The organism is Actinobacillus suis ATCC 33415 (assembly GCF_000739435.1).
Classification (GTDB): domain Bacteria; phylum Pseudomonadota; class Gammaproteobacteria; order Enterobacterales; family Pasteurellaceae; genus Actinobacillus; species Actinobacillus suis.
Window position 1 is genome coordinate 576,143 of sequence record NZ_CP009159.1, and the last position, 57,671, is coordinate 633,813.

The following is a 57,671-nucleotide window of genomic DNA, read 5'->3' on the forward strand; positions in this document are numbered from 1 at the left end:
GAGGGTGGAAGGTATGAAAATCTTATACAGTGGTTTTATGACTGCCACTACAAAGCTTTTAGTATAAAAGGTACTCCTGAGGGGATACCCTTTCCACGGGGTTGGGGCCGCGCGGTTTTCGGCAGATTTTACGATTTTTAGGCATCATCATCATTTAAAAATATTTTCATTGAGCAATAAGCTACTACACTCTAGGAACAAGCCGGCATAAGGCTTTTACCTCATTTTATAAGAAACCTTCCATTCAGCACAAAGGCTTAAAAGATGGCGATTGATGTCGAATTAGGTATAAGCCGTCGGCTGACACCTCTCCTAAGTTAGAGGATGTTAGGAGACAAACAAAGAACTAACTTTCTTACGCTAAAGAATTGGTTATAAAGTAGGCTAATTGGTGGGTGACTTTTTGATTTAGTTATACGTTTAGTTATACGGAATAACTTTGGTTTTGCTTGGGGTGTTGTGTTGCAATGCTTTGTGTGGGTTGGTTCAAACTCGGTAGGGGGCCAACTTAACTTTTCTACTCTTTCGTCTTCTTACGTTTTCTTATTCTCAAGCCTTGATTTTACTGTCTTTTATTTCTTTTTCCCGCATTGTGTTTTTGTACGTGTAACTACAAAATTTAGTTATATTTCTTTATTGGTTTAATGTGACCGGCAGCATTAACGTATCAAGCACAAAACTTAGTGGTAAATCAACCACTGCCGGAATACTCAAAATTCCGCCGCTTTGGATAGCTTTGAAGTCTTTGCTGACTCCGGCATAAGCCGAATAATCGCCTTCTGATAGGCTGATGATAGTGCCGCAAGCGGTTAAATTTTGGCTAAAAATTGCAATTGCAGTGAGTTTTAGAAATAAAGTCTTCATTTTGTTCCCCTAATTGCCGATTATTCTAGCTCAATTTTGATAAAATCCCACCCGATAGACTGAATTTTGAGGTAGAATATTCCACTTCTATTCATAATAATAAGAGGATTTTATATGCAAACTTACAACATTGCGGTTTTAGCAGGTGATGGTATTGGCCCTGAAATTATGGCTCAAGCGATTAAAGTGCTTGAAGCAACACAACAAAAATTCGGTTTTAAATTAAATTTTAATCATTTTAATATCGGTGGTGCGGCAATTGATGCGCAAGGTAAAGCATTACCGGAAAATACTTTAAAAGGCTGTGAAGAAGCCGATGCGATTCTGTTTGGTTCAGTAGGCGGACCTAAATGGGTAAATTTACCGCCGGATGAGCAGCCTGAGCGTGGCTCATTACTTCCATTACGTAAACATTTCAAGTTATTTTGTAATTTACGTCCAGCTACTTTATATAAAGGTTTAGAGAAATTCTGTCCATTACGTGCAGATATTGCGGCGAAAGGCTTCGATATGGTTGTGGTACGTGAGTTAACTGGTGGGATTTATTTTGGTCAGCCGAAAGGGCGTGAAGGCGAAGGAGCACAAACCAAAGCATTTGATACGGAAGTGTATTATAAATATGAGATTGAGCGTATTGCGCGTGTCGCTTTTGAATCGGCAATGAAACGCAACAAAAAAGTGACATCTATTGATAAAGCAAACGTATTACAAAGCTCGATTTTATGGCGTGAAACAGTAAGTGAGATTGCTAAAGAATATCCGGAAGTAACACTTGAACATATGTATATTGATAATGCAACAATGCAATTAATCAAAGCGCCGGAAACCTTTGATATCTTATTATGCTCAAATATTTTCGGCGACATCATTTCGGATGAGGCGGCAATGATTACAGGTTCAATGGGAATGCTTCCGTCTGCAAGTTTAAATGAAGACGGTTTCGGTTTATATGAACCGGCAGGCGGTTCAGCACCGGATATTGCAGGTAAAAATATTGCTAACCCAGTTGCACAAATTTTATCGGCGGCAATGATGTTACGTTATAGTTTTAATTTAAATGATGCGGCAGATGCGATCGAAGCGGCGATTCAAAAAGCGTTAGCAGATGGCTATCGCACAGGTGATTTAGCGGATGAAAATGCACCGGTTTCTACCAGTGAAATGGGCGATATTATTGCGAAAAATATTTTAGCTTAAATAGCAGATTCTTCAGTATAAACAAGCGGTCGAAATGTGAAGTTTTTTTGCAAATTTCTTTCAAATTTCGACCGTTTTTCTTTATGTTTAATGTAGAAAATGATATTTAATTTATAAAATTAATTAACCGTCAATTTCTTCACCTGTTTCATCCCATTTAAAGTTGAGCGCGATAGAGTTTAAGCAGAAACGTAAACCTGTCGGCGGAGGCCCGTCATTAAATACGTGCCCCATATGCGAATCACAGTTACCGCAACGAATCTCGGTTCGATGACGACCTAAACTATAGTCATCTAGATAACGTAATGCATCGTCTGAAACTGCTTCGTAGAAACTTGGCCAACCGCAACCGGCGTCAAATTTAGTATCAGAACGGAATAATGCATTGTGGCAACGAGCGCAACGATAAGTCCCGATGCGTTCTTCATGTAGAAATTTACCGGTAAACGGTATTTCGGTGCCGTGATTAATTAGGATTTCAACTTGTTCTTCCGTTAGTTCATCAATATCTTTAATCATATTCACTCCTAAGATAGAAATTTTTCTCCAATTCTACCGTTTTTTTACCACTTTAGCGTTACAAATTTTAAAATTTTGACATAGATCACAAAAAATTTATCTGTTATATTTGTTTCGGTTCTTTTAGTTGTAAGTCATACTGGAGTATGTGCTATAATTCAGGTACTTCTTAAAGCATTAGAAGAACAATTTTGTTTAACTTTAATATAGGTAGAAAAATCTATGGCAATTAAAATTGGTATTAACGGCTTCGGTCGTATCGGTCGTATCGTGTTCCGTGCAGCTCAACTTCGTGATGATATCGAAGTTGTAGGTATCAACGACTTAATCGACGTTGATTATATGGCATATATGTTAAAATACGACTCAACTCACGGCCGTTTCAATGGTACTGTTGAAGTTAAAGATGGTCAATTAGTTGTTAACGGTAAAGCAATCCGCGTAACAGCTGAACGTGATCCAGCTAACTTAAAATGGGATGAAATCGGTGTTGATATCGCAGTTGAAGCAACAGGTTTATTCTTAGATGACGCTACAGCACGTAAACACATTACTGCAGGTGCGAAAAAAGTTGTATTAACTGGTCCATCTAAAGATGCAACTCCTATGTTCGTTAACGGTGTAAACTTCGATGCGTATGCAGGTCAAGATATCGTTTCTAACGCTTCTTGTACAACTAACTGCTTAGCACCATTAGCTAAAGTAATTCACAATAAATTCGGTATCAAAGAAGGCTTAATGACTACAGTTCACGCAACAACTGCGACACAAAAAACTGTAGATGGTCCATCAGCTAAAGACTGGCGTGGTGGTCGTGGCGCTTCACAAAACATCATTCCTTCATCAACAGGTGCAGCGAAAGCAGTAGGTAAAGTATTACCAGCATTAAACGGTAAATTAACAGGTATGGCTTTCCGTGTTCCAACTGCAAACGTTTCTGTTGTTGACTTAACTGTTAACTTAGAAAAACCTGCTACATACGAAGAAATCTGTGCAGAAATCAAACGTGCTTCAGAAAATGAAATGAAAGGCGTTTTAGGTTACACAGAAGATGCAGTAGTATCTACAGACTTCAATGGTGCAGTTGAAACTTCAGTATTTGATGCTAAAGCAGGTATCGCATTAACAGATACTTTCGTTAAATTAGTATCTTGGTATGATAATGAAACTGGTTATTCAAACAAAGTATTAGACTTAGTAGCTCACGTTTATAACTACAAAGGCTAATCTTAGTTAGTTTGATATATTAACGCCACTCTTAGTTTAAGAGTGGCGTTTTTGTTTTTAATCGATTGGATTTTGTTATCCAGCGGTAAATTAAGTTAAAAACTAAGCAGTTTTGCTATTCAAGAAAATTAGTCATTGAAGTCTGGTAGGCTTTTTTGTTATATTTATAAATATTTTTGCTCCTTTGTGAGCATTATTTTTTATACTTGCAAAATCACCAAATTCATTTAATGGATCACTTTATATGTTTAAAAAATTTCTAGGATTGTTTTCTAATGATCTTTCTATCGACCTCGGGACAGCAAATACATTAGTGTATGTTAAAGGTCAAGGTATTGTGCTTGATCAGCCTTCTGTCGTGGCGGTACGTCAAGATCGTATTGGCTCTTTAAAAAGTATTGCAGCAGTAGGTACAGATGCGAAATTAATGTTAGGCCGTACACCAAAAAGCATTACGGCGATCCGTCCAATGAAAGATGGGGTTATCGCAGATTTCTTTGTAACAGAAAAGATGTTGCAACACTTTATTAAACAAGTGCATAGCAATAATTTTATGCGCCCAAGTCCGCGTGTATTAGTTTGTGTTCCGGCAGGTGCAACGCAAGTTGAACGTCGAGCAATTAAAGAATCAGCAATTGGCGCTGGTGCTCGTGAAGTTTATTTAATTGAAGAGCCAATGGCAGCAGCGATCGGTGCGGGTTTGCCTGTACATGAAGCAACTGGTTCGATGATTATTGATATCGGTGGTGGTACAACAGAAGTTGCGGTACTTTCATTAAACGGTATCGTATTCTCAACGTCTGTTCGTATCGGTGGTGATAAATTAGATGAAGCGATTGTTGCATATGTACGTCGTCATTTCGGTTCTGCAATCGGTGAAGCAACTGCTGAGCGCATTAAGAAAGAAATTGCGATGGCAATTATTCGTGATGAAGATGAAGTACGTACGATGGAAGTTCACGGTCATAACCTTGCAGAAGGTGCGCCACGTACTTTCGAATTAAATTCTAAGCATGTTTTAGAAGCGATTGAGCAACCATTAAATGGTATCGTAGAAGCAGTTAAATCAGTATTAGAACAATGTCCACCTGAATTGGCGGCTGACATTTTCGAGCGTGGTATGGTGTTAACTGGTGGCGGTGCATTATTACAAAACTTAGATGTATTACTTTCTGATGCAACGGGCGTTACAGTAATTGTTGCAGAAGATCCATTAACTTGTGTTGCTCGTGGTGGCGGTAAAGCGCTAGATATGATCGATATGCACGGTGGTGATGTATTTAGCAGCGATGAGTAATTCCGCTTTTAATTGATATGAACGATCATAATGGATAATGACAGTAAATGCTCATTATCCATTGTTCATTATCACTCACCTTAATTTCATTTAAAAATTTAACAATGAAACCAATTTTTGCTAAAGCCCCTTCACTAGGTACTCGCCTATTTCTTGCAATCATAATCTCTATAGCGTTAATTGCCTTTGATGGACGCAGTAGTGCGCTGATCCAATTCCGAAATATGCTTGAAACTGCTATTGGCGGTTTATACTATTTTTCAAATACACCTCGTTCGGTACTTGATGGCGTAAGTAATAATTTTATTGATAACAGTAAATTACAGTTAGAGAATCGAGCTTTAAAAGAGCAATTACGTGAGAAAAATGCGGATCTTTTATTACTGGATCAGTTAAAAGTTGAAAACCAGCGTTTACGTTTATTACTCAGTTCTCCGCTTCGTCAAGATGAATATAAGAAGATTACTGAAGTGTTGACTGCAGAGATGGATGCCTATCGCCAACAAGTGATTATCAATCGTGGTAAGAGCGATGGTGCTTTTGTTGGGCAGCCGGTTATTGATGAGCGTGGTGTTGTTGGTCAAGTTATCTCGGTTGGAGAAAATAGTAGCCGTGTTTTATTGATTACGGATGTGACCCATGCCGTGCCGGTACAAGTATTGCGTAATGACGTGCGTGGTATTGCAAATGGAACGGGGCATAATGATGAGTTATTTATTGATAATTTACCTCGTTCGGTCGATGTAATTAAAGGTGATGTGCTGGTGACATCTGGTTTAGGTGGACGATTCCCTGAAGGCTATCCGGTCGCCATTGTGGAAGCAGTTAAAAATGATACGCAGAGCCAATTCGCTCGTATTGTTGCTCGACCGTTAGCTTCTTTTGATCGTTTACGCTATTTATTATTATTGTGGCCGACAAGCGAAGAGTTACGTAAAGCACAAAGTCTTTCGCCGCAGCAAGTGAGAGAGGTTGTTGAAGAACGCCGCAATAGCTTGAATCCATTAGATTTATTAAAGAAAAACAAAAAAGAGCAGATTCGAGATGAGCAGCCAAAAGAGGAGCTTCCGGAGAATAGTGATGAGCCGGTAAATCCAGCTTCTCAGCCAGAAGTTGATAATGATGAAAACCACCATACTGAACAAGGAGCGGAATAATGCGAGCGAACCCAATTTTTCAAATTTTGGTATTAATCTCGATTTTTATGATTGCGTTCGTGTTAGAGATTATGCCTTGGCCTATTGGGTTTCAAGGTTTAAGACCGAACTGGGTGGTTTTGGTTCTGATTTATTGGGCATTAGCATTGCCAAATAAGGTAAGTGTCGGAACAGCATTTGTCGCAGGAATTATTTGGGATCTTGTATTAGGATCTATTTTGGGTATTCATGCGTTAGTACTGTCAATTGCTATTTATTTTGTAGCAAAATATCATTTGATACTGCGTAATCTCTCATTATGGTTACAAGCTATTTTAGTGATGCTGTATGTGATTGCTATTCGTTTCTTAATTTATTTCGTAGAGCTTGTATTACATAGTGCGGAATTTAATTCACAAGAAATTTTAGGTGCAATTATTAGCGGTATTTTATGGCCATGGATTTTCTTATTAATGCGCCATATTCGTCGTCAGTTAGGACTCCGCTAAGGAGATGTCAAATGAGTAGCTTATCTTTTGATTTTTCTGAAGATTTTCGTCCTTTACCCGCCAGAATGCGTCCACGCACTCTGGCGGAATACATTGGGCAATCCCATCTTATCGGAGAGGGGAAACCTCTCCGCCGTGCCATTGAAGCAGGGCATTCTCACTCCATGATCTTCTGGGGACCACCTGGCACAGGTAAAACCACATTAGCTGAAATTATTGCTCATCATTTTGATGCAGAAGTTGAACGTCTTTCTGCGGTAACAAGCGGTGTTAAAGAAATTCGAGAAGCAATTGAACGCGCAAAATTGAACCGTCAAACCGGCAGACGCACTTTATTATTTGTAGATGAAGTACATCGTTTTAATAAAAGCCAGCAGGATGCGTTTTTACCGCATATTGAAGATGGGACGATTATTTTCATCGGTGCCACCACAGAAAACCCTTCCTTTGAATTAAATAATGCGTTGCTTTCCCGAGCTAGAATTTATATTTTAAAACCATTACAAGCGGTCGAAATTCACCAAATTTTGCAAAATGCGCTATTAGATAAAGAACGTGGGTTAGGTAATGAATCTTTTGTTCTGGAAGATGATGTTTTAACGTTATTGGCTGACTATGTAAATGGTGATGGTCGTTATGCATTAAATTGTTTAGAGCTTATGTCGGATATGGCGGAACAAGGCATTCATGGCAAAATTTTAAATAAAACGCTGCTCACAGAAGTCTTAGGTGAACGCCAAGCTCGTTTTGATAAAGGCGGTGATCGTTTTTATGATCTGATTTCCGCATTACATAAGTCGGTGAGAGGATCTTCGCCGGATGGTGCATTGTATTGGTATGCCAGAATTTTAACTGCGGGAGGCGATCCTTTATATGTTGCACGTAGATTACTGGCGATAGCTTCCGAAGATATCGGCAATGCAGATCCAAGAGCAATGCAAATTGCGATTAATGCTTGGGATTGTTATACCCGGGTCGGTGCTTATGAAGGTGAAAGAGCGATTGCTCAAGCTATTATTTATTTGGCAGTAGCACCTAAAAGTAATGCGGTATATAACGCTTTTAATGAAGCGAAGCAATTAGCCAAAGAGGCGAAAGATTATGATGTACCGGAGCATTTACGCAATGCGCCAACGAAACTAATGAAGTCTTTGGGCTATGGTGCAGAATATCGCTATGCACATCATGAACCTAACGCTTATGCTGCCGGTGAGAATTATTTTCCTCCTGAATTGAAGGATACGCAGTTTTACCACCCGACAGAAAGAGGCATGGAAAAACAGATAAAAGAAAAAATGTTATGGCTGAGAGCACAAGATGCGGCAAGTGCAAAGCAACGGTATAAGCGGTAAGATTTTTGAATTTTTTGCAAAATTTTAGTGAAATTTGACCGCTTGTTTTGGTTAAACAATATGAATTTATAGTTTAAGAAATAGAAAATATGTTTGATATTTTGTTTCCGGCTTGGTTAGCCGGTTTATTGTTAGCAGTTATCACCGCTCCATTAGGTGCATTTGTCGTGTGGCGTAAGATGGCATATTTTGGTGATACGCTTTCTCATTCGGCTCTCTTAGGTGTGGCACTAGGTATTTTTCTCGAAATAGATCCTTATATTGCAGTTATCATTATGACGTTGATTTTGGCGTTATTACTCGTTTGGTTAGAGCATCGCACCGCTTATTCTCTTGATACGGTGTTGGGTATTATAGCTCACTGCAGTTTATCGCTCGGTGTGATTACCATTAGTTTACTGGATAATGTACGGGTTGATTTGATGTCTTATCTATTTGGTGATTTACTGGCCATTGATTTTAATGATGTTATTTTTATCGGTATCGGCTCAGTATTAATTGCTTCAGTATTGGCATATTTTTGGAAAAAATTACTCTCGATTACGATAAGTCCGGAGCTTGCGCAGATTGAAGGTTTAAATGTTGCTCGCTTACGTTTACTTTTGATGGTGCTTACCGCATTGACCATTGCATTAAGTATGAAGTTTGTTGGGGCATTAATTATTACATCTCTTTTAATTATTCCATCTGCTATTGCTAGACGCTTTGCTAAAACGCCTGAGGCGATGGTGGGCTATGCAATCATATTTAGCATCTTTTCTATAACCGGTGGATTATTATTTTCCGGTTGGAAAGATACACCGGCAGGGCCTTCCGTGGTCGTTTGTGCAGGAGCGTTATTTTTGCTATCTCTAGCTAAAAAGGAATCAGAATAATTATCGAAGGGAATTGCCGGACATTGTCCGGCTTCTTATAGTGAAATGAATATAAAATAGCACGATAAGCTATAAGATTTTTGATCTACTTCTATTGAATTATTTTGAAGATTTGTGAAAATAGTTAGCGTTTGACCGGCTTGTCAGTCGGTCTTTCTTTTTTCCCCTACTTTTTGGTCTTAGCGAAGAATAAATTTATGTGTCAACTACTCGGAATGAATTGCAATACGCCAACAGATATTACTTTTTCCTTTGAAGGATTTCGTCGCCGTGCCGGTTTAACAGACCATCATACCGATGGTTTTGGTATCGCCTTTTTTGAAGGTAAGGGGGTGAGGATTTTCCGAGATAATCGCCCGGGGGCTTCATCTCCTATGGCGGATTTAGTCAGCGAGTATCGTATCAAATCTTATAATGTTATTTCGCATATTCGTAAGGCGACCCGAGGTGATATTAATTTAGAAAATACTCATCCATTTATTCGTGAATTATGGGGCGAGAATTGGGTGTTTGCGCATAATGGTACGGTTGAAGATGTAAGACCTTGTCCGGATTGCCATTACCAGCCGATCGGAACAACAGACTCTGAAGCGGCATTTTGCTGTATTGTGTCTCGTCTAAAAGAAAAATATCCGGTAAAACCCTCGGAACAACAGATTTTTGATGCGGTAGTTGAGATTACTTCGGATATTGCAACCCATGGTGTGTTTAATTTTATTTTATCTAATGGGCATTGGATGATCGCACGTTGTTCCACAAACTTATTCTATGTCACCCGTAAAGCGCCGTTTAGTAAAGCATTACGCGATGATGATGTAGAAATTGATTTTAGTAAATACACAACACCAAATGATAAGGTGACCATTATTGCGACCCAACCACTGACTAAAAATGAAAAGTGGACCAAAATGAAAAATGGTGGTTATGTGATGTTTAAAGATGGTGATCTGTTTCATGAGATTGAAGGTACCTTACCGGATAACCAATCACATGTGTAATGTTATAGGTATGAATACATCTGAGTTATTTGGCGACAAGTAATTTTTGTTTACCAAATTTTACAATGGATACACTATTAATAATGGCCAAAAGTAATCTATTTGCTACTAAATTATTTTTTAGTTTATCAACAAAAATTATAAAAGTAATTGATTTGCTATTTTATGAACGAATGTTCAGTGTAAATGATTGCTTTTTTCTAAAATAAGTTTACAATACAAGACCTAAGATTCTTCAGGCTAATAAGAAGTATTTTAGACAGTCGTAGAGACAAAAATTTTATTCATTATGCTTATAAAAAAGGCCAGACATGATGTCTAGCCTTTTTTATTTATATTAAAGTCGTTATTATGCTTTAATCAATAATGCGACAGCTTCACACGCAATACCTTCACCTCTTCCGGTAAAGCCTAGTTTCTCTGTTGTAGTCGCTTTTACATTTACCTGCATCACATCACACTGTAAATCATCCGCGATAGTTTGACGCATTTGATCGATATACGGGCGCATTTTGGGCGCTTGAGCAATAATTGTCACATCAACATTTCCGACTTTGTAGCCTTGTGCGCGAACTTGACGATATGCTTCAATGAGTAGCTTACGACTATCTGCATTTTTATATTGCATATCCGTATCCGGAAATAGTTTGCCGATATCACCCAGAGCTACAGCACCTAATAAAGCATCAGTTAGCGCATGCAAAGCGACATCGCCATCGCTATGGGCGATGAAGCCGGTATGATAAGGTACTTCAACGCCGCAAATCATTAACGGACGATCTTGCCCGAATGCGTGTACGTCAAAACCATGTCCAATTCGTAACATTTCTAGTTCTCCATATAATGGGTCAAATAAAATTCAGCTAAGGCTAAGTCTTCCGGGCGAGTAATTTTCAGATTATCGCTACGCCCAGTAATTAATTGTGGTGTGTAACCGCTCATTTCCATTGCTGAAGCTTCATCAGTAATGGTATATCCATTCTCTAGCGCATATTTAATCGCTTGTTTTAGCGTGTTCACCGGAAAGAACTGAGGGGTAAGAGCATGCCATAGTGTGGAGCGATCTTCCGTTGCAATGATTTTATTGCCATTTGCACGCTTCATCGTATCAATCACAGGCGTGGCAAGAATTGCGCCATTTGGCTCTTTGACTTGCAAAAGTTTGTCTAAATCTGACCGCTTGAGGCAAGGTCTTGCTGCGTCATGTACTAATACCCAAGCATCTTCATCAATCACTTGCAACGCATTGAATACCGAATCTGCACGAGTTTCACCGCCAAATACGATTTGAATTTTAGGCGCGTTCAAGATAGATAGCTCGGTATAATATTGGTCTGTTTCAGAGACTGCTACTACAATTTTCTGAATATCGGGATGTTCAAGAAAAATATTGAGCGTATGTTCTAAAATTGTTTTTCCCTGTAATTTTAGATATTGTTTCGGCAGAGGCGCATTCATTCGGCTTCCGACACCGGAGGCGGGGATTACGGCAATAATTTTTCGCATCAATGAGTTTCCTTACTGTGAACGAGGAACAATACGATAGAATGTTTCACTACCTTTTACCATCTCACGCTCTAAACGTGCTCGTTCTTCCAACGCATTTACACCATTTTTAAGGTCATTGATTTCTGCCGCGATTAAGCTATTACGCGCGCTTAATTTTGCATTTTCTTCCGTAAGAACTTCCACTGCCGTTTGTGCGTCTTGGTAATCGCTCCAGCCGTTTTTACCGAACCAGAAACTATACTGAAAAAATGTCAGTAGTACGGCAAAAAAGATAATTAGTAATCGCATTCTATGTCTCTTGAGAGTTAATCGAGTAAAGCGGAATTCTACCTTATTTTGCAAAAAAATAAAAAAATCTTATCGCTTACTGTGTGATACTTCATAAAAGGTACGAAAAATTAATAAGTAGTGCAGTTTTTCTTTGATTTCACGCAAATTTTTCAAGTAATTTTAGAGTAAATCTTCAAAATTTGAAGTAGTTAACATTTTTTATTCCTCGAATTAGTTAGAATCGCCACAGTTATTAATTTTCAACTTTTACAATCATAAAGAGGTGATTCTATGTTAAGCCGTATTGAACAAGAACTAGCACAACTAGGTATTACTAACGTAAAAGAGATTGTACGTAACCCTAGTTATGAGCAATTATTTGAAGAGGAGATGAAGCCGGAATTAGAAGGCTTTGAAAAAGGCGTACTCACGAATTCCGGAGCAGTTGCCGTAGATACGGGGATTTTTACAGGTCGTTCGCCAAAAGATAAATATATTGTTTATGATGAAACATCAAAAGATCACGTTTGGTGGACATCTGATGCGGTTAAAAATGACAATAAACCAATGAGTCAAACAACTTGGCAAAGTTTAAAAGAGTTAGTGACTCACCAATTATCAAATAAACGTTTATTTGTGATTGATGCATTTTGTGGTGCAAGCCCTCGCCACCGCTTAGCGGTACGAATTATTACTGAAGTAGCATGGCAAGCACACTTTGTAAAAAATATGTTTATTCGCCCTTCTGAAGAAGAATTGGCGAATTTCGTACCGGATTTCGTGGTGATGAATGGCTCTAAAGTAACCAATCCGAATTGGAAAGAGCAGGGCTTAAATTCAGAAAATTTTGTGGCATTCAACTTAACTGAAGCAGTGCAATTAATCGGCGGTACGTGGTACGGCGGTGAAATGAAAAAAGGTATGTTCTCTATGATGAACTATCTATTACCTTTCAAAGATATTGCGTCAATGCACTGCTCAGCGAACGTAGGCGAAGACGGTGATGTAGCAATCTTCTTCGGTTTATCTGGTACAGGTAAAACAACACTTTCAACCGATCCGAAACGTAAATTAATCGGTGATGATGAACACGGTTGGGATGATGAAGGTGTGTTCAACTACGAAGGTGGTTGCTATGCGAAAACCATTAACCTTTCAGAAGAAAATGAGCCGGATATTTATCGTGCGATTCGCCGTGACGCTTTATTAGAAAATGTGGTTGTTCGTGAAGATGGTTCAATTGATTTTGCCGATAAATCAAAAACAGAAAATACGCGTGTGTCTTATCCGATTTACCATATTGATAATATTGTGGAACCGGTATCAAAAGCGGGTCATGCGAAAAAAGTAATTTTCTTAACAGCGGATGCGTTTGGTGTATTACCACCTGTATCTAAATTAACGCCTGAACAAACTAAATATTATTTCTTATCCGGCTTTACGGCAAAATTAGCGGGTACAGAACGTGGTATTACTGAACCGACACCAACTTTCTCAGCTTGTTTCGGTGCTGCATTCTTATCGCTTCACCCGACTAAATATGCGGAAGTATTAGTGAAACGTATGGAAGCAGCGGGTTCTCAAGCATACTTGGTGAATACAGGATGGAATGGTTCAGGTAAACGTATTTCTATCAAAGATACACGTGGTATTATTGATGCGATCTTAGATGGTTCAATTGAAGAAGCAACAACACATCAATTACCGATTTTCGATTTAGCTGTGCCGGATGCATTACCGGGAGTAGATACTGCGATTTTAGATCCACGTGATACTTATGCGGATAAAGCACAATGGCAAACTAAAGCTGAAGATTTAGCCGGTCGTTTTGTGAAAAACTTTGAAAAATATACCACAAATGATGAAGGTAAGGCTTTAGTTGCAGCTGGTCCAAAACTTTAAGATAAAATGATTCCTGTTTGTTAGAAAGAAGCAAAGCGCTAAGTGAAAACTTAGCGCTTTTTATATAGCATGAAGAAATAATATAAAAGCGGTCAAATTTTGCTATTTTTTTGCAAAAAACAGTAAAAAATAACCGCTTGTTACTATTTATTAAGGAGTTCGTGAAGCGCAGCTCCAATTTCCGCTAAACTTCGCACCGTTTTTACACCCGCTTGTTCTAGAGCCTTAAATTTTTCATCTGCCGTACCTTTACCTCCACTGATAATCGCACCAGCATGGCCCATACGTTTCCCTTTTGGTGCAGTAACACCGGCAATATAGCTTACAACCGGTTTGGTGACGTGCATTTTGATAAATTCAGCTGCTTCTTCTTCTGCGGTACCACCGATTTCACCAATCATTACAATTGCCTCTGTTTCCGGATCAGCTTGGAATAATGTCAAAATATCGATGAAGCTTGATCCAGGAATCGGATCGCCGCCAATACCAACACAGGTTGACTGTCCGAATCCTTCGTCTGTTGTTTGTTTGACCGCTTCATAAGTTAATGTGCCGGAACGAGACACAATACCGATTTTTCCTTTTTTATGAATATGAGCAGGCATAATACCGATTTTACATTCATCAGGTGTGATAATACCCGGACAATTTGGGCCAATCATTCGTACACCGCTTTCTTTTAATTTTTGTTTAACGATCAGCATATCCAAGGTTGGAATACCTTCGGTAATGCAGACAATCAGTTGGATGCCGGCATCAATCGCTTCTAAAATCGCATCTTTACAGCCGGGTGCCGGTACATAAATGACGCTTGCGGTTGCACCGGTTTTTTCTACTGCTTCACGTACGGTATTAAATACCGGTAAGCCTAAATGGGTTGTACCACCTTTATTGGGCGAGATACCACCGACAAGTTGAGTACCGTATGCTAATGCTTGCTCACTATGGAATGTACCTTGTCCACCAGTAAAACCTTGGCAGATAACTTTAGTATTTTTATCAATTAAAATTGCCATATTATTTCCCTTGTGCTGCTCTGACTGCAAATTGTGCCGCTTGTGTTAATGTAGTGGCTGCAATGAGACTTAAACCGCTGTTTGCGAGAAGCTGACGACCTAATTCGGCATTTGTTCCTTCTAAACGCACAACAACCGGAAGACTGACTCCGACTTCATTAACTGCAGCAATAATACCTTCTGCAATTAAATCACATCTGACAATGCCGCCGAAGATATTGACCAAGACTGCTTTCACATTTTGATCGGAAAGAATTAATTTAAAAGCTTCTGCAACACGTTCTTTGGTTGCTCCACCACCGACATCTAAAAAGTTTGCCGGACGACCACCGTGTAATTTGACGATATCCATCGTTCCCATTGCTAAGCCAGCGCCGTTAACCATACAGCCGATATTTCCATCTAACGCAACATAATTGAGCTCCCATTTTGCTGCTTCAGCTTCTCGAGGATCTTCTTGGCTTGGGTCTTGTAGAGTTTTGAGTTCAGGGTGGCGATAAAGTGCGTTGCTATCGACAACCATTTTGGCATCTAAGCAGAGTAATTGACCTTGTTTGGTCAGCACGAGAGGATTTACTTCAACTAGAGCAAGATCTTTTTCAATAAATAAATTGGCGAGTTGTACAAAAATATGTGCGAATTGTTTAATTTGATCGCCGGAGAGTCCTAATTGGAAGGCAAGTTCTCGGCCTTGAAATGCTTGAGCGCCGGTAAGCGGATCGATAGTTACTTTATGGATAAGTTCGGGCGTTTGCTGAGCGACATCTTCAATATTCATACCACCGGCACAGGATGCCATAAATACGATTTTTTGTGATGAGCGATCAACTACTGCACCTAAGTATAATTCACGTTCGATTTGGCAAGTTTCTTCAATATAAATCGTATTTACCGGTTGTCCATGAGCATCGGTTTGGAATGTGACTAAATGCTGCCCAAACCATTTATCGCAGAACTCACGAACGTCTGCGTCATTACGGACTAATTTAACCCCACCGGCTTTGCCTCTTCCTCCTGCATGGACTTGACATTTAGCCGCCCAAATATCTCCGTTTAATTGTTGAATGGCGGAAAGCGCCTCATGCGTATTTGTACAGGCAATACCGTGACTCACTGGGAGTTGATATTGTGCAAAAATTTGCTTTGCTTGATATTCATGTAGGTTCATATAATTTCCTGTATAGAATCATTTTTGTTAGAAATTCTTTCAGAAATTTAATGGATCTCAGTTAAAAAAGCAAATTGAAGATAGCAGGGAAAATGCAAAAAGATATGAAAATTTAACCGCTTATATTTAACTTATAAGCGGTTAAAAAATAGTGAGCCGAAGCAGATAAGTATTAGGCAATTCCAAATGCCATGCGGATATTGCCTTCTATTTGTTCAAGTAGTGCAAAGCGTTTACGATACATCGAACGTTTTTTGCTTGGGATGCGTTCAAGCGATTTATCGCTCGCCACAGACATTTGCCAATAATCTTTTAGGATTCCACCGCTTTCACTAAAAATAGCATCATAATCAACAACATAACGTTTGCTTTGGATAAATCGAGATTTATTTTGATATTTATGCGGAATACCAAGTAGCTGCTTATAGCCAAGCACGGAAGCAAGCAACTTCATACTTTCTACCATTAAATGAGCAGGGCGTAGGCCATAACATTGCTTAGTTAATTGTTTCATTAACTCTTTGGCATTGGCTTGGTTAGAGCCTTGAATCACACCGATAAGTAGTGCATTTTCAACTAGCCCAAAAGTTAATAGATATACAAGCTGTTGTGAACTTTTTTGATATAGCTCCAATGCCCAAAAACCTTCCATAGGTTGATGTTCATTGATATTCAAACGAAGCTCAAAATCCGAGATGATTTCGCCAAAGCTTATTGACTTTTCCCATAGTGGAGGTAATTGGTATTGAGCTAATGCTTTCGGGAGAAAGGTTAAGTTATCACAAATTGCTTGAAAACGTTGTGTTGCACTAAAACGCTTATCCAAAAAACGATGCACAAGAGGATAACTATAATTAGGTCTTTGATTCAACAGAGGAATAAGTGCCGGATTCTGATTTATAAATTGAGTGAATAAATTAATTTGTTTTTGATGTAAACGAGAACGTAACCAGAAGCGTAAACGTTTAAGACGATAAGATTTTTGAGGAGTATCAGGATATATTTTGTATGCACTCGGGTAATTGTAATCAGTCATATTTCTCTAAATTTGCTCAATAATGACGTTATAATACAATAAAATTGATTAATTTACAAAGTGTGTGTGAACTTTATTAAAAAACCGCTTACAGGATGCTGTGAGCGGTTTACTTAATTAAGCTGATTAGCTGTTAAATTTCAAGTAATAAACGTGTCGGATCTTCTAATAAATCTTTGACAGCAACTAAGAAACCAACAGATTCACGTCCATCAATTAAACGATGGTCATAAGAAAGTGCTAGATACATCATTGGACGAATAACCACTTGGCCGTTTATGGCAACCGGGCGATCTTTAATGGCGTGCATCCCTAAAATCGCACTTTGTGGTGGATTGATGATCGGGGTAGACATTAATGAACCGAATACACCACCGTTTGTAATGGTAAAATTACCGCCGGTTAAATCTTCTACGGTTAATTTACCGTCACGACCTTTTTCAGCAAGCTCTTTAATCGTTTTCTCAATATCCGCCATCGATAATTTATCGCAGTTACGGATAACCGGTGTGACTAAGCCGCGAGGGGTTGAGACCGCAATACTAATATCGAAATAGTTGTGATATACCACATCATCACCGTCAATCGATGCATTGATTTCCGGATAACGTTTTAATGCTTCAACAACCGCTTTAATATAGAACGACATAAAGCCTAAACGTACACCGTGTTGTTTTTCAAATTTTTCACCGTAAGTTTTACGTAATGTCATAATCGGCTGCATATCCACTTCATTGAATGTGGTTAACATTGCCGTTGTATTTTTCGCTTCTAACAGACGTTCAGCAATACGTTTACGTAAACGTGTCATTGGCACACGTTTTTCGCTACGTGCTGAGTAAGACACGGTACTGACAGTGCTTTGCTCTGTGTCAATAGCCTGTTTTGAAGCTTGTGTTTGACGTTGTGCTAAATGATGTTCAATATCTTCACGGGTAATTCTGCCGCCAACACCGGTACCTTTGACTAAATGAGCCTCAATATTGTGTTCAGCCAATAAACGGCGAATCGCTGGGCCTTGAGAATCCGCATCGGAATGGTCATGCTCAATAGCTGCAGACTTACGATCCGCCGGAGTCGCTTCATTCGTTGGTTTAATCGTTTCTTGGGTGAAATCGCCTGCTTGGACGGTTGAGATTTTGCCGAGTAATTGTTTGGAAATAACAGTAGCGCCTTGAACTTGGCAGATTTCCGCTAAAATACCGTCATGCGGCGCTGGTACTTCTAATACGACTTTATCCGTTTCAATTTCAACGATTACTTCATCACGTTTAATTGCATCACCCACATTCTTATGCCAAGTAGCAACAGTCGCATCTGCAACAGATTCGGGTAAGTCCGGCGTTAAAATTTCAATAGTCATGATTTACGTTCCTTTATATTCGTTAACACAGTGTTTTAGCTGTGCCGATAATTTTGCAAGCGGTCGAATTTGATGATTTTTTTGCAAAATTTTGCTGAAATTTGACCGCTTATTTGTTAAAGCGTTAAAGCTTCTGCCACTAATTGTTTTTGTTGCTGAGTATGCAATGAAGTATAGCCCACCGCAGGAGATGCAGATGCAGGACGGCCTGCATAAGTTAACTTCGCTTTTTCTGGGACTGATGCTTCAAAATTATGTTTACTGCAATACCATGCGCCTTGATTAAGCGGCTCTTCTTGACACCAAACAAAGTCTTTTACATGTACGTAAGGTTCTAATACTTTTTTCATATCCTCATATGGGAATGGATAAAGTTGTTCGATACGAACAATCGCTACATCAGTTTGTTCGTTTTGGCGGCGTTGTTCGAGTAAATCGTAATAAACCTTACCTGAACACATCACAACACGTTTCACTTTTTTCGCCTTGATATTACTGTCAATTTCGCCGATCACCGTTTGGAATTCGCCATCAACCAATTCTGCTAAGGAAGAAACCGCTAATGGGTGGCGTAATAACGATTTAGGTGAAATCGCAACTAATGGACGACGCATTTTGCGAATCGCTTGGCGGCGGAGCATATGGTAAACCTGTGCCGGTGTACTTGGTACACAAACTTGCATATTTTGTTGGGCACAAAGCTGCAAGTAACGTTCCAGACGAGCGGAAGAGTGTTCCGGACCTTGTCCTTCATAACCGTGTGGAAGCAACATCACTAGACCGCACATTCTGCCCCATTTTTGTTCTCCAGAGCTGATAAATTGGTCGATAACGATTTGTGCGCCATTGGCAAAGTCACCGAACTGTGCTTCCCAAATGGTTAATGTTTTCGGGTCGGTTGTCGCATATCCATATTCAAAGGCTAATACCGCTTCTTCGGAAAGTACCGAATCCCACACTTCAAAACGCCCTTGATTTGCGTGTAAATGAGCAAGCGGTACATAACCTGTACCGTCATTTTGGTTATGTACAACCGCATGGCGGTGGAAGAATGTACCACGACCGGCATCTTCTCCGGATAAACGCACGTGCGTACCTTCATCTAATAGGGTAGCGTATGCCATCGTTTCCGCCATACCCCAATCTAATAATTTTTTACCTTCGTACATCTCTTTACGGTCGTTATAGATTTTCTCGACGCGAGAATGTGGTCGTAAACTTTCAGGATATTCGCATACACGTTTTGCTAGAGTTTGGAAACGATCTAATGGAAATTTGCTTTCATACGGTGCTGTCCAGTCATAATTGAGGTATTGCAACCAATCAACCGCCGCCATATCCATCTCACGCCATTCCGGTACAACACGATCACCGTTATCCAACGCATCACGATAGTTATTCATTATTTCAGTGGCTTGATCTTGGTTTAATACGCCTTCGGCAACTAAACGATCTGCATAGACTTTACGCGGTGTCGGGTGTTTTTTAATGATGCTATACATCATTGGTTGTGTAGCTAACGGTTCATCCGCCTCATTATGACCATGACGACGGTAAGAAATCAGATCGATAAAAATATCGCGTTTGAATAAGGTACGATATTCGACTGCCATTCGGGCAGCAAATGCGACTGCTTCAGGATCATCACCATTAACGTGAATAATCGGTGCCTGAATCATTTTGGCAATATCAGTACAGAATTCGGTTGAACGAGTGTCGTTCGGGTTAGAGGTGGTAAAACCGATTTGGTTATTGATCACGATTCGAATCGTACCGCCAACTTTATAACCTCGAGCATTAGACATATTTAAGGTTTCTTGTACTACGCCTTGACCAGCAACAGCCGAATCGCCATGTACGGTAACAGCTAAGACTTTATTATACTCAGTGTCACGTATACGTTCTTGACGTGCACGTACCGAACCGATAACCACAGGGCTTACGATTTCTAAATGCGATGGGTTAAATGCAAGGGTTAAATGCACACGTTCGCCGTCCACATCGAAATCAGATGAGAAACCTTGGTGATATTTCACGTCACCAGTACGGTTATCATCGGCGTGTTTGCCTGCAAATTCATCAAATAATTCCGCCGGTTTTTTACCCAATACGTTTACCAACATATTTAAACGGCCTCGGTGCGCCATCCCCATCACCACGTCTTTCATACCTTGGCGACCAGCATGACGAATGATTTCTTTCATCATTGGAATAAATGCATCGCTACCTTCGAGTGAGAAACGTTTTGCTCCGGGGAATTTTGCGCCGAGATAACGTTCAAGACCGTCAGCAGCGGTTAATTCGGTAAGTAAATTGACTTTTTCTTCGTGCGAGAACAACGGTTTATTTAAGGTGCTTTCAATTTTTGCTTGTAGCCAGTTACGTTGTTCCATATCTTGCACGTGCATAAACTCTAAACCTATTGTACCCAAATAGGTTTGTTTTAATGCATCGGCAAGATCACTAAATTTCATTGTTTCTTTGCCATAAACATATTTACCAATCGTAACGGTTTCATTTAGATCCGCATCGGTAAAACCGTGATGGCGGTAATCTAATTCAGGTACTTGAGAGGTTTTCCAACGATAATAACCAAGAGGGTCGAGTTTTGCTTCAAGATAACCACGGAAACGGTGAGCGTTAATCCATTGTAATAAACGAACTTGTTTGGCGCTGGCTTCCGGATCGATAACCGTAACGGATTCCGGGACATTTTCACGGGCGAGTTTACGGAAATAGTCACGCACTTGCGAATGGGGTTGTTCTACGACTTGCGTTTTCGGAAGGGTATCAAAGATGGTACACCAGCTAGCATCAACGCTAGTTGGGTCTTCAAGATATTGTTCGTAGATTTCTTCAACATAAGCTTGGTTAGAACCACCGAAAGGTGAGGAAGCTAACCAGTCTTCAAAATTTTTATGTTGCATACAGACCTAACCTTGTATATTTGTGTGTTTATTGAGTTATGACGAGTATTATATACGCTAATATAAATAAAATGGATTAAAACACCATGCTATTAGGCGATTTATAAATCAATGATGCTATTATGCCTAAAAATTTAAGTGAAGAATGTGAGCTAAGTCAGATTTTTAACAGATTGATAACAAATAAGCGGTCTTTTTTGGCGAAAAATTTGCAAAAGAAATGCTAAAAAAGACCGCTTATATTTATATTTAACACTAATGACTGCAATGGCATTGTCCGCTACAGACATCACCGTGTAAGTTGTGATGATGGTTGTGGTGGTGAGAATAAAAGGCAACATTTTTGGCAAATTGGTCACCAAAGAAATGGATAAAATGCGGATCATTGGTCACCATTTCCGGTGTGCCGGCACAACAAATATGCTTATTCACGCATAAAACTTCATCAGTATTTGCCATTACGATGTTTAAATCGTGCGAAACCATCAAAATTGCGCAATTTAACCACGAACGAGTATTATTTAATAGTTGATAGAGTTCGGTTTGCCCTGTAATATCCACCCCTTGCATCGGTTCGTCTAAAACTAATAATTGCGGGCGATCTAAAATAGCTCGAGCAAGTAAAACGCGCTGCAATTCACCGCCGGATAATTTCTGCATACTATTTTCTGCTAAATGCGTAATAGAAAAGAGTGCAAGAGCTTCTTGAATCGCTTGTGCAGAGCAGTTCGGTTTTAGTGATAGAAATTTTTGCACCGTAATTGGCATTGAATGATCCAAATGCAATTTTTGCGGCACATAACCGATTTTAAGCCCTTTTTGATGAATAACCTTGCCCTTGGTTGGAGCAAGTAACTTGAGTAATACTTTAAGTAACGTCGATTTTCCGCCGCCATTTGGGCCGACAATCGTCGTAATAGAATTCGCATATACCGTTAAATTGATATTTTGCAAAGCTTTTTGACCACCGAAACTTACTTCAATTTGTTGAAGTTCTACAAGAGGCTCGCCCTTTTTTTTAGGCTGCGGTACAGGAGTAAGTTGTTTTATTTGCATTATTTTAAAAAAATTAAGGGTATAATATAAAGGCGAACAAGTTAGCTGATTTTTGTGATGCTGACAAGAATGAATTTTCTAAAAGAACTTTTGTCGAATTTTTTTGTAATAAGTAAAAGATAATATAGGACATATTTTGCAACACGTTATTCTAGCAAGAGATCGTCGTCGAAAGAAATCCCGTTTGAAGGGATTACTTTTCTTTATGGCGCTGTTATCGATTTTTATCGGTATTGTACTTGCTTTAAAAAATCAACCATCCATTAGCAGCGCAACAAATCAAGAACAATATGTTGTGCTTGATGAACAAACTGAAAAACATAAGGATGAGCCGGAACAAGCTGATGTGGCGGCAGGGGATCAAACAACGGATAATGAACAAACTGATCCTAATTCAGCAGAAGAGGTTGGCGCGGAAGATGCTAATGCAACCTCTTATGAAGATTTGCTCAATGAAAAGGATGATGAAGTAGAAGGACAAGAAGGCACGACAGTTAACAAAGAAACTGAAAAGCCAGAAGAAAAGTTATCGCCGGAAGCGGAGAAGGTATTAGATGAAATCTTAGAGGTTGCCGATGAAGCATTACGCATTCAAGATCAGTTTAGTTATACCGTCGGTCGCGGCGATAAATTAAAAGACGTTTTAGAGCAGTCTGGTTTAGGCATAAGTGTTGCGCGAGCAATGATCAAGCGCTTCCCTGAGCTTGCTAATTTAGATGGTGGACAACAATTTTACTGGATCTTAGATAACCACGGTGAATTGGAATATATGAACTGGTTGGTATCTGAAAAAGAAGAACGTATTTATGAGCGTAAAGATAACGGTAAATGGGTTTTTCAAAAGATACAGAAAAAAGGTGAATGGCGACAAGATGTTGTGCGAGGTTCGATTGATGGAAGTTTTGCAACAAGTCTTAAAAACGTAGGGTTATCTGAACGCCAAGTCAATCAATTAGCGGTCGGATTACAATCACAAATTGCAACTAATAAACTTAAAAAAGGCGATCGTTTTGCGATCTTAGTAAAACGTGAATACATTAATGGCACGGTAACGGATGTCGGTAATGTTGAAGGAATTTTAATTGTAAGCGGTAAAAAACGTTATTATGCGATTCAGGCAGATAACGGACGTTACTATAGCAGCCATGGTGAGACCTTAAGCAAAGGTTTTGCTCGTATTCCATTGTTGTTCAGTGCGAGAGTTTCATCATCTTATAACCCTAGACGGGTTCACCCGATCACACGTCGAGTGAGACCGCATAACGGTGTGGATTTCGGTGTGCCGACAGGAACTCCGATTATTGCCCCGGGTGATGGTGTAGTGGAGCATATCGCTTATCAAGCAAGGGGAGCAGGACGTTATATTAAGATCCGGCACGGACATATTACAACCGTGTATATGCATCTAAGTAAAACGCTTGTACGTGTAGGGCAGAACGTGAAAAAAGGTGAGCGTATTGCGCTCTCAGGAAATACTGGTGGATCAACTGGTCCGCATTTACATTATGAATTCCATATTAATGGACGACCGGTTAACCCGATGACGGTAAAATTACCTGGTTCCAGTTCAGGTATGGCAAGCAAAGAACGACAATCTTTCTTAAAACGGGCAAAAGCTGTAGAAGCGAAGCTTAAACTTTAATTTTTTAGGGAATTTACAATGAAAAAAAATGCGATTGCATTATTAGGTCTATCCATATTAAGTACATCAGTAATGGCTGATGATGCAAGCCTCAAACGCACGTTAGAAAGAATGGGGGCAACGAATGTTAAAATCAGTGATTCGGCATTACCAGGTTTTAGAACTGCAGTTTCAAATGAGGGAGTAGTTCAAATTAGTGAGAATGGACGTTTTGTGATTCAAGGTCAGATTTTTGAACTGAAAAACGGCAAAGCGGTTGATATTACTAATAAATCCTTACTTGCTGATTTAAATTCTCTAGAAAAAGAGATGATTATTTATCCGGCGAAGAATGAAAAACATATAGTGACTGTGTTTATGGATATTACGTGTCACTACTGTCATTTGATGTTCCAACGTATTAAAGAATATAACGATTTAGGTATTACGCTTCGTTTTCTTGCTTTCCCTCGTGGTGGTATGAATACTCAAACAGCGAAACAAATGGAAGCGATTTGGACATCAACCGATAAAGTAAAAGCGTTAAATGATGCGGAAAACGGTACTTTACCAAAAGAAGTTAAAATACCAAATATTGTGAAAAAACACTATGAGCTTGGGATTAAATTTGGCGTAACAGGGACACCAAATATGGTTGATAGTAGCGGACAATTAATTGCAGGGTACGTTGAGCCGAAAGAATTACTCAAAATGCTAAGCGAATAGCATTAAGTTCTTGAATACAAGCGGTCTGATTTTGTAAAATTTTTGCAAAATTATACCGCTTGTTTTATTTATAACGAAAAGAAGAAAATCCAGTGCAAAAGCTAATCAAACAACGATCTAAACTCACATCTATAAAATTATCAGAACATCCTTTACTAAATCGACTCTATCAAAGTCGTGGTATCTCTTCGCCTCAGGAGTTAGAGCGAACCTTGCAATTTTTACATAGACCCCATCAATTAGCGAATATTGATGCGGCGGTTGAGTTGTTGGTAGATGCCTATAAGCAACAATTACGCATTATTATTGTTGGAGATTTTGACGCGGATGGTGCAACCAGTACATCATTGGCAATTTTGGCATTACGTCAATTAGGCTTTGAAAAGGTTGATTATCTGATTCCGGATCGTTTTTCACAAGGCTACGGTCTAAGTCTGGCGGTTGCTGAAATGGTATTAGCCAAAGGTGCAGATATTGTGATGACAGTGGATAACGGTATTTCTTCCTTTGAAGGAATTGATTTTCTAAAAGAGCACGGTATCAAAGTTTTAGTTACCGATCATCATTTACCGGCAGAAAGCTTGCCGAATGCGGATGCGATGGTGAATCCGAATTTGGCGGATTGTACTTTCCCTTCAAAATCTTTAGCCGGAGTGGGGGTAGCGTTCTATGTGATGTTGGCACTTCGAGGCAGAATGCGTGAATTAGGATGCTTTAAAGAGCAAGAACCTAATTTAGCGGAATTATTGGATCTTGTTGCATTGGGAACAGTAGCGGATGTGGTTCCGCTTGATCATAATAACCGAATTTTAGTTCATCAAGGATTAAACCGTATTCGTTCGGGGCATTGTCGAGCAGGTATTCGTGCTTTAGCGGAAGTGTCTAAGCGAGATTTATCTTCTCTACAAGCTAGCGATTTAGGTTTTGCAATTGCCCCTCGTTTAAATGCGGCAGGACGTTTGGAAAATATGTCGTTAGGCGTAGAACTGCTCATTGCAGAGAATATGGAGATTGCACGTCAATTAGCATTTGAATTGGATAGCCTCAACCAAACCCGTAAAGAGTTTGAGCAAGAAATGAAGACGGAAGCCTTGGCAATTTGCGCAAATTTACCGAGTTTGATGCAAAAAGAACAAGCGCACGGTATTGTGTTATATCAACCGGATTGGCACCAAGGTGTGATCGGGATTTTAGCTTCACGTATTAAAGATCAATTTCATCGGCCGGTCATTGCGTTTGCACAAGAGGGTGAAAACAGTGAATATTTGAAAGGTTCGGCACGTTCAATTGCCGGATTACATATGCGTGATTTATTAGAACGTATAGATTCATTATATCCGGATTTAATTATTAAATTCGGTGGGCATGCGATGGCAGCAGGTTTAACAATTCATCAAGAGAATTTTTTACGTTTTCAAAAAGTATTTGATGAAATTATTAATGAAATAATTGAACCGGAACAATTACAAGGTGTCATTTATACGGATGGGGAATTAGCACCATCTGAATTAAATATCGAAATAGCGGAATTATTACAGCAGGCGGGGCCTTGGGGACAAAACTTCCCAGAGCCTACGTTTGAAGGTGAATTTCGTTTATTGCAACAGCGTATACTAGGTGGTAAACACTTAAAGTTAATGGTCGAGCAACCTAACGGTGGATTATTTGATGCAATTTGGTTTAATGCCGATTTGCGTTATTTTCCTGATTTATCGATTAAACAAGTTAAATTGGTTTACAAACTTGATATAAATGAGTTTAGAGGGAATAAAAATTTACAATTAAGAGTCGAGACATTAATTATTTAGTTTATTCTATTTCTAACCCTAGAATAAAATAATATTGTGTTGTAAAATCTGCTCGCCTATATACCGATGGATGGTATTTAGAACATATGAATGAAGTTTTTAATCTAACAAGGAACAACCAACGATGAAAAATACGACTGTTTTTCGCGGATTGTTATTATCTGGTATCGCATTAGCCGTAGCTGCTTGTGGTAACTTAAGCAAAGTGACTGATGAAGGTACGACAGAAAATCCAGTATTCCCAAAAATCTCTGAATCAGAATTCAACCATGATGGTTCACAATTCGGTTCATGGCCAAACTGGGAAAACGTTCGTCAAATCGAACGTGGTATGAACAAAGACCAATTATATAACCTAATCGGTCGCCCACACTTTGAAGAAGGCTTATATGGCGTTCGTGAGTGGGATTATGCATTTAACTATCGTGAGAATGGCGTGCACAAAATTTGTCAATACAAAATCTTATTTGACAAAAATATGAATGCCCAAAGTTTCTTCTGGTATCCGAATGGCTGTAATGGTAACTCATCATTTAACTTAAGCGGTGACTTCTTATTCGATTTCGATAAAGACACATTAACTGCGAAAGGTAAAGAAGTTGTTGATAGTGTTGCGACACAATTAAAATCATCTGGTGCGCAACAAGTTAAAGTTGCAGGTTATACAGACCGCTTAGGTTCAGAAAAATATAACTTAGATTTATCACAACGTCGTGCGAACATGGTGAAATCACGTTTAGTTCAACAAGGCGTAACAGCACAAATTAATGCTGTTGGTTATGGTAAAGCAAGCCAAGTTAAAGCGTGTGATGGTGAGTCAGGTCAAGCATTACGTGATTGTTTACGCCCTAACCGTCGTGTAGAAATTTCTGCAAACGGTGGCGTGTTAAAACAAAACGAAGGTGGTAATGTTGCAGGTCCTAACGGTCCAACGCCACTTTACCAAACTCCACAATATAACAGTAATAAATAATCTACTGTTTCGTGAGAACATAGAGTAAAATATAAGGGCAATCAATTTTGATTGCCCTTATTTTTTCTTACCACCCTGTAATAGGAGAATTTTTATGCGTTATCAAGCGGTTGCTTTTGACTTAGATGGGACTTTACTTTCACCAAATGCGGTTATTTTAGAATCGAGTAAGCAAGCCATTCAAAAGGCACGAGAGAAAGGCGTAAAAATTTTCTTTGTAACAGGCCGTCATCATACGGCCGTTCGTCCTTACTATGCGGAAATTGGTTTGGATACGCCAGTTGTTTGCTGCAATGGTACTTATTTATATGATTTTCAACATGATAAAGTGCTGTCAGGTAACCCATTAACTGCAGAGCAAGCTTCCGGTTTAATTAATCAAGCGCAAGCGTTGGGTATTCATACGGCGGTATATTTTCGTGATGCAATGACTTATGAGCAGCTTAATCCGCATTTCACCAAGTTTCAAAAATGGGTACAATCTTGTCCGGAAGCTGTGCGTCCAAATGTTCATCAAGTTGAGAAATTTCAGCAAGAGATTGATAAAGGTACTACGGTTTGGAAAGTGTTAATTAGTGATACGGACTTAGCTAAAATGCAAAGTTTTGTTGAAAAATTACCGCTTGATCAATTTAGCCCGGAATGGTCTTGGGTGGATAGAGTGGATATTACCAGTGTCGGTAATAGTAAAGGCGCAATGTTGGCAGAATTGCTAAAAATTGAAGGAATTGATCCGCAAAACGTAATTGCATTTGGTGACAATTTCAATGATATTTCTATGTTAGAACTGGTTGGTTTAGGTATCGCAATGGGTGGTTCTGAGGCTGAAGTTCAGCAACGTGCGGATAAAACAATCGGCTCAAATAATGAAGACAGTATTGCCAAAGAATTAACGGAATTACTTAATTTATAATGAATAAACTGGTTAATCATCCTAAGTATTCTATTGCTCGCCGCATTGGATCTTATTTTCTCGTCATGATCGCGTTTGCCTCTTTAATTAGTGGTATTTCATTAGGCATTATGTGGAGTAATAAATCTGATGCGGGGTTGATTAATGTTTCCGGCTCATTGCGGATGCAGAGTTATCGTTTCCTCTACGAAATGGAGCATCATCCGCAATCTATTCCGACTCGTTTAAATGAATATCGTCAAAGTTTGAATTCGCCTGAAATTCAAGATTCTTTAGCGCATAAATGCCTGTTACCGAAAGAAGTTACAGAGGCTTATGTCAAGCTGCAAGAAAGCTGGCAAGAAATGGAATCTTTTATCGTTAAGCGAGATAGAAGCTCTTATGAAGCCAATATTGAGGGGTATGCGAACCAAGTTAATAATTTCGTATGGTTGTTACAAGAATTTGTTGAGCTAAAATTAAAGGTGGCAATTGGCGTGATTGCGGTTTCTATGCTATTGATTATTGCCTTAGCTTATTTTGGCGTATGGTACACTCGAAAACGCATTATTAGACCGCTTGACCAGCTAGTGACAGCAAGCCAACAAGTAAAAAACGAAGATTTTGACCATATTCAGCTAGCGGTAAATGAGCCGAACGAATTAGGGTTTCTTTCTTCCGCATTTACCCAAATGGCAAGCGATTTAGCTAAATTATATGCTTCTCTTGAAGAGAAAGTTGAGGATAAGACCCGCCGTTTGATGTCGGTAAATCGTTCTCTGTTGGTATTATTCCAATGTTCTCAGCTGTTAACGGCAAAGCCGGTTAATCAAAACGTCTTATTTCAAGTGTTACAAACTGTGCTTGATAATGAACAATTACGTGGAATTGAGATTCAAGTGTATGGAGCGGATTATTGGAATGTGACCATTGATAATGCACCGGCACAAGATTGGCGTTATAACGAAATCGCCATAGAAAACGAGAAAATTGCGTTATTACGTTGGAAACCATCGTTATTGTGTCCTGATGAACGTTTAATCCAAAACGTATCGGAAATGATTGGGCGTAGCCTGTATGTTGTGCAAGTGCAGAAACAGCAACAACAGTTAGTATTGATGGAAGAGCGCTCAATTATTGCACGAGAACTGCATGACTCATTAGCGCAATCACTGACGTTTTTTAAAATCCAAGTGAGTCTATTAAAACGTAATGGTGAAACCAAACAAGATTGGGAAAAACAAAAAGCGATCTTAGATGACTTTGAAAAAGCGCTGAATGAAGCATATAGTCAGTTACGAGAGTTACTTTCTACGTTCCGTTTGACTATTGAGGAGGCTAATCTTACTCATGCATTGGAGCGAGTATTAGATTCATTACGTATTCGAACATCGGCTCAAATTCGTCTGAATTGTAAACTCCCTTCACAAATTTTTAGTGCGCAGCAACAAGTTCATGCTTTACAGATTGTGCGTGAAGCGGTGATTAATGCGATTAAACACGCTAATGCGAGCGCAATCGATGTGATTGCTGAAACTAATGCGGATGGTGAACATTGCTTGATTATTCGTGACAACGGCAAAGGCATTGCAAGCGATATTGAGCCGGAAGGGCATTATGGGCTGACGATCATGAAAGAACGCACCGCTGAGTTAAAAGGCGAGTTTAGTATCAAGAACCGTTTGGAAGGTGGTGTTGAGGTCATGGTTGTATTACCAAATATGATTACCGCATAATTTTTATAAAGGAAGGCACTAAATGCAGATTCGAAAATCGACGGAAGCGGATTTCGAAACCATTTTAAATATTTACAATCAAGCGATTCCGACTCATCAAATTACGGCGGATTTGGAATTGGCGACCCCGATTAATCGCCGAGCTTGGTTTGATTTTCATTTAACCAGCGAACAATACCCGATTTGGACGGTAGAAGACGAAAACGGCATTGCCGGCTGGTTTAGCTTTTCGCCGTTTTACGAGCGACCGGCGTTTGTGCATACCTCTGAAATTAGTATTTATTTAGACGGTAGTGCTAAAGGTAAAGGCTACGGTTCGAAGATCATCAAGTTTATGCAAGCGGAAATGCTGAAACATAATATTCATACTCTGATGGCATACGTGTTCGAATTGAATCAAATCAGCCAAAATCTAATGCGTAAGCACGGCTTTGAACAGTGGGGCAGATTTCCGCATATTGCCAATATGGGCAAAGATGAACAAGGGCAGGACAAATGGCGTACGTTATTGATGATGTCTTATCAAAAAGGCATTGAATAAGCGGTCATTTTTTATCAAATTTTTGCAAAAGGATCATAAATGGAACAAACTAAAGTCGTGTTAGCCACAGGAAATAAAGGTAAAGTCAAAGAAATGGCGGATGTATTAGCGCAATTTGGCTTTGATGTGGTGGCGCAAAGTGAATTCGGTATTGAATCACCGGAAGAAACCGGTTTGACTTTCGTTGAAAATGCGTTGTTAAAAGCACGTTATGCTTCAAAAATGACCGGATTACCGGCAATTGCAGATGACTCAGGTTTAGCTGTAGACGCACTGGGTGGCGCACCGGGGCTTTATTCCGCCCGTTATGCAGGTGAAGACGGCAATGATGAGGCAAATCGCAAAAAATTATTAGCCGAACTGCAAAATGTTGCGGATGAAAAACGTGGGGCGAAATTTGTAAGTTGTATCGTTTTTCTGCAACACGAAACTGATCCGACACCGAAAATTGCCTTAGGCGAATGTTTCGGTGAAATTTTACGTGAAGAACGCGGTCAAAACGGTTTTGGTTATGATTCGCTGTTTTTCTACCCGCCTAAAAATTGTAGTTTTGCCGAGTTGGAAACCAGCGAGAAAAAGCAAATTTCACACCGTGCGATTGCATTGGATGTATTAAAACAACAGTTACTAAAGTAAGCGAAGTCACGTTTACGAGGAGAAAATATGATTATTACCACCACACCAACAATTGATGGTCATCAAATCACTGAATATAAAGGTTTAGTGTTTGGCGAAGTGGTTTCCGGTGCGAATTTTATTCGTGATTTTTTTGCGAGTATTACCGATGTGATTGGCGGGCGTTCGGGCGCTTACGAAAGCAAGTTAAATAGTGCCAGACAAGAAGCGTTAGCCGAATTGGAAAAAGAAGCGAAACGTGTCGGTGCCAATGCAGTGGTGGGTGTTTCAATGGAATATCAATCAATGGGCGGCGATAAAGGTATGTTTATTGTGGTCGCAACCGGCACGGCAGTGGTGATTCGTTAAATCTAATAGATTGTACGAATCCAAGCGGTCATTTTTTACCGCTATTTTGCAAATGTTCCTATAAAAAATCCCCGCATTTGGCGGGGATTTTTGTAAGCGTTATGGTTAGAATAAACCGGTAATCAAACCGTTTTCATCCACATCAATACGATTTGCCGCCGGCACTTTCGGTAAGCCCGGCATACGCATAATGCTACCGCAAATCGCAACGATAAAGCCGGCACCGGCAGAGACGCTAATACTACGTACGGTAACAGTAAAACCGCTTGGGCAACCAAGTAATTTGGCATTATCGCTTAATGAGTATTGTGTTTTCGCCATACAAATCGGTAATTTATCTAAACCTAATTTTTCCAGATTTTTAATTTCCGCTAAGGCTTCGGCACTAAAATTCACATCATCCGCACCATAGATTTTTTGTGCGATCGCTTTGATCTTGTTTTGCACGCTTTCATTTACGTCATAGACGAAATTAAAACGGTTCTCTTGTTCATCAATCGCTTTTAACACTTTTTGTGCTAAGTCCACACCACCGGCGCCGCCTTTACCCCAAACTTCAGTGAGCGATACTTCCACGCCTTGTTTCGCACAAGCGGTCTGAATTAGGGCTAATTCTGCATCAGTATCTGACACAAAGCGGTTTAATGCGACCACAACCGGTAAGCCGAATACATTTTTGAGGTTACTGATATGTTTAAGCAGATTAGGTAAACCTTGTTGTAAAGCGGTTAAATTTTCTTCAGCTAAATTCGCTTTTTCAACACCGCCGTTATATTTCAGCGCTTTTACCGTGGCAACGACCACCGCCACATCCGGTTTAAGATCAGCTAAACGGCATTTAATATCACAGAATTTTTCTGCACCTAAGTCCGCACCGAAACCGGCTTCTGTTACTGCATAATCACCTAAATGTAATGCTAAACGTGTTGCGGTAACCGAGTTACAACCGTGAGCGATATTGGCAAACGGGCCACCGTGAATAAAGGCAGGGCTGCCTTCAATCGTTTGTACTAAATTCGGTTTAATCGCATCTTTTAATAATGCCGCCATTGCCCCATGCGCATTTAAATCTTTCGCATAAACCGGCTGTTTATCTTTAGTGTAAGCGACTAAGATATTACCTAAACGCGTTTTTAAATCAGCAAGATCTTTCGCTAAACAGAAAATTGCCATCACTTCTGAAGCTACGGTAATATCGAAACCGTCCGGACGAATCACGCCATCGGTCGGATTGCCTAAACCCCCCAATACGTTACGTAATTGACGATCATTCATATCAATAACACGTCGCCATAACACACGTTTGGTATCAATATTTAACGCATTGCCTTGGTAGATATGGTTATCCAATAACGCTGCTAAGAGGTTATTGGCACTGGTAATGGCGTGGAAATCGCCGGTAAAGTGTAGGTTGATATCTTCCATCGGCAACACTTGTGCATAACCGCCGCCGGCCGCACCGCCTTTCACGCCGAATACCGGACCTAACGACGGCTCACGTGCCGCAACCACAGCATTTTTACCAAGTTGATTTAACGCATCGGTTAAACCGATAGTGACGGTCGTTTTGCCTTCGCCTGCCGGCGTCGGGTTAATCGCAGTCACTAAAATTAATTTACCGTTTTTAGCCGGTAATTTAAACGCATCTGTAGGGTTAATTTTTGCTTTATATTTGCCGTATTGTTCAATTTGATCGGCATTTAAACCTAATTTTTCCGCAATTTTATTAATCGGCTGCATAATGGCAGCTTGAGCAATTTCTACATCGCTTTTCATTCATCCTCCAGTGTGGCAAACGTTTGCTTTTTAAAACTACGCTAGAATATGCTAAAATCTATCTAAAATAAAGAACTGTAACAGCTATTTAACAAAAAAAGATGACGAATCAATTAACGCCAAACTTTTGGCAGACAAAAAGCCTACTTGAAATGAATGATGCGGAATGGGAAGCATTGTGTGACGGTTGTGGAAAATGTTGTTACCGCAAATATATTCAAGGCAGAGGAAAGCGAGAGCGTTTGTATTATACTTCGGTCGCTTGTAATTTACTGGACGTGGATAACGGACGTTGTACCAATTATCCGAATCGTTTCAAAATTGAACGGGATTGTACCAAATTAACCAAGAAAAATTTGCCTGATTTCGGTTGGTTGCCGAAAACTTGTGCTTATCGTTTACTTTATGAAGGTAAGCCGTTATTTGATTGGCATCCGTTGATCTCTAACGATCCGCAATCGGTAAAAAAAGCGAATATTCTCATTCCAAACGGCATTCACGAAAAAGATGTGATAGATTGGTTTGAATTTGTGATTGATGAGGTTTAAGCTAATAAGCGGTCATATTTTGTAAAAATTTTGCAAAATATGACCGCTTGTTATTTGGATAATTTTAATAATGATAAGAGGGCAAACACAATGAAAACAGCATTAGTCACTGGGGCAACAGCAGGATTTGGCTTAGCCATTTGTAAATTACTGATTAAATCAGGTTATAAAGTGATTGGTACCGGCAGACGTAAAGAACGTCTTGCCGAGCTACATTCGCAATTAGGTAATAATTTCTTACCGCTTGCATTTGATATTCGCGATGAAGAGGCAACCACTCAAGCCTTAAATAATCGCCCGGCAGGCTGGCAAACAGTCGATTTATTAGTCAACAATGCCGGATTAGCGTTAGGGTTGGAACCAGCTTATAAAACCGATTTAAAAGATTGGTATCAAATGATCGATACTAATATTAAAGGGCTGGTGACGGTTACCCGTTTGATTTTACCGGAAATGGTAGAACGTAATAGCGGACATATCATCAATTTAGGTTCAATCGCCGGTAATTATCCTTACCCGGGTGGTAATGTTTATGGCGGCACAAAAGCTTTCGTTAAACAATTCAGCCTCAATTTACGTGCGGATTTAGCCGGTACGAAAGTGCGTGTAACGAATGTAGAGCCTGGTTTATGCGGCGGTACGGAATTTTCGAACGTACGCTTTAAAGGCGATGACGACAAAGCGGCAAAAGTATATGAAAACGTGAACTATGTCGCACCGGAAGATATTGCTAATATTGTGTTATGGCTGAATCAGCAACCGGAACACGTCAATATTAACCGTATTGAAGTGATGCCGACTGCGCAGACTTTCTCACCGCTTGCGGTAGCAAGAGGGTAGTTCACTTACTAAAAGCGGTCTAAAACAGACCGTTTTTAAATACTAAATAAAAGAAATTTTTACTTGCATATCGTAGAGTTATGTACTATTTTAATAGTACATAATATTTCTTATAGAGAGAACACGATATGTCAGACACACTTCTTAATCCTTACTTCGGCGAATTTGGCGGAATGTATGTTCCGGAAATTCTCGTACCAGTCTTAAAACAACTCGAAGCTGCTTTTGTTGAAGCACAAAATGATCCGTTATTCCAAGCGGAATTTACCGATTTACTTAAAAACTACGCCGGTCGCCCGACCGCATTAACGCTTTGCCGTAATCTCACCAAAGGAAGTAAAACCAAACTTTATCTTAAACGTGAAGATTTATTACACGGCGGCGCACATAAAACCAACCAAGTATTAGGACAAGCCTTGTTAGCAAAACGTATGGGCAAAACTCGCATTATTGCGGAAACCGGTGCCGGACAACACGGGGTGGCAACTGCATTGGCGTGTGCAATGTTAGATTTACCTTGTGTGATCTATATGGGGGCTAAAGATGTGGAACGCCAATCACCGAATGTATTCCGTATGCGTTTGATGGGTGCAGAAGTGATTCCGGTACAAAAAGGCTCTTGCTCATTAAAAGATGCTTGCTGTGAAGCGATGCGTGACTGGGCGGCAAACTATGAAACAACCCATTACTTAATTGGTACGGCGGCAGGCCCGCACCCCTTCCCGACTATGGTGCGAGAATTTCAGAAAATGATTGGCGAAGAAACGAAACGCCAAATTTTAGAAAAAGAAAACCGCTTACCGGATGCCGTAATTGCAGCTGTAGGTGGCGGATCGAATGCAATCGGTATGTTTGCAGATTTTATTGAGGAAAAAGACGTGCAATTGATCGGTGTAGAACCGGCTGGCAAAGGGATTGAAACCGGCGAACATGGCGCACCGCTTAAACATGGTACAACCGGGATTTATTTCGGAATGAAATCGCCAATTATGCAAACTAAGGACGGACAAATCGAGGAATCTTATTCGATCTCGGCAGGTTTAGATTTCCCATCAGTCGGGCCGCAACATGCTTACCTCAATTCAATTGGACGAGCAGAGTATGCCTCAATTACCGACCAAGAAGCGTTAGATGCTTTCCAGGCATTAGCACAACATGAAGGCATTATTCCGGCATTAGAAAGTTCACATGCATTGGCTTATGCGCTGAAATTAATTGCACAAAATCCGGATAAAAAACAACTTTTGGTAGTCAATCTTTCAGGGCGTGGCGATAAAGATATTTTTACTGTAGATAAAATTTTAAATGGGGGAAACTAATATGAGCCGTTTTGATACTTTGTTTGCTGATTTAAAAGCAAAAAACGAAGGGGCATTTGTGCCGTTTGTTACCCTCTGTGATCCGGATTTTGATCGTTCATTTGAGATTATCGAAACACTGATTGCTAACGGTGCAGACGCGTTAGAACTCGGTTTCCCTTTTTCTGATCCACTGTTAGATGGGCCGGTGATTCAAGCTGCGAATAAACGTGCATTAGACGGTGGTTACAGCACCGATGCCTGTTTTGAAATGATTGCAAAAATTCGCTCAAAATATCCTGAAATTCCGATTGGCTTGCTGCTTTGTGCTAACTTAGTCTTCGTACCAACCCAAGAAGTGTTTTTCAAGCGCTGTGCCGAAACCGGCGTTGATGCAGTGTTAATTGCTGATGTGCCGGTACTTGCTGCCGAAGAATTTACGCAAACTGCTAAAAAACATGGTATTCAATCAGTCTTCATTTGTCCGCCGAATGCGGATCAGGCAACGATTGAACGTATTGCACGTTTAACTGAGGGCTATACCTATTTGGTTTCTCGTGCCGGTGTAACCAGTGCCGAGAACCAAGCTCACGCTAAAAATTTAGATAACCTTATTGAAAGCCTCAAGCGGTCAAATTCCGCCCCGATTTTGCAAGGCTTTGGAATTGCTAAACCTGAACAAGTCAAAGAAGCATTAGCGCTTGGCTGTGATGGTGCGATTTCCGGATCGGCGATTGTGAAAATTATTGAAAGTCATTTAGATAATCAAACGCGTTTACTGGCAGAATTGGCAAATTTTGTGACAGCAATGAAAAATGCGACTTATCGCACATAAATAATAGATAAATTATTGGGTTAGCTAGAGAAAAAATTTGTACCTTAGTAGTGGTTGGGGTTTACTAAGGTGCAAATTTTTGTTTTTGGAAGTGTTGTCGTTAATAAAGTTTGAAATGATAAGTGGTCGATTACTGACGCTCTCTTGCAAATAAGTAGCCGTTTAAACCTACAATGATCATGTTTAAAATTGCCACAATATAAGCTTTGGTTGTAAAACCATAAAGCACAAATCCTAATCCCCAAACGATATTAGAGAGACGCAAAGTTATCATATCTCTAATAAAAAATGAAAGAATAAGAATAAGAACCGAACCATAACTAAGAAATTCAACAATGCTCATCTGTTATCCTGAAATAAGCTTAAAAATTATAAGGCGGCTATTCTACACAAAAATGAAGCGTTGATATAGCATCTGAAGCTTTTAAAAGCAGTTTAAAAGGATAATTTACAAAAAAATTGGCTAAATATTTATACAGTATTATAATAAAAAGGCTGTTTGCTCATTTTGGGCAGGCAGCCTTAATGCTTTTTATATATATGAACAAATTAGACAATAAAATCATTCATGCTTTCAGTGAAGAAGGCTTATTAAGTAACAATATTCAAGGTTTTCGTCCTCGTGCCGCTCAACTAGAGATGGCGCAAGCGGTCGGAAGAGCAGTAAAATTTGCGACACCGACTGTGGTGGAAGCAGGGACAGGCACAGGTAAAACTTTTGCTTATTTGGTACCAGCATTGCTTTCCGGCAAAAAAACCATTGTTTCGACCGGTTCTAAAAACCTGCAAGATCAATTATTTAATCGAGATCTGCCTACTATTCAAAAAGCTTTAAAATATAAAGGTAAAGTCGCTTTATTAAAAGGGCGAGCCAATTACCTTTGCTTAGAACGCTTGGATCAAGTGGTGGCAATGGGCGTGCTGGGAGATAAATCAGTATTAGCGGATTTATCGAAAGTCAGCAAATGGCATACTTCAACTAAAACCGGCGATTTAAGCGAATGTATCACGATTGCGGAAGATAGCCCGATTTTACCGCAGTTAGTGAGTACTGCAGAAAGTTGCTTAGGTTCGGACTGTCCGCATTTTAAAGATTGCTATGTGGTGCAAGCTCGCCGCAAAGCTATGGAAGCGGATGTGGTGGTGGTCAATCATCATCTGTTTTGTGCTGATATGGCGGTCAAAGAAACCGGCTTCGGTGAGTTAATCCCAGAGGCGGAATTGATCATTTTTGATGAAGCACACCAATTGCCGGATATCGCCAGCCAATATTTTGGTCAATCGCTAAGTTCTCGTCAGCTATTCGATATTTGTAAAGATACTAATATTGTTTACCGTACCGAATTGAAAGACCTCGCTCAGTTAGGCAAAGCGGCGGATCACTTACAAAAAGTGGTACAAGATTTTCGTTTGTTGATGGGGGCGGAAGGTACGATTCGTGGTAATTTGCGAGAGTTGTTTAACGACCAAAAAGTAGTGGACGGTTTAACTAAGGTTGCGGAAAACATTGATTTTTTAAGCGATGTGATTAAAAAATCACTCGGACGCTCGGAAACGCTCGATAAAATTTTCGAAAGATTGGCGGAAGTCAAAGTTCAATTAAAAAAATTGAGCGATACTACTGTCGTTGGCTATTGCTATTGGTATGAAGCCAACGGACGTTCTTTCGGTTTACATATCACGCCGTTAACTGTGGCAGACAAATTTGGCGAACAACTCAAAAATCAGCAAATTGGTTGGGTATTTACTTCAGCAACGCTTGAAGTTGGAGGCAAATTTGATCACTTCTGTCAGCGTCTAGGCATTGAGAATGTGGAACAATTGGTGCTGCAAAGCCCTTTTGATTACGCGAATCAGTCTTTGCTTTGTGTGCCTCGTTATTTGCCGGATACCAATAAATCACACACCTTAACTGAATTAGGCAAAATGTTGATGCCCGTTATTGAAGCTAATAACGGTCGTTGCTTTTTGCTTTGCACTTCCTATTTTATGATGCGAGGTTTAGCGGATTTTCTGCGTGAACATAGTAAATTAAGCGTGTTATTGCAAGGGGAAACTAGCAAAGCCCGCTTATTGGAAAAGTTTATTGCGGAAGAAAATAGCGTATTGGTTGCCACCCAAAGTTTCTGGGAGGGAATTGATGTGCGAGGTGATGCGTTATCATTGGTGATTATTGATAAGCTGCCATTTACTTCGCCGGATGAACCGCTGCTAAGAGCCCGTATGGAAGATTGTCGTTTACAAGGTGGAGAACCGTTTAACGATATTCAAATTCCGGAAGCGGTGATTACGCTTAAGCAAGGCGTAGGGCGATTAATTCGTGATGTAACCGATAGAGGCGTGGTGATCATTTGTGATTCACGTTTAGTGATGCGGAATTATGGTCAAACGTTCCTGAAAAGTTTGCCGCCGTCAACACGAACACGTGATTTAAATAAAGTGATTCAGTTCTTAAAAAATTAGTGAGCAAGCGGTTAAATTTGCAAAATTTTTTGCGGATCTGACCGCTTATTTTGGAGGATACTCACATGATTGTTCGTATGCTCAGAATGTTGATTTCCTTAGCGTTACTCTTTGCGATGCTATACGCTGGAAAATTACTTAGCATTCTGATTCCGATTGGTATTTCCGATAGTATTTGGGGAATGCTATTACTGTTTAGCTGTTTAGTTATCGGTGTTGTAAAAGTTGAATGGGTAACGCCAAGCGCAAGACCGTTAACACGTTATATGACGATCTTCTTTATTCCTATCTGTGCTGAAATTATCGAACATCTTGATACTTTACAGGTACATTTCACCTCATTTGTGTTCGCCAATATACTTAGTACCGCAGTTTCTTTAGTCTTAATTGGACTGTTTGCGCAATGGATTTTTCACCGTAAATAATAGAAGAAGGTAATATGATATATTTTTATTCTCTCTTAACTATTTTCGCCTTTCTTGCTGGGCAGCGTATCAGCCAAAAGTTACGTTCGTCCGTACTTAATCCTTTTGTGATTGCTTTGGCAATCGTCATTTTAGTGATTGTGATGGGTAAAGTGCCTTATGCGGAATATTATCAGGGCAATTTTCCGATCAACAATTTACTTGGTGTATCTGTTGTAGCGCTCGCCTTACCATTCTATGAGCAGTTACCGCAAATTCGTAAAAAATGGCGTCCTATTTTAGCGGTTGTTGTATTTGGAAGCGTATGTACCATGTTAACCGGTGTATTATTTGCCGTGTTACTGGGCGCAAGTCCGTCTATTCTTGCGGCAATTGTACCTAAATCGGTTTCTACGCCGATAGCAATTGCGATTTCAAGCCAAATTGGTGCAAGTTCCGCAGTAACAGCGGTTGGCGTGCTGGTTGCTGGGCTGTTGGGCTCAGTATTTGGATTTAGCTTCTTACACTATATTGGCGTACGTAATGTCCGTGCTATTGGTTTAACGATGGGGGCAGTTTCTCATGCGTTAGGTACAGGACGTTGTATGGAATACAGTGTTAAAACCGGCAGCTATAGTTCTATCGCATTGGTATTAAGTGGCGTACTTTCGTCCGTTTTAGCGCCTTTCGTGTTCAGACTTGTATTAGCTTTATTCTATTAATTTGGTATCTCATTCAATTCAGGGTACAATGCCCCGATTTTTGAAAATTAAGAATGGACATTATGCAAGAAAAAGATCTTTCGACCTTTAAAACGTTTAAACGTTTATTTCCAACGATTGCGCCTTATAAGTGGGGACTTGTTGTCGGGGCAATCGCGCTAGTGCTGAATGCACTGGTAGATTCGGGGCTTATCTATCTCTTAAAACCGTTGTTGGATCAAGGATTTGGTCAGGCAGATCACAGTTTTTTAAAACTTATGGCTGTGTTAGTCGTGGTATTTATTTTAGTGAGAGGTATCACGAACTATATTGCCGGCTATTGTTTAGCTTGGGTTTCGGGCAATGTTGTGATGACTTTACGTCGTAATATTTTCCAACATTTAATGTATATGCCGGTCAGTTATTTTGACCAAAATCCGGTTGGACGCTCTCTTTCTCGTGTAACGTATGATACGGAAATGGTTGCGACTTCTTCTTCACACGCTTTAGTCACTATCGTGCGTGAAGGGGCATATTTAATTTCATTATTTGTGGTGATGATTTACACCAGTTGGCAATTATCGTTAGTGTTATTTGTTATGGCGCCCGTCATCGGTATATTAATCGGTATTGTGTCAAAACGTTTCCGTAAATTGAGCCGTCATATCCAAAGTTCAATGGGTGAATTAACCGTAACTACCGAACAGATGTTAAAAGGGCATAAGGTTGTTTTATCATTCGGCGGTCAGCAAGTTGAAAAAGAGCGTTTTGATCGGGTAAGTAATGATATGCGCTGTAAAGGGATGAAAATCGTTTCGGCAGATGGGATTTCAGATGGCGTTGTGCAATTAATTGCGTCTTTTGCTTTATCGGTTGTTTTATATGTAGCGACATTCCCTGAAGTGATGAGTGAAAATCTTACGGCAGGTTCGTTTACCGTGGTGTTTTCATCTATGATGGCAATGTTACGTCCGTTAAAATCGTTGACGAATGTGAATTCACAGTTCCAACGTGGTATGGCGGCTTGTCAAACGTTATTTGAATTCCTCGATTTGAAAACAGAGAAAGATCTTGGTACTCACGAAGTTACACGAGCAAAAGGTGATGTGGTATTCAATAATGTTTCGTTTAGTTATGAAGGTAAAGACGAACGTGCATTATATCGCATTTCTTTTGCTATTCCGCAAGGTAAAACAGTGGCATTGGTCGGTCGTTCCGGCTCAGGCAAATCAACAATTGCAAATCTATTAACGCGTTTTTATGATATTGATGAAGGTGAAATTACATTGGATGGCGTAAATATCCAAGACTATAAATTAGCGAATTTACGTGAACAATGTTCGGTGGTTTCACAACAAGTGCACTTATTCAATGACACGATTGCCAATAATATCGCTTATGCAGCTACTGATAAATATAGTCGTGAGCAAATTATCGCTGCGGCGAAAGCGGCACATGCGATGGAATTTATTGAGAAGCTTGATGACGGTTTAGATACGGTGATCGGCGAAAACGGCGCCAGCCTTTCGGGCGGTCAGCGTCAACGTTTAGCGATTGCCCGTGCTTTATTACGTAATTCGCCGGTATTGGTATTAGATGAAGCGACTTCTGCACTAGATACGGAATCCGAACGTGCAATTCAAGCGGCACTTGCTGAGTTACAAAAAGATAAAACCGTGCTTGTGATCGCTCATCGCTTATCTACGATTGAAAAGGCTGATGAAATTTTAGTCGTCGATCACGGACAAATTATCGAACGTGGTTCTCACACTCAATTACTCACACAAAACGGGGCTTATAAACAATTACATAGCCTTCAATTTAGCTAATCGAACGAAGTCTCCCTTTCGGGAGACTTTTCGTTTTTTACAAGCGGTCAAAAATGGCTAAAAAATTACAAATTTTTAACAGAATTAGACCGCTTATAAGGTAGAATAGCCACTCACGTTATAAAAGGTTCGCTATGAAAAAATTTTCTTTTTTAGTTTCGCTCGGCGCGATGTTAGTGTTAACGGGCTGTAATTCGGTGTTAGATGCACCTACAACTGTTCAGACACCGACCGCACAAATCCCACATGCTGATGCCAAATGGCAGCAACATCTTAATCAATTAGCGCAAATTAAGCGTTATCAAGCAAAAGGGCAATTCGGGTACATTTCACCTGAAGAGCGTTTTTCTTCACACTTTGATTGGCAATACCAATCAGTAAATAATTTCGGCTTAGAGCTTTCATCAAATTTATCGACAAAGTCGATGAAATTACATCGTACTCAACGAGGATTAACCGTTTCGGACAGCGAAGGGCGCTCACGTACGGAAGCGGATGTTGATGCGCTGATGGAAGAAATTATCGGCGTTTCGTTTCCGATTGATCAATTTGCCTATTGGGTAAAAGGTCAGCCGGAAAAAAACGGTAATTATATTGTGAATGAAAAACGTCAACTTTCACAATTTAGTTATCTGATTAATGGTCAAGTGTGGCAAGCGAGCTATGTTGAATATCACGAAGATCGCCAACCGAACTTACCGAAGTTAATCGTATTAGAGAATGGTCAACAAACCTTAAAAATTCGTATTGATCAATGGACGTATTAATGAATAAAGTCACTTTACCTAGCCCGGCTAAGTTAAATCTTTTTTTATACATTACTAACAGACGCACAGACGGTTATCACGAGTTACAAACCTTATTTCAATTTTTAGATTTTGGCGATGAAATTTCACTGGAAGTAAATCAGAGCGGTGAAATTGAATTGTTAAACGAAATTGAAGGAGTCGAAAAAGAGCAGAACTTAATTTATCGAGCTGCAAAATTATTACAAAATCATACCGCTTGTACGAAAGGTGCCAAAATCGGCGTAACCAAACGTTTACCAATGGGTGGTGGCGTTGGCGGAGGTTCATCGAATGCGGCAACCGTACTGGTTGGATTAAATCATTTTTGGCAAACAGGCTTAAGTCTTGAAGAGCTTGCAGAACTAGGACTGAGCTTAGGTGCGGATGTACCGATTTTTGTGCGAGGCGTTGCGGCTTTTGCAGAAGGTGTCGGCGAAGTGTTAACACCTTGTGAGCCGGAAGAAAAATGGTTTGTGGTGTTAAAACCGAGTGTTTCTATTTCGACTGCCGTCGTTTTTAATGACCCTAATTTGCCTCGAAATACGCCAAAACGTAGTTTAGCAGAACTGTTAGAGAATAAATGGGCAAACGATTGCGAAAAAGTTGTGCGAGATCATTATTCAGAGGTTGAAGATCTTGTTCAAGAATTGGTAGAATATGCATCGTTTCGGTTAACGGGCACTGGTGCTTGTATTTTTGCCGAATTTGATTCAAAAGAAGACGCGCAGAAAGTCTTCGACCGCAAACCTCAAAACGTGTGTGGTTTTGTTGCTAAAGGGCAGAACATTTCGCCTTTGCACAAAAAATTAAACTTAATTCCCTAACTTCCCTTTGTAAATTCAAGGATCAATTCCAATGCCAGATATCAAACTGTTTGCGGGTAACGCAACGCCAGAACTTGCAAAACGTATTGCAGAGCGCCTTTACATCTCTTTAGGCAATGCAACAGTCGGTCGTTTTAGCGACGGTGAAATTCAAGTTCAAATTAATGAAAACGTACGTGGTTCGGATGTGTTTATTATCCAATCGACTTGCGCACCAACTAATGACAACTTAATGGAATTGATTGTGATGGTTGATGCTTTACGTCGTGCGTCTGCAGGTCGTATCACGGCTGTTATCCCTTATTTCGGTTATGCTCGTCAAGACCGTCGTGTTCGTTCAGCGCGTGTGCCGATTACGGCAAAAGTGGTTGCGGACTTCCTTTCAAGCGTAGGTGTTGACCGCGTTTTAACCTGTGACTTACACGCAGAACAAATCCAAGGTTTCTTTGATGTACCTGTAGATAACGTATTTGGTTCTCCGGTGCTTATCGAAGATATTCTTAAGAAAACGGATTTAAATAATCCAATGGTGGTATCACCGGATATCGGTGGTGTGGTACGTGCGCGTGCGATCGCTAAATTATTAAATGACGCGGATATGGCAATCATTGATAAACGCCGTCCAAAAGCAAATGTATCACAAGTAATGCATATTATCGGTGATGTTGCCGGTCGTGACTGTATCTTAGTTGACGATATGATCGACACTGGCGGTACGTTAGTTAAAGCTGCGGAAGCATTGAAAGAACGTGGTGCAACCAAAGTGGTTGCTTACGCAACGCATGCGGTATTCTCAGGTACTGCAGCAATGAACTTAGCGAACCCAGCATTAGATGAAGTAGTTGTAACCGATACAATTCCACTTTCTGATGAAATCAAAGCATTAAACAAAGTGCGTGCATTAACATTATCAAGCATGTTAGCAGAAGCTATTCGTCGTATTAGCAACGAAGAGTCCATTTCTGCAATGTTTGACGCATAATTTCTGATAAGGGCGAGTTGAATACTCGCCCTTAGTTTATCTATTTCTTTCTATTAACCGAAGAGCTCATCATGTATTCCCTCATTCGTAAATGTCTGTTTGCTATGGACGCTGAAAATGCGCATAATTTTTCCGTTCAAGCGCTTAAACTTGTCGGAAAATTACCTTTTGATCCTTTACCCATTCCTCATAATCCAGTTGAGGTGATGGGGCTGCAGTTTAAAAATCCTATCGGTCTTGCCGCCGGTGCGGATAAAAACGGTGAAGCGATTGACGGTTTTGGCAAGTTAGGATTCGGTTTTATTGAAGTAGGAACGGTTACACCGGTTGCACAAGACGGTAATCCTAAGCCACGTCAATTCCGTCTTTTGGAAGCGGAGGGCATTATCAATCGTAATGGTTTTAATAATTACGGTGTGGATGTGTTGGTAGAAAATGTGAAGCGTTCCAAATATGACGGGGTACTCGGAATTAATATTGGTAAAAATGCCTTTACGCCAATTGAGAACGCTTTGGATGATTACCAAATTTGTTTACGTAAGGTGTATGAGTATGCCGATTATATTACGGTGAATATTTCTTCACCGAATACCAAGAATTTACGTTCATTGCAATACGGTGATGCATTAGATGAATTGCTGAGTGCATTAAAGCAAGAACAATCAATACTTTCGCAAAAGTTTGCAAAATATAAACCGCTTGTTCTGAAAATTGCACCGGATTTAACGGATGAAGAAGTTGCTTCGGTAGCGGATAGTTTGGTACGACATAAGATTGACGGCGTTATTGCCGGTAATACCACTTTATCTCGAGAACCGGTAGCAGGTTTAAAACATGCGGAACAGCAAGGTGGCTTAAGTGGTAAGCCATTAAATTCGCTCAGTACCCATTTAATCCGTAGGTTGGCGAAGGAATTAAACGGGCAGTTGCCAATTATTGGTAGCGGAGGTATTCATTCTGTCTCCTCCAGTCAGGAAAAAATTGATGCGGGTGCAAGTTTATTACAAGTTTATTCGGCAATGATTTATCAGGGGCCGGCGCTGATTCAGGAGCTGGCCAAACAGATCAAACTTAATAAATAGCCTTAAACAAGCGGTTAAAATTTGTAAAAAAATTGCAGGTTTTAACCGCTTGTTTATAGGAAAGACAACGGTTGGCGCAGGTCAAAAAAATAGACAAAATAGGTCAATTTTGTTATCTTGTTAGCCAAAATTTTTCTACAAATTTTCAACATTTTTTATAGTGTGATAAAAAGTGTTTAAAATCAAGTAGATATCGCAAGATATTCACTCGAATAGAAAACAGGTTTTTACATTTTGTTAAACTTTCTGTGTGTTTTATGTTTAGTCTAATCGAATGAATGTCTATAATTTCATCAAACGATAAGTTTAAGTATAGAGAACTTATCACTCATTATTTACTTAAAATAAGGACAACCTATGTCAGAGTTAGAAAGAGATGTAGATCCATTTGAAACCAAAGAGTGGTTAGAATCACTTGATTCATTAATCCGTGTAGAAGGTGTTGAACGTGCACAATTCATTATCGATGAATTATTAAGCCAAGCGCGTAAAGATGGCGTGCCGGTTCAATCTGGTGTGACAACAGCATATGTAAATACTATCCCTGTGTCTGCACAACCAGCTTACCCGGGTGACCACAAAATTGAACGTCGTATCCGTTCTGCAGTACGTTGGAACGCTATCGCAATGGTTTTACGTAGCCAGAAGAAAGATCTTGACTTAGGTGGTCATATTTCAACTTTCCAATCAGCAGCAACAATGTATGAAGTGTGCTACAACCACTTCTTCAAAGCGGCAACTGAAAAAAATGGCGGTGACTTAGTATTCTTCCAAGGTCACGCAGCACCAGGTATGTATGCACGTGCTTATGTTGAAGGTCGTTTAACAGAAGAACAATTAGACAATTTCCGTCAAGAAGCATTTGCGGATGGTTTGTCTTCATACCCACACCCGAAATTAATGCCTGAATTCTGGCAATTCTCAACTGTATCAATGGGTTTAGGTCCTGTTAATGCGATTTATCAAGCACGTTTCTTAAAATACCTTGAAAACCGTGGCTTAAAAGATACGTCAGACCAAAAAGTTTACGCATTCTTAGGCGATGGTGAGATGGATGAAATCGAGTCTAAAGGTGCGTTAACATTTGCTGCTCGTGAAAAATTAAATAACTTAATTTTCACTGTAAGCTGTAACTTACAACGTTTAGACGGTCCGGTAAACGGTAACGGTAAAATCGTTCAAGAATTAGAAGGTTTATTCACCGGTGCAGGCTGGGAAGTAATCAAAGTATTATGGGGCAGCAACTGGGATAAATTATTCGCGAAAGATACTTCAGGTAAATTAGCACAATTAATGATGGAAGTAGTTGATGGTGACTACTTAACCTTCAAATCAAAAGACGGTGCTTATATTCGTGAACACTTCTTCGGTCGTTACCCAGAAACAGCTGCATTAGTAGCGGATATGACAGACGAAGAGATTTGGGATCTTCGCCGTGGTGCGCACGACAGCGAAAAACTTTACGCTGCATATGCGAAAGCACAAAAATCAGATAAACCAGTTGTGATTTTAGCTCACCAAGTTAAAGGTTATAAAATCCCTGAAGCAGAAAGTAAAAATACTGCTCACCAATCGAAAAAAATGTCATTAGAAAGCTTAAAAGGCTTCCGTGACTACTTCGAATTACCGTTAACCGATGAGCAAGTAGAAAATCTTGAGTACATCAAATTTGCTGAAGGTTCTGAAGAATACAACTACATTCACGGTCAACGTAAAGCATTAAACGGTTATGTTCCGGCTCGTCGTCCTAAATTTGACGTAGAGTACAAAGTACCTGCATTAGAAGAATTCAAAGCGTTACTTGAAGAACAACCACGTGGTATTTCAACCACAATGGCGTTTACACGTGCATTAAATATCTTATTAAAAGATAAAAACATTGGTAAAACAATCGTTCCAATGATCGTTGATGAAGCACGTACATTCGGTATGGAAGGTTTATTCCGTCAAGTGGGTATTTACAACCCGCACGGTCAAAACTATACGCCTTCAGACCGCGATTTAGTGGCTTACTACCGTGAAGCGAAAGACGGTCAAGTATTACAAGAAGGTATCAACGAATTAGGTGGTGCAGCGTCTTGGGTTGCAGCGGCAACGTCTTACTCTGTAAGCAACCAACCGATGATTCCATTCTTCATCTATTACTCAATGTTCGGTTTCCAACGTGTGGGCGATATGATGTGGTTAGCGGGTGACCAATTAGCTCGTGGTTTCATGGTCGGTGGTACGTCTGGTCGTACAACGTTAAACGGTGAAGGTTTACAACACGAAGACGGTCATAGCCATATTCAAGCGGGTATTATCCCTAACTGTATTACTTACGACCCATCATTTGCGTTTGAAGTTGCAGTAATCATGCAAGACGGTATCAACCGTATGTATGGTGAAAAACAAGAAGATGTTTTCTATTACATGACAACATTAAACGAAGTAATGGATCAACCGGCAATGCCAGCAGGTGCTGAAGAAGGTATCCGTAAAGGTTTATATAAATTCGAAACCGTTAAAGGTAAAGGCAAAGGTCACGTTCAGTTATTAGGTTCTGGTGCAATTATGCGTCACGTTCGTGAAGCAGCACAAATCCTTGCGAATGACTATGGCGTAACTTCAGACGTATTCTCTGCGCCATCATTCAATGAATTAGCGCGTGAAGGTAATGATGCAGTACGTTGGAACTTATTACACCCAACAGCGGAACAACGTGTTCCTTATGTAGCACAAGTATTAGCGGACTTACCGACAGTTGCTTCAACCGACTATGTGAAACAATACGCAGATCAAATTCGTGCGTTCGTACCAAGTAAACATTATCATGTATTAGGTACAGATGGTTTCGGTCGTTCAGACAGCCGTGCTAACTTACGTGAACACTTCGAAGTTGATGCTCGTTACGTTGTTGTTGCAGCGTTATCACAATTAGCGAAAGAAGGCACAGTAGAAACTAAAGTTGTTGCTGATGCAATCGCTAAATTCGGCTTAAACGTAGATCGTATTAACCCATTATATGCATAACATTAAAACTCTCCCCCTTTAATGGGGGAGAGACAGGCAATACTTCGTTTAGAAGTATTGGCAGAGAGAGGGTAAATGCAAAAAATTAATGAAATTTGACCGCTTTCCCTCTCCCTGAAAAATTGCTCAACGCAATTTTTCTGTCCCTCTCCCACAAGTGGCGAGGGTAGTTTATTAAATGAAGGATTATCAAAATGTCAAAACAAATTAATGTGCCAGACATCGGTTCAGATGAAGTTTCTGTAACTGAAGTCATGGTAAAAGTAGGCGATACTATTACTGTAGATCAATCACTCATCAACGTAGAAGGTGACAAAGCTTCAATGGAAGTACCAGCGCCGGAAGCAGGTGTTGTTAAAGAAGTTTTAGTAAAAGTGGGCGATAAAGTAACAACTGGTTCACCAATGTTAGTATTAGAAGCGGCAGAAGCTGCGCCAGCACCAGCCGCAGAAGCGCCTGCACAAGCTGCGGCACCTGTAGCAGTGGCATCAGCAGTTGTTGAAGTGAATGTACCAGATATCGGCTCAGACGAAGTAAACGTAACCGAAATTATGGTTAAAGTTGGTGATTCAGTTGAAGTTGATCAATCTATCATCAATGTAGAAGGTGATAAAGCTTCTATGGAAGTTCCAGCACCTATCGCGGGCGTTGTAAAAGAAATTTTAATCAATGTAGGCGATAAAGTTTCAACCGGCAAATTAATTATGAAATTTGAAACTGCATCAGCAGCACCAGTTGCTGTAGAAGCGCCAGCACAAGCAGCTGCACCGGCAGCAACAGCTTCAGCAATTAAAGAAGTGAACGTACCTGATATCGGCGGTGATGAAGTAAACGTAACTGAAATCATGGTAAATGTTGGTGATACAGTATCTGAAGAGCAATCTTTAATTACTGTTGAAGGTGACAAAGCTTCAATGGAAGTTCCGGCACCATTTGCAGGTGTTGTGAAAGAAATTTTAGTGAAATCTGGTGATAAAGTGTCAACCGGTTCATTAATCATGAAATTTGAAGTTCAAGGTGCAGCACCGGCAGCAGCTCCTGCTCCTGCAGCACAAGCAGCTGCACCAGCGGCACAAGCAGCAACGCAATCAGCTCAAGGCGGTAACGTTTCTGGTTTAAGCCAAGATGCAGTAGTAGCGGCAGGTGCTTATGCACACGCGACACCGGTAATTCGTCGTTTAGCACGTGAATTCGGTGTGAACTTAGATAAAGTGAAAGGTTCAGGTCGTAAAGGTCGTATTGTTAAAGAAGATATCCAAGCATACGTTAAAACTGCAGTTAAAGCGTTTGAAACAGGTACTGTTGCAGCGGCAGCAGGTAACGGTGTTGCAAACGGTGCAGGTTTAGGCTTATTACCATGGCCGAAAGTAGACTTCAGCAAATTCGGTGAAGTTGAAGAAGTAGAATTAAGCCGTATCAATAAGATTTCTGGTGCGAACTTACACCGTAACTGGGTAATGATTCCTCACGTTACACACTTCGATCGTACAGATATCACAGAATTAGAAGCATTCCGTAAAGAACAGAACAAGATTGTTGAAAAACAAAAACTTGATGTGAAGATCACACCAGTTGTGTTCATTATGAAAGCGGTTGCGAAAGCATTAGAAGCATACCCACGTTTCAATAGCTCAATTTCTGAAGACGGTCAAAAATTAACAATTAAGAAATACATCAACATTGGTGTTGCGGTTGATACACCAAACGGCTTAGTTGTTCCAGTGTTCAAAAATGTGAACAAGAAAGGTATCATCGAACTTTCACGTGAGTTAATGGAAGTGTCTAAGAAAGCGCGTGACGGTAAACTTTCAGGTTCTGATATGCAAGGTGGTTGTTTCACTATTTCAAGCCTTGGCGGTATCGGTACAACTCACTTCACACCAATCGTGAACGCTCCAGAAGTTGCAATTTTAGGTGTATCTAAGTCTGAAATGGCACCGGTATGGAATGGTAAAGAGTTCGAGCCACGCTTAATGCTTCCACTTTCATTATCATTCGACCACCGTGTAATTGATGGTGCTGATGGTGCGAGATTCTTAAGCTACATCAATGGTGTATTAGCAGACATTCGTCGCTTAGTTATGTAATAGGTAAGCGGTTGAATTTGTAAAAAATTTTGCAAAGTTGACCGCTTGTATCGTAGGGACACACTGTGTGTGTCCAAGGACGCAACACTTGCGTCCCTACAATAAAGGAATAAATATGAGCAAAGAAATCAAAACGCAAGTCGTAGTGCTTGGTGCAGGTCCTGCCGGTTACTCAGCAGCATTCCGTTGTGCTGACTTAGGCTTAGAAACTGTAATTGTTGAGCGTTACTCAACTTTAGGTGGTGTGTGCTTAAACGTAGGTTGTATCCCGTCTAAAGCATTATTACACGTTGCGAAAGTTATTGAAGAAGCAAAACATGCAGAGAAAAATGGTATTACATTTGGTGAGCCGACAATTGATTTAGATAAAGTTCGTGCAGGTAAAGAAGCAGTTGTGTCTAAATTAACCGGTGGTTTAGCAGGTATGGCTAAAGCACGTAAAGTAACTGTGGTAGAAGGTTTAGCAGCATTTACTGATCCGAATACTTTAGTTGCTCGTGACCGTGACGGTAATCCAACAACAATTAAATTCGATAACGCAATTATTGCTGCGGGTTCTCGCCCAATTCAGCTTCCGTTTATCCCACACGAAGATCCTCGTATTTGGGATTCAACAGATGCGCTTAAACTAAAAGAAGTACCGAAAAAATTACTCGTAATGGGTGGTGGTATCATCGGTTTAGAAATGGGTACGGTGTATCACGCTTTAGGTGCAGAAGTTGAAGTGGTTGAAATGTTTGACCAAGTAATTCCTGCAGCAGATAAAGATGTTGTTGCGATCTACACCAAACAAATCGAGAAAAAATTCAAGCTAATGCTTGAAACTAAAGTAACTGCAGTTGAAGCGAAAGATGACGGTATCTATGTTTCAATGGAAGGTAAAGCGTGTAACGACACTAAACGTTATGATGCGGTATTAGTTGCTATCGGTCGTGTACCAAACGGTAAATTAATCGATGCAGGTAAAGCGGGTGTTAACGTTGATGATCGTGGTTTCATCGCAGTTGACAAACAAATGCGTACAAACGTACCACACATCTTTGCTATCGGTGATATCGTTGGTCAGCCAATGTTAGCTCACAAAGGTGTTCATGAAGGTCACGTAGCTGCAGAAGTTATTGCAGGTCAAAAACACTACTTCGATCCGAAAGTGATTCCATCAATCGCTTATACTGAACCAGAAGTTGCTTGGGTAGGTAAAACTGAAAAAGAATGTCGTCAAGAAGGCTTAAACTTTGAAGTGGCGAAGTTCCCATGGGCTGCATCAGGTCGTGCGATTGCTTCTGAGTGTTCAGAAGGTATGACTAAACTTATCTTCGATAAAGATACACACCGTTTACTCGGTGGTGCAATCGTAGGTAGCAACGGTGGTGAATTATTAGGTGAAATCGGCCTTGCAATCGAAATGGGTTGTGATGCGGAAGATATCGCTTTAACTATCCACGCTCACCCTACATTACACGAATCTGTAGGTTTAGCAGCAGAAGTGTTTGAAGGTTCTATCACAGACTTACCAAACGCAAAAGCGAAAAAACGCTAATAGGTTAATTTAACTTATTTATACAAGCGGTTGAAATTTGCAAAAAAATAGCGGATTTCAACCGCTTTTTTTCTATCTTGAAAGATCAGTTTAATAGTTTGATTTATGCTTATAAAATCAACGAATTAGCTATGCATTTATTAATTTTTCAGCGTTGTGATCTTTTTTTCAGCACTTGAAATAAAATAATTAAATTAGCATTTGACATAGGTCTGAAAATCCGTAAAATGCACCTCGTTCCTTACGAACAAAAACTTAAAGCGGGAATAGCTCAGTTGGTAGAGCACGACCTTGCCAAGGTCGGGGTCGCGAGTTCGAGCCTCGTTTCCCGCTCCATTAAATCTCTTCAACACGGCGTGTTAGCAAAGCGGTTATGCACTGGATTGCAAATCCATGTAGATCGGTTCGACTCCGGTACACGCCTCCACTATTCACTCATTTCAATATTTTATAATTTTCTCTGTGATTTGATTTACACACTTTTTTATTAATCAATTTACGTTTTAATGGCTTCTACGATATATAGATTATACCTAAATAATTTGGGTGAGGATCATTATTAGTCTTAAAGCTCTTATATAGATTGTACTTAGCTATAATAAAAATCCCACCTAGTAAAGGTGGGATTCGGAAAGATAACTATTCTAATGAATGGAAATATTTAGATATTTCTTCGTAAGAGTGTGTAACTGGAACATTAACCCCATTTTCTGTAAAGTAAACTAAAGTCTTTTCACCTGATTTTTCAATGTAAGAGAGATTCCAATCATTTATAGACACTCTTATGTTACTATCACTATTGCTACGTGATGTTGGGAAGAATTTGGGGAATTTTTCCGTGATATCAGGATAAGCACCTACAACGACGTGAGTAATACCACCTACACAATGCAGAAGGGTAAAATTATGTTCACTTAAGCTTTCTTCAATAAATAAAATGGCAGTTCTACTTACAGTAATTTTGTTACCAGAACGAGCTAATACTAAATCAACAAATCCGGACATAATGAATTTCTCCTTTTAGGTAAATTAAAATAATATGTATATGAGCCTATATACGGCAGTATGTTGAATTGGCTTGTTATTCAACATACTATTTGTCTCTTTTATCTTCATTATATTACTTAGCATTATTCAGTGATGACTATCTTAGAAAGCGTTTTATTTAACTTTTTAGCGAGTTCATATTGTTCTGTAACCGCATTCCAGATAGCATCTTGAGAAAGTACACTGTAATTTCCATGAGTTTCAAGGCGGATATTGTCTGCATTATCGTAGAGCTCTAGCCACAAGGAGCTATGATAAAACTGATTGAGTTGCTGCATGATCTGATAGGCTTCTTCCCACCGGCTGAGGCTTTTTTCTAATTCCGGTAAGAGTTTAACTAACTTACCGTAGTTATCTTGCATTTGTTGAATATTTTGCTGCATACCTAGATTAATTTCCTACTATAGAATGAATGTTATGAAAGTAAAAAAGCTAAGCATATTGCTTAGCTTTTTTGTTAGGTGTTTACTTAAAGATGATATCTTCTTTAGGATCAAATTTACTTGCGTCAATCACCTTATTTTCTTCAAAGTATTTTTTCAACATTTCTGCATCAATAAAGCCGGTATTTACGTAGCTAGGATGTTTTTTCATTACTGGGTAACCATCACCACCGGCAGTTAGATAATCTGGAATAGATACTTTATATGTTTTATTCGGGTCAAACGGTTTTCCTGCAATTTTAACATTTGAGATCGCTTTCGCTGCACGATCTACCGTCATAGAAATGCCAGCAAATTGAGGATATGCGCCTGTATCAACTTCTTTTAATGCAACAGTTGTTAAGAAATCTAATAACTCTTGGCCCTTAAGATCAATCGTAGAAATCATATTACCAAAAGGTTGAACTGTTAATAAAGTTTTATAAGTTACCTTACCTTCTTCAATAGAAGCACGTACACCTCCAGAGTTCACGATACCGATATCTGCTTTTACACGCTCTTTTTGTGATTGAGAAATTAAGCGTCCTAAGTTTGTTTGAACGAAGCGTACGTGTTCACGTTTACCGTCTAATAAGCCCTTCACTTCACCAACTTCGACGTTTAATAATTTATCACCTTCATCTTGATATTTTTTTAAGTGTTCAAATAGCGCTTGATCCGGTTTGATTTCAGCTTGGTAAAGTTGGTATTCCTTTTTTCCATCTTCTTTTTTGATAGTTTTTTTCAGGTTAATTGGAATAAGTTCATATTTAACCAATGTGGTTTTGCCGTTTTTAAATTCAAAATCAGCACGCCCTACATATTTGCCCCATTCTCCGGCTTGCATAATCCAAGTTCCATTTTGGAAATCAGGTTTACAGCTATCGCCTGGGGTATATTTCACTCTAAATTGACCTTTTTCGTCAAAACATACGGTATCATGAGTATGGCCTCCGATAATGATATCAAATGCACCTTTATCTAGAGTTCTTGCCATAGTTACATCACCAGGTGCATTGCTGCCATGTTTACCATCTAAGTACCATCCCATATGGGTTAACGCAATGCGTACATCCGGTTTTTCGATTTTATTAATTTCAGTTAACGTCTCTTTAGCTGTGCTAATTGGGTCTTTAAAGATAACATTTTCTGTTACATCGGGATTACCTAATTTACCTGTATCTTCTGTGGTTAACCCGACAACAGCAACTTTTAATCCTTGCTTGTCTAGCATTACATAAGGTTTAGTAAGTTCTTTTTGAGTGCGTTTATTGATTACATTTGCAGATATAAGTGGGAAATTAGCCCATTTCTCTTGCATACTTAGTACCTGAAGCGGGAAATCAAATTCATGGTTACCTAATACCATCGCTTCATAACCAATTGCATTTAAACCTTCGTAATCAGGACGAGCATTTTGCATATCGGATTCAGGTACGCCGGTATTAATATCACCGGCATTTAAGATAATGGTTGAGCCACCTTTTGCCTCTACTTCCTTTTTAATGTTATCAATCAAAGCTTTTTGAGCAGCAAGGCCATATTCGCCTTTGTCATTGTGCCAGAAATGGCCGTGGATATCATTTGTATGTAGGAGGGTAAATGTGTAGGTTTTGTCTGCTTGGTATGCCATTGCAGAAGTTGCTGAAAGTAGTGCAACAGAGAGAAGAGTTTTGTTAAATTTCATAAGAACCTCAAATTTAGATTGATATGCAAAAAAATGGGCATTAGATAGATAGGAGAACCTATAAATCTATTGCCCATATGATTAAAAAATAAGAATAAGTAGCCACGTTATCGCAAATAGAACCATTGCCATAAATACGGCTGCGGAACCGATGTCTTTCGCTCGTCCTGATAATTCATGGAAGTCAGAACCGATCCTATCTACGACAGCTTCAATTGCGCTATTTAATAATTCGGTAATCAGCACTAAAAACACAGTACTTAGCAGTAAAAGTTTTTCAATGATATCGTTGCCAAGTAGTAATGCAAGAGGGATTAAAATCGTTGCACACCAAATTTCTTGGCGAAATGCGGGTTCATTAATGTAGGCTGCTTTAAGCCCTTTCATTGAATAACCGGCAGCACGAATAACACGTTGAAAGTCTGCTTTATTTTCAGGTTTCATTTTATTTCTCAAAATAGTTTTATTAATAAAAAGTGCGTGCATTCTACCTGAAAGAAATCGGTTGCGAAAAGCATTTTTCTTGGTTCGAGCCTATCTATATTTGTTTGATATAGAGAAATAACAAATTTTAATCGCTAATATATAAAAATCTAATAAAAATGCATAAGTAACTATTCCCAAAAAGGGTAATTTCCGCTAATCTCAAACTTTCATATTTATCCAGGTGAATAAACGGCTAGCCGTTTATTCTGTTTTAGTCTTTAATAGCGAAATATTATGAGTAATTCATCTTTATCTTCAAAAATTTTCGGGGGCAACTTAGTCTTACGTATTGCCATCGGTTTAGTGCTTGGCTTGTGTTTAGCATCTGTTAATCCTGAGTGGGCAAAAAGCGTTGGCGTATTAGGTCAATTTTTTGTGAAATCACTTCGAGCAATTGCACCGATTCTTGTATTTGTATTAGTGCTTTCTGCAATTGCAAATAAAGAAGTAGGTTCAGACAGTAAATTAAAACCGATTCTAGTAATGTATATTTTAGGTACATTTGTTGCAGCATTGACAGCAGTGATATTTAGTTTCCTTTTCCCAACAACATTAGAACTTGTTTCAAATCCAGATAATTTAAATCCTCCGCAAGGTATTGGGGAAATTATCAAAACAGTTGTGTTCAATTTAGTTGATAACCCGTTACAAGCATTAGCAAATGCTAACTTTATCGGCATTTTAGCTTGGGCGATTGGCTTAGGTATTGCGTTACGTCATGCGGCACCAAGTACAAAAACATTTTTAAACGATTTTGCGGAAGCAGTATCTTATGTTGTTAAAGTTGTAATCGCTTTTGCACCTATCGGTGTATTTGGTTTAGTTGCTGAAACAATAGCAACGAATGGTATTGATGCATTTGCCGGCTATGCGCGTTTATTAGGCGTATTACTTGGTTCAATGGCATTTGTGGCATTTGTGCTAAATCCATTAATTGTATATTGGAAAATCCGCCGTAATCCGTATCCATTGACATTAATCTGTTTACGCGAAAGCGGAGTAACAGCTTTCTTTACTCGTAGCTCAGCGGCAAATATTCCAGTGAATATGAACCTTGCTAAACGTTTAGGTGTACGAGATGAAATCGCTTCTGTTGCAATTCCACTTGGTGCGAATATCAACATGGCGGGTGCTGCAATTACAGTAACTGTATTAACATTAGCTGCTGCTTATACCCAAGGGATTCATCCTGATTTTGCAACAGCGTTATTATTAAGTATTGTTGCTGCAATTTGTGCGTGTGGCGCATCAGGTGTTGCAGGTGGATCGTTATTACTTATCCCATTAGCATGTAGTTTATTTAATATTCCAAATGATATCGCCGCACAAGTAATCGGTGTTGGCTTTATCATCGGCGTGATTCAAGATTCAGCTGAGACCGCATTAAACTCATCAACAGACGTGCTATTTACTACAGCAGTAAGTATGGCAGAAGACAATAAATAATTTATATAGATATTCTATAAAATTTATTGTGGTTATTGGAATCTCCGAGATTAACTTTTGCGATCTGGATCG

General features: G+C 39.7%; 51 protein-coding genes and 2 tRNA genes. 36 read left to right on the plus strand and 17 right to left on the minus strand.

Features of this window, described 5'->3' with window-relative positions; all coding sequences use genetic code 11:
* Positions 1 to 633: 633 nt before the first annotated feature.
* Positions 634 to 864, minus strand: a complete 231-nt coding sequence (locus ASU1_RS02665) for a YceK/YidQ family lipoprotein (RefSeq protein ID WP_014991328.1) — start codon at positions 862 to 864, stop codon at positions 634 to 636.
* 114 nt (positions 865 to 978) lie between these two features.
* Between ASU1_RS02665 and leuB the strand changes: the two genes are divergently transcribed.
* Positions 979 to 2,061 (plus strand): 3-isopropylmalate dehydrogenase, encoded by a 1,083-nt coding sequence (leuB, locus tag ASU1_RS02670; protein ID WP_014991329.1) that lies wholly within the window; start codon positions 979 to 981, stop codon positions 2,059 to 2,061.
* Positions 2,062 to 2,184: 123 nt separating this feature from the next.
* On the opposite strand, the gene msrB is transcribed toward leuB, so the two are convergent.
* Positions 2,185 to 2,580, minus strand: a complete 396-nt coding sequence (gene msrB, locus ASU1_RS02675) for a peptide-methionine (R)-S-oxide reductase MsrB (protein WP_014991330.1) — start codon at positions 2,578 to 2,580, stop codon at positions 2,185 to 2,187.
* 222 nt (positions 2,581 to 2,802) lie between these two features.
* Between msrB and gap the strand changes: the two genes are divergently transcribed.
* The 7 genes from gap to ASU1_RS02710 all read left to right on the plus strand — a co-directional run bounded on the left by gap (position 2,803) and on the right by ASU1_RS02710 (position 9,974).
* A complete protein-coding gene (gap, locus tag ASU1_RS02680; protein WP_014991331.1) occupies positions 2,803 to 3,807 on the plus strand; it encodes a type I glyceraldehyde-3-phosphate dehydrogenase in 1,005 nt (334 codons plus the stop codon).
* 244 nt (positions 3,808 to 4,051) lie between these two features.
* Positions 4,052 to 5,104 carry a rod shape-determining protein gene (locus ASU1_RS02685; RefSeq protein WP_014991332.1) on the plus strand — a complete coding sequence of 351 codons (1,053 nt, stop codon included), beginning with the start codon at positions 4,052 to 4,054 and terminating at the stop codon, positions 5,102 to 5,104.
* A 104-nt stretch (positions 5,105 to 5,208) separates the two neighbouring features.
* Entirely contained in the window at positions 5,209 to 6,261 is a 1,053-nt protein-coding gene (gene mreC, locus ASU1_RS02690) for a rod shape-determining protein MreC (RefSeq protein ID WP_014991333.1), read from the plus strand.
* The gene (gene mreD / locus ASU1_RS02695) at positions 6,261 to 6,749 is read left to right on the plus strand and encodes a rod shape-determining protein MreD (protein WP_014991334.1); all 489 of its coding nucleotides are present in this window, start codon (positions 6,261 to 6,263) and stop codon (positions 6,747 to 6,749) included. The genes mreC and mreD overlap by 1 nt, the downstream gene beginning before the upstream one ends.
* Positions 6,750 to 6,760: 11 nt before the next feature.
* A complete protein-coding gene (locus tag ASU1_RS02700) occupies positions 6,761 to 8,101 on the plus strand; it encodes a replication-associated recombination protein A (RefSeq protein ID WP_014991335.1) in 1,341 nt (446 codons plus the stop codon).
* Between the two features lie 89 nt (positions 8,102 to 8,190).
* Positions 8,191 to 8,976, plus strand: a complete 786-nt coding sequence (gene znuB / locus ASU1_RS02705) for a zinc ABC transporter permease subunit ZnuB (protein WP_014991336.1) — start codon at positions 8,191 to 8,193, stop codon at positions 8,974 to 8,976.
* Between the two features lie 197 nt (positions 8,977 to 9,173).
* Positions 9,174 to 9,974, plus strand: a complete 801-nt coding sequence (locus ASU1_RS02710) for a class II glutamine amidotransferase (protein WP_014991337.1) — start codon at positions 9,174 to 9,176, stop codon at positions 9,972 to 9,974.
* A gap of 349 nt (positions 9,975 to 10,323) precedes the next feature.
* Here ASU1_RS02710 and ispF read toward each other — a convergent pair whose 3' ends face one another.
* Genes ispF through ftsB form a run of 3 tightly spaced genes read right to left on the minus strand, consistent with a single transcriptional unit; the run spans position 10,324 to position 11,771 of the window.
* Entirely contained in the window at positions 10,324 to 10,800 is a 477-nt protein-coding gene (gene ispF / locus ASU1_RS02715; protein ID WP_014991338.1) for a 2-C-methyl-D-erythritol 2,4-cyclodiphosphate synthase, read from the minus strand.
* Between the two features lie 2 nt (positions 10,801 to 10,802).
* Positions 10,803 to 11,483, minus strand: coding sequence for a 2-C-methyl-D-erythritol 4-phosphate cytidylyltransferase (gene ispD / locus ASU1_RS02720; protein ID WP_039194967.1), 681 nt, complete (start codon positions 11,481 to 11,483; stop codon positions 10,803 to 10,805).
* 9 nt (positions 11,484 to 11,492) lie between these two features.
* Positions 11,493 to 11,771, minus strand: coding sequence for a cell division protein FtsB (gene ftsB / locus ASU1_RS02725; RefSeq protein ID WP_014991340.1), 279 nt, complete (start codon positions 11,769 to 11,771; stop codon positions 11,493 to 11,495).
* Between the two features lie 273 nt (positions 11,772 to 12,044).
* Here ftsB and pckA point away from each other — a divergent pair, with 273 nt between their 5' ends.
* Positions 12,045 to 13,655 (plus strand): phosphoenolpyruvate carboxykinase (ATP), encoded by a 1,611-nt coding sequence (gene pckA, locus ASU1_RS02730; protein ID WP_014991341.1) that lies wholly within the window; start codon positions 12,045 to 12,047, stop codon positions 13,653 to 13,655.
* A gap of 143 nt (positions 13,656 to 13,798) precedes the next feature.
* On the opposite strand, the gene sucD is transcribed toward pckA, so the two are convergent.
* From sucD to znuC, 6 genes are all read right to left on the minus strand, one after another.
* Positions 13,799 to 14,671, minus strand: coding sequence for a succinate--CoA ligase subunit alpha (sucD, locus tag ASU1_RS02735; protein ID WP_014991342.1), 873 nt, complete (start codon positions 14,669 to 14,671; stop codon positions 13,799 to 13,801).
* A gap of 1 nt (position 14,672) precedes the next feature.
* Positions 14,673 to 15,839, minus strand: coding sequence for an ADP-forming succinate--CoA ligase subunit beta (gene sucC / locus ASU1_RS02740; RefSeq protein WP_014991343.1), 1,167 nt, complete (start codon positions 15,837 to 15,839; stop codon positions 14,673 to 14,675).
* Positions 15,840 to 16,011: 172 nt separating this feature from the next.
* Positions 16,012 to 16,875 carry a VirK/YbjX family protein gene (locus tag ASU1_RS02745; protein ID WP_014991344.1) on the minus strand — a complete coding sequence of 288 codons (864 nt, stop codon included), beginning with the start codon at positions 16,873 to 16,875 and terminating at the stop codon, positions 16,012 to 16,014.
* Between the two features lie 133 nt (positions 16,876 to 17,008).
* Complete coding sequence (odhB, locus tag ASU1_RS02750; protein WP_014991345.1) at positions 17,009 to 18,238, minus strand: 2-oxoglutarate dehydrogenase complex dihydrolipoyllysine-residue succinyltransferase; 1,230 nt, start codon at positions 18,236 to 18,238, stop codon at positions 17,009 to 17,011.
* Positions 18,239 to 18,354: 116 nt separating this feature from the next.
* Positions 18,355 to 21,165: a 2-oxoglutarate dehydrogenase E1 component gene (gene sucA, locus ASU1_RS02755; protein ID WP_014991346.1), complete on the minus strand. Its 2,811-nt coding sequence runs from the start codon at positions 21,163 to 21,165 to the stop codon at positions 18,355 to 18,357.
* 255 nt (positions 21,166 to 21,420) lie between these two features.
* Positions 21,421 to 22,221 carry a zinc ABC transporter ATP-binding protein ZnuC gene (gene znuC, locus ASU1_RS02760; RefSeq protein WP_014991347.1) on the minus strand — a complete coding sequence of 267 codons (801 nt, stop codon included), beginning with the start codon at positions 22,219 to 22,221 and terminating at the stop codon, positions 21,421 to 21,423.
* Between the two features lie 205 nt (positions 22,222 to 22,426).
* Between znuC and mepM the strand changes: the two genes are divergently transcribed.
* The 9 genes from mepM to ASU1_RS02805 all read left to right on the plus strand — a co-directional run bounded on the left by mepM (position 22,427) and on the right by ASU1_RS02805 (position 31,502).
* A complete protein-coding gene (gene mepM / locus ASU1_RS02765) occupies positions 22,427 to 23,863 on the plus strand; it encodes a murein DD-endopeptidase MepM (RefSeq protein WP_014991348.1) in 1,437 nt (478 codons plus the stop codon).
* A gap of 18 nt (positions 23,864 to 23,881) precedes the next feature.
* Positions 23,882 to 24,568 (plus strand): bifunctional protein-disulfide isomerase/oxidoreductase DsbC, encoded by a 687-nt coding sequence (dsbC, locus tag ASU1_RS02770; RefSeq protein WP_039194970.1) that lies wholly within the window; start codon positions 23,882 to 23,884, stop codon positions 24,566 to 24,568.
* A 92-nt stretch (positions 24,569 to 24,660) separates the two neighbouring features.
* A complete protein-coding gene (recJ, locus tag ASU1_RS02775; RefSeq protein WP_039194972.1) occupies positions 24,661 to 26,376 on the plus strand; it encodes a single-stranded-DNA-specific exonuclease RecJ in 1,716 nt (571 codons plus the stop codon).
* A gap of 124 nt (positions 26,377 to 26,500) precedes the next feature.
* The gene (locus ASU1_RS02780) at positions 26,501 to 27,349 is read left to right on the plus strand and encodes an OmpA family protein (RefSeq protein ID WP_014991351.1); all 849 of its coding nucleotides are present in this window, start codon (positions 26,501 to 26,503) and stop codon (positions 27,347 to 27,349) included.
* Positions 27,350 to 27,443: 94 nt separating this feature from the next.
* Positions 27,444 to 28,262 carry a pyridoxal phosphatase gene (locus ASU1_RS02785; protein ID WP_014991352.1) on the plus strand — a complete coding sequence of 273 codons (819 nt, stop codon included), beginning with the start codon at positions 27,444 to 27,446 and terminating at the stop codon, positions 28,260 to 28,262.
* On the plus strand, positions 28,262 to 29,977 hold the full coding sequence (gene narQ, locus ASU1_RS02790; RefSeq protein ID WP_014991353.1) for a nitrate/nitrite two-component system sensor histidine kinase NarQ: 1,716 nt from the start codon (positions 28,262 to 28,264) through the stop codon (positions 29,975 to 29,977). The genes ASU1_RS02785 and narQ overlap by 1 nt, the downstream gene beginning before the upstream one ends.
* Positions 29,978 to 29,999: 22 nt before the next feature.
* Entirely contained in the window at positions 30,000 to 30,518 is a 519-nt protein-coding gene (locus ASU1_RS02795) for a GNAT family N-acetyltransferase (protein ID WP_005596590.1), read from the plus strand.
* Between the two features lie 39 nt (positions 30,519 to 30,557).
* A complete protein-coding gene (rdgB, locus tag ASU1_RS02800; protein ID WP_014991354.1) occupies positions 30,558 to 31,154 on the plus strand; it encodes an RdgB/HAM1 family non-canonical purine NTP pyrophosphatase in 597 nt (198 codons plus the stop codon).
* Positions 31,155 to 31,181: 27 nt separating this feature from the next.
* Positions 31,182 to 31,502: a YbjQ family protein gene (locus tag ASU1_RS02805; RefSeq protein WP_005600559.1), complete on the plus strand. Its 321-nt coding sequence runs from the start codon at positions 31,182 to 31,184 to the stop codon at positions 31,500 to 31,502.
* Positions 31,503 to 31,607: 105 nt separating this feature from the next.
* Here the strand turns inward: ASU1_RS02805 and ASU1_RS02810 are convergent, their stop codons facing one another.
* Positions 31,608 to 33,278 (minus strand): formate--tetrahydrofolate ligase, encoded by a 1,671-nt coding sequence (locus ASU1_RS02810; RefSeq protein WP_014991355.1) that lies wholly within the window; start codon positions 33,276 to 33,278, stop codon positions 31,608 to 31,610.
* Between the two features lie 101 nt (positions 33,279 to 33,379).
* Here ASU1_RS02810 and ASU1_RS02815 point away from each other — a divergent pair, with 101 nt between their 5' ends.
* From ASU1_RS02815 to trpA, 4 genes are all read left to right on the plus strand, one after another.
* Positions 33,380 to 33,826, plus strand: coding sequence for a YcgN family cysteine cluster protein (locus tag ASU1_RS02815; RefSeq protein ID WP_005596597.1), 447 nt, complete (start codon positions 33,380 to 33,382; stop codon positions 33,824 to 33,826).
* 90 nt (positions 33,827 to 33,916) lie between these two features.
* Positions 33,917 to 34,666, plus strand: a complete 750-nt coding sequence (locus ASU1_RS02820; RefSeq protein WP_014991356.1) for an SDR family oxidoreductase — start codon at positions 33,917 to 33,919, stop codon at positions 34,664 to 34,666.
* A gap of 128 nt (positions 34,667 to 34,794) precedes the next feature.
* Positions 34,795 to 35,985 (plus strand): tryptophan synthase subunit beta, encoded by a 1,191-nt coding sequence (gene trpB, locus ASU1_RS02825; RefSeq protein ID WP_014991357.1) that lies wholly within the window; start codon positions 34,795 to 34,797, stop codon positions 35,983 to 35,985.
* 1 nt (position 35,986) lies between these two features.
* A complete protein-coding gene (gene trpA, locus ASU1_RS02830) occupies positions 35,987 to 36,799 on the plus strand; it encodes a tryptophan synthase subunit alpha (protein WP_039194978.1) in 813 nt (270 codons plus the stop codon).
* Between the two features lie 130 nt (positions 36,800 to 36,929).
* Here trpA and ASU1_RS02835 read toward each other — a convergent pair whose 3' ends face one another.
* Positions 36,930 to 37,142 carry a hypothetical protein gene (locus ASU1_RS02835; protein WP_014991359.1) on the minus strand — a complete coding sequence of 71 codons (213 nt, stop codon included), beginning with the start codon at positions 37,140 to 37,142 and terminating at the stop codon, positions 36,930 to 36,932.
* Positions 37,143 to 37,339: 197 nt separating this feature from the next.
* Between ASU1_RS02835 and ASU1_RS02840 the strand changes: the two genes are divergently transcribed.
* From ASU1_RS02840 to ASU1_RS02900, 13 genes are all read left to right on the plus strand, one after another.
* Positions 37,340 to 39,262, plus strand: coding sequence for a DNA repair helicase YoaA (locus ASU1_RS02840; RefSeq protein WP_014991360.1), 1,923 nt, complete (start codon positions 37,340 to 37,342; stop codon positions 39,260 to 39,262).
* A gap of 65 nt (positions 39,263 to 39,327) precedes the next feature.
* The gene (locus ASU1_RS02845) at positions 39,328 to 39,687 is read left to right on the plus strand and encodes a CidA/LrgA family protein (RefSeq protein ID WP_014991361.1); all 360 of its coding nucleotides are present in this window, start codon (positions 39,328 to 39,330) and stop codon (positions 39,685 to 39,687) included.
* A 14-nt stretch (positions 39,688 to 39,701) separates the two neighbouring features.
* Entirely contained in the window at positions 39,702 to 40,388 is a 687-nt protein-coding gene (locus ASU1_RS02850; protein WP_014991362.1) for an LrgB family protein, read from the plus strand.
* Positions 40,389 to 40,450: 62 nt separating this feature from the next.
* Positions 40,451 to 42,196 carry a lipid A ABC transporter ATP-binding protein/permease MsbA gene (gene msbA / locus ASU1_RS02855; RefSeq protein ID WP_014991363.1) on the plus strand — a complete coding sequence of 582 codons (1,746 nt, stop codon included), beginning with the start codon at positions 40,451 to 40,453 and terminating at the stop codon, positions 42,194 to 42,196.
* 134 nt (positions 42,197 to 42,330) lie between these two features.
* Positions 42,331 to 42,963 (plus strand): lipoprotein insertase outer membrane protein LolB, encoded by a 633-nt coding sequence (lolB, locus tag ASU1_RS02860; protein WP_014991364.1) that lies wholly within the window; start codon positions 42,331 to 42,333, stop codon positions 42,961 to 42,963.
* Positions 42,963 to 43,808, plus strand: coding sequence for a 4-(cytidine 5'-diphospho)-2-C-methyl-D-erythritol kinase (gene ispE, locus ASU1_RS02865; RefSeq protein ID WP_014991365.1), 846 nt, complete (start codon positions 42,963 to 42,965; stop codon positions 43,806 to 43,808). The genes lolB and ispE overlap by 1 nt, the downstream gene beginning before the upstream one ends.
* A 31-nt stretch (positions 43,809 to 43,839) precedes the next feature.
* Entirely contained in the window at positions 43,840 to 44,790 is a 951-nt protein-coding gene (locus ASU1_RS02870) for a ribose-phosphate pyrophosphokinase (RefSeq protein WP_014991366.1), read from the plus strand.
* Between the two features lie 71 nt (positions 44,791 to 44,861).
* The gene (pyrD, locus tag ASU1_RS02875) at positions 44,862 to 45,872 is read left to right on the plus strand and encodes a quinone-dependent dihydroorotate dehydrogenase (protein ID WP_039194981.1); all 1,011 of its coding nucleotides are present in this window, start codon (positions 44,862 to 44,864) and stop codon (positions 45,870 to 45,872) included.
* A gap of 357 nt (positions 45,873 to 46,229) precedes the next feature.
* Entirely contained in the window at positions 46,230 to 48,884 is a 2,655-nt protein-coding gene (gene aceE / locus ASU1_RS02880; protein ID WP_039194982.1) for a pyruvate dehydrogenase (acetyl-transferring), homodimeric type, read from the plus strand.
* 194 nt (positions 48,885 to 49,078) lie between these two features.
* Complete coding sequence (gene aceF, locus ASU1_RS02885; RefSeq protein WP_014991369.1) at positions 49,079 to 50,971, plus strand: pyruvate dehydrogenase complex dihydrolipoyllysine-residue acetyltransferase; 1,893 nt, start codon at positions 49,079 to 49,081, stop codon at positions 50,969 to 50,971.
* A 115-nt stretch (positions 50,972 to 51,086) separates the two neighbouring features.
* Positions 51,087 to 52,511 (plus strand): dihydrolipoyl dehydrogenase, encoded by a 1,425-nt coding sequence (gene lpdA, locus ASU1_RS02890; RefSeq protein ID WP_014991370.1) that lies wholly within the window; start codon positions 51,087 to 51,089, stop codon positions 52,509 to 52,511.
* Positions 52,512 to 52,771: 260 nt separating this feature from the next.
* A tRNA-Gly gene (locus tag ASU1_RS02895) sits at positions 52,772 to 52,847 on the plus strand.
* Positions 52,848 to 52,864: 17 nt separating this feature from the next.
* Positions 52,865 to 52,938 (plus strand) — tRNA-Cys (locus ASU1_RS02900).
* 212 nt (positions 52,939 to 53,150) lie between these two features.
* Here the strand turns inward: ASU1_RS02900 and ASU1_RS02905 are convergent.
* The 4 genes from ASU1_RS02905 to ASU1_RS02920 form a co-directional block, all read right to left on the minus strand.
* Positions 53,151 to 53,516 carry a hypothetical protein gene (locus tag ASU1_RS02905; RefSeq protein ID WP_014991371.1) on the minus strand — a complete coding sequence of 122 codons (366 nt, stop codon included), beginning with the start codon at positions 53,514 to 53,516 and terminating at the stop codon, positions 53,151 to 53,153.
* Positions 53,517 to 53,641: 125 nt separating this feature from the next.
* On the minus strand, positions 53,642 to 53,941 hold the full coding sequence (locus ASU1_RS02910; protein ID WP_014991372.1) for a DUF4298 domain-containing protein: 300 nt from the start codon (positions 53,939 to 53,941) through the stop codon (positions 53,642 to 53,644).
* Positions 53,942 to 54,023: 82 nt separating this feature from the next.
* Positions 54,024 to 55,667, minus strand: a complete 1,644-nt coding sequence (gene ushA / locus ASU1_RS02915; protein WP_014991373.1) for a bifunctional UDP-sugar hydrolase/5'-nucleotidase UshA — start codon at positions 55,665 to 55,667, stop codon at positions 54,024 to 54,026.
* 81 nt (positions 55,668 to 55,748) lie between these two features.
* Positions 55,749 to 56,111, minus strand: coding sequence for a diacylglycerol kinase (locus ASU1_RS02920; protein WP_014991374.1), 363 nt, complete (start codon positions 56,109 to 56,111; stop codon positions 55,749 to 55,751).
* Positions 56,112 to 56,387: 276 nt separating this feature from the next.
* Between ASU1_RS02920 and sstT the strand changes: the two genes are divergently transcribed.
* Positions 56,388 to 57,599, plus strand: coding sequence for a serine/threonine transporter SstT (gene sstT, locus ASU1_RS02925; protein WP_014991375.1), 1,212 nt, complete (start codon positions 56,388 to 56,390; stop codon positions 57,597 to 57,599).
* Positions 57,600 to 57,671: the final 72 nt, after the last annotated feature.

Excerpts from the sequence above, each read along its gene's own strand:
- ASU1_RS02665 (WP_014991328.1), bottom strand. The coding sequence starts at position 864 with ATGAAGACTTTATTTCTAAAACTCACTGCAATTGCAATTTTTAGCCAA.
- leuB (WP_014991329.1), top strand. The coding sequence starts at position 979 with ATGCAAACTTACAACATTGCGGTTTTAGCAGGTGATGGTATTGGCCCT.
- msrB (WP_014991330.1), bottom strand. The coding sequence starts at position 2,580 with ATGATTAAAGATATTGATGAACTAACGGAAGAACAAGTTGAAATCCTA.
- gap (WP_014991331.1), top strand. The coding sequence starts at position 2,803 with ATGGCAATTAAAATTGGTATTAACGGCTTCGGTCGTATCGGTCGTATC.
- ASU1_RS02685 (WP_014991332.1), top strand. The coding sequence starts at position 4,052 with ATGTTTAAAAAATTTCTAGGATTGTTTTCTAATGATCTTTCTATCGAC.
- mreC (WP_014991333.1), top strand. The coding sequence starts at position 5,209 with ATGAAACCAATTTTTGCTAAAGCCCCTTCACTAGGTACTCGCCTATTT.
- mreD (WP_014991334.1), top strand. The coding sequence starts at position 6,261 with ATGCGAGCGAACCCAATTTTTCAAATTTTGGTATTAATCTCGATTTTT.
- ASU1_RS02700 (WP_014991335.1), top strand. The coding sequence starts at position 6,761 with ATGAGTAGCTTATCTTTTGATTTTTCTGAAGATTTTCGTCCTTTACCC.
- znuB (WP_014991336.1), top strand. The coding sequence starts at position 8,191 with ATGTTTGATATTTTGTTTCCGGCTTGGTTAGCCGGTTTATTGTTAGCA.
- ASU1_RS02710 (WP_014991337.1), top strand. The coding sequence starts at position 9,174 with ATGTGTCAACTACTCGGAATGAATTGCAATACGCCAACAGATATTACT.
- ispF (WP_014991338.1), bottom strand. The coding sequence starts at position 10,800 with ATGTTACGAATTGGACATGGTTTTGACGTACACGCATTCGGGCAAGAT.
- ftsB (WP_014991340.1), bottom strand. The coding sequence starts at position 11,771 with ATGCGATTACTAATTATCTTTTTTGCCGTACTACTGACATTTTTTCAG.
- pckA (WP_014991341.1), top strand. The coding sequence starts at position 12,045 with ATGTTAAGCCGTATTGAACAAGAACTAGCACAACTAGGTATTACTAAC.
- sucD (WP_014991342.1), bottom strand. The coding sequence starts at position 14,671 with ATGGCAATTTTAATTGATAAAAATACTAAAGTTATCTGCCAAGGTTTT.
- sucC (WP_014991343.1), bottom strand. The coding sequence starts at position 15,839 with ATGAACCTACATGAATATCAAGCAAAGCAAATTTTTGCACAATATCAA.
- ASU1_RS02745 (WP_014991344.1), bottom strand. The coding sequence starts at position 16,875 with ATGACTGATTACAATTACCCGAGTGCATACAAAATATATCCTGATACT.
- odhB (WP_014991345.1), bottom strand. The coding sequence starts at position 18,238 with ATGACTATTGAAATTTTAACGCCGGACTTACCCGAATCTGTTGCAGAT.
- sucA (WP_014991346.1), bottom strand. The coding sequence starts at position 21,165 with ATGCAACATAAAAATTTTGAAGACTGGTTAGCTTCCTCACCTTTCGGT.
- znuC (WP_014991347.1), bottom strand. The coding sequence starts at position 22,221 with ATGCAAATAAAACAACTTACTCCTGTACCGCAGCCTAAAAAAAAGGGC.
- mepM (WP_014991348.1), top strand. The coding sequence starts at position 22,427 with ATGGCGCTGTTATCGATTTTTATCGGTATTGTACTTGCTTTAAAAAAT.
- dsbC (WP_039194970.1), top strand. The coding sequence starts at position 23,882 with ATGAAAAAAAATGCGATTGCATTATTAGGTCTATCCATATTAAGTACA.
- ASU1_RS02780 (WP_014991351.1), top strand. The coding sequence starts at position 26,501 with ATGAAAAATACGACTGTTTTTCGCGGATTGTTATTATCTGGTATCGCA.
- ASU1_RS02785 (WP_014991352.1), top strand. The coding sequence starts at position 27,444 with ATGCGTTATCAAGCGGTTGCTTTTGACTTAGATGGGACTTTACTTTCA.
- narQ (WP_014991353.1), top strand. The coding sequence starts at position 28,262 with ATGAATAAACTGGTTAATCATCCTAAGTATTCTATTGCTCGCCGCATT.
- ASU1_RS02795 (WP_005596590.1), top strand. The coding sequence starts at position 30,000 with ATGCAGATTCGAAAATCGACGGAAGCGGATTTCGAAACCATTTTAAAT.
- rdgB (WP_014991354.1), top strand. The coding sequence starts at position 30,558 with ATGGAACAAACTAAAGTCGTGTTAGCCACAGGAAATAAAGGTAAAGTC.
- ASU1_RS02805 (WP_005600559.1), top strand. The coding sequence starts at position 31,182 with ATGATTATTACCACCACACCAACAATTGATGGTCATCAAATCACTGAA.
- ASU1_RS02810 (WP_014991355.1), bottom strand. The coding sequence starts at position 33,278 with ATGAAAAGCGATGTAGAAATTGCTCAAGCTGCCATTATGCAGCCGATT.
- ASU1_RS02815 (WP_005596597.1), top strand. The coding sequence starts at position 33,380 with ATGACGAATCAATTAACGCCAAACTTTTGGCAGACAAAAAGCCTACTT.
- ASU1_RS02820 (WP_014991356.1), top strand. The coding sequence starts at position 33,917 with ATGAAAACAGCATTAGTCACTGGGGCAACAGCAGGATTTGGCTTAGCC.
- trpB (WP_014991357.1), top strand. The coding sequence starts at position 34,795 with ATGTCAGACACACTTCTTAATCCTTACTTCGGCGAATTTGGCGGAATG.
- trpA (WP_039194978.1), top strand. The coding sequence starts at position 35,987 with ATGAGCCGTTTTGATACTTTGTTTGCTGATTTAAAAGCAAAAAACGAA.
- ASU1_RS02835 (WP_014991359.1), bottom strand. The coding sequence starts at position 37,142 with ATGAGCATTGTTGAATTTCTTAGTTATGGTTCGGTTCTTATTCTTATT.
- ASU1_RS02840 (WP_014991360.1), top strand. The coding sequence starts at position 37,340 with ATGAACAAATTAGACAATAAAATCATTCATGCTTTCAGTGAAGAAGGC.
- ASU1_RS02845 (WP_014991361.1), top strand. The coding sequence starts at position 39,328 with ATGATTGTTCGTATGCTCAGAATGTTGATTTCCTTAGCGTTACTCTTT.
- ASU1_RS02850 (WP_014991362.1), top strand. The coding sequence starts at position 39,702 with ATGATATATTTTTATTCTCTCTTAACTATTTTCGCCTTTCTTGCTGGG.
- msbA (WP_014991363.1), top strand. The coding sequence starts at position 40,451 with ATGCAAGAAAAAGATCTTTCGACCTTTAAAACGTTTAAACGTTTATTT.
- lolB (WP_014991364.1), top strand. The coding sequence starts at position 42,331 with ATGAAAAAATTTTCTTTTTTAGTTTCGCTCGGCGCGATGTTAGTGTTA.
- ispE (WP_014991365.1), top strand. The coding sequence starts at position 42,963 with ATGAATAAAGTCACTTTACCTAGCCCGGCTAAGTTAAATCTTTTTTTA.
- ASU1_RS02870 (WP_014991366.1), top strand. The coding sequence starts at position 43,840 with ATGCCAGATATCAAACTGTTTGCGGGTAACGCAACGCCAGAACTTGCA.
- pyrD (WP_039194981.1), top strand. The coding sequence starts at position 44,862 with ATGTATTCCCTCATTCGTAAATGTCTGTTTGCTATGGACGCTGAAAAT.
- aceE (WP_039194982.1), top strand. The coding sequence starts at position 46,230 with ATGTCAGAGTTAGAAAGAGATGTAGATCCATTTGAAACCAAAGAGTGG.
- aceF (WP_014991369.1), top strand. The coding sequence starts at position 49,079 with ATGTCAAAACAAATTAATGTGCCAGACATCGGTTCAGATGAAGTTTCT.
- lpdA (WP_014991370.1), top strand. The coding sequence starts at position 51,087 with ATGAGCAAAGAAATCAAAACGCAAGTCGTAGTGCTTGGTGCAGGTCCT.
- ASU1_RS02905 (WP_014991371.1), bottom strand. The coding sequence starts at position 53,516 with ATGTCCGGATTTGTTGATTTAGTATTAGCTCGTTCTGGTAACAAAATT.
- ASU1_RS02910 (WP_014991372.1), bottom strand. The coding sequence starts at position 53,941 with ATGCAGCAAAATATTCAACAAATGCAAGATAACTACGGTAAGTTAGTT.
- ushA (WP_014991373.1), bottom strand. The coding sequence starts at position 55,667 with ATGAAATTTAACAAAACTCTTCTCTCTGTTGCACTACTTTCAGCAACT.
- ASU1_RS02920 (WP_014991374.1), bottom strand. The coding sequence starts at position 56,111 with ATGAAACCTGAAAATAAAGCAGACTTTCAACGTGTTATTCGTGCTGCC.
- sstT (WP_014991375.1), top strand. The coding sequence starts at position 56,388 with ATGAGTAATTCATCTTTATCTTCAAAAATTTTCGGGGGCAACTTAGTC.